Here is a 53,834-nt window from a genome sequence, read left to right as displayed (position 1 = left end):
CCCGCGCCTTGCCGGCCTTGCTGGCCGGTCTGCGCAAGGGCTCAGTCTGCCGTGCCCGCGCCGCGCGGCGCAAGCGCGCGCCAGCCGATATCGCGGCGGCAGAATCCCCCGGGCCAGTCGATCGCGTCCACCGCCGCATAGGCGGCGTCGCGCGCGGCCTGCAGCGTGGCGCCGGTGCCGCAGATCGCCAGCACGCGCCCGCCATTGGCGACCAGCGTGCCGTCGTCCCGCCGCGCCGTGCCGGCGTGGAAGATCCGCACGCCGGGCGTGGCTTCGGCGGCGGCGAGGCCACGAATCTCGCTGCCGCGGCGCGGCGTGCCGGGATAGCCCTCGGCCGCCATCACCACGACCAGGCTGTGCGCCGCCCGCCAGCGCAGCGCCACGCCCGCCAGATCGCCGCGCGCGGCAGCCAGCAGCGCGGGCAGCAGGTCATCGTCGAGCAGCGGCAGCAGCGTCTCGCATTCCGGGTCGCCGAAGCGGACGTTGTATTCGATCAGCTTCGGCCCCGTGGCGGTCAGCATCAGCCCGGCGAAGAGCACGCCGCGGAAGGGCGCGCCGCGGCGCTGCATCTCCGCGAGCGTGGGCAGGATGAAGCGGTCCATCACCTCGTCCCGCAGCGCGGGGGTGAAAGCGGGCGGCGGGGCATAGGCGCCCATGCCGCCGGTGTTGGGGCCGATGTCGCCCTCGCCCACGCGCTTGTGGTCCTGCGCGGCGCCGAGGGCGAGGGCGGTGGTGCCGTCGCAGAGCGCGAAGAAGCTGATCTCCTCGCCCAGCAGGCATTCCTCGATCACCACGGAGGCACCGGCCGCGCCATGCACGCGGCTTTCCATGATGTCGGCGATGGCGGACTCGGCCTCGGCGAGGGTGGCGGCGACGACCACGCCCTTGCCGGCGGCGAGGCCATCGGCCTTCACCACGATGGGCGCGCCCTTCGCGCGCACATATCGCCGCGCCGCATCGGCCGAGTCGAAGCGCGCCCAGGCGGCGGTGGGCACGCCGGCGGCATCCGCCACTTCCTTGCAGAAGGCCTTGCTGCCCTCCAGCCGCGCAGCCGCGGCACTCGGCCCGAAGCAGGCGATGCCGGCGGCCGCGCAGGCATCGGCGAGGCCGAGCGTCAGCGGCGCCTCGGGCCCCGCCACCACGAGGTCGATGGCGTTCTCGCGCGCGAAGGCGACCAGCGCGGCGATGTCCTCCGCCCCGATGGGCAGGCAGGTCGCGACCCGGGCGATGCCCGGATTGCCCGGCGCGCACCACAGCCGCGTGAGCAGGGGCGAGGCCGCGATCGCGGTGCAGAGCGCATCTTCGCGGCCACCGCCGCCCACCACCAGAACCCGCATCGGCAAGACCCCTTCGAAGTCGCCATCGGGTAGCATAGACTCACCCGATGGACACACCCGCCCCGCCCGCGTCGAACGTTCCCGAATACGCCGTCAGCGAGATCGCCGGCGCGGTGCGCCGCACGCTCGAAAGCAGCTTCGGCCGCATCCGCGTGCGGGGGGAGATCACCGAATGCAAGCGCTATCCCTCGGGCCACATCTACCTTTCGTTGAAGGATGAGAATGCGAAGCTCGAGGCCGTGGTCTGGAAGACCGCCGTCGCGCGCCTCGCGGTGAAGCCCGAGAACGGCGTGGAGGTGATCGCCACGGGCAAGATCACCACCTATGCCGATCGCTCGAAATACCAGCTTGTCATCGACCGGCTGGAATATGCCGGCGAGGGCGCGCTGCTCGCGCGGATCGAGGCGCTGCGTCGCAAGATGCTGGAGGAAGGGCTGTTCGAGGAGGGCCGGAAGAAGGCCCTGCCGATGCTGCCCCAGGTCATCGGCGTGGTGACCTCCGAGGCCGGTGCGGTGATCCAGGACATCCGCACCACCATCCTGCGCCGCTTCCCGCGCCGCATCCTGCTCTGGCCCGTGCCCGTCCAGGGCAAGGACGCCGCCGAGAAGATCGCTGCCGCCATCGAGGGCTTCGGCCGCCTGCCGCCCGAGGGCCCGATCCCGCGCCCCGACGTGCTGATCGTCGCGCGCGGCGGCGGCAGCCTGGAAGACCTGATGGCCTTCAACGAGGAGATCGTGGTGCGCGCCGCCGCCGCCTGCCCGATCCCGCTGATCTCCGCCGTGGGGCATGAGACGGACACGACGCTGATCGACTTCGCCGCCGATCGCCGCGCCCCCACCCCCACCGCCGCCGCCGAGATGGCCGTGCCCGCGCGCGCCGACCTGCTGGTGGACCTCGCCCAGCGCGAGGCGCGGCTGCGCGGCGCGGCGCTGCGCCGGGTGCGGGAGAGCCAGCGCGCGCTGCTGCTGCTGGAACGCCGCCTGCCCGACATTCCCGCCCGCGTCACCGATCTGCGTCGCCGCCTGGACGAGGCCGGGGAGGCCCTGCCCGGCGCCCTGGTGCGCTTCGTGCAGGGGCGGCGGGAGGCCCTCGCCCCGCTCGTTCCGCCCCACCCGCGGGAGGGCATCGCGGCGCGCCGCCACGCGCTGGCGTTGCTGGATGGCCGGCGCATCGCGCTGTTCGCGCGGGAGGTGCAGAAGCGCCGCGCCGCGCGGGCACTCGCGGCCTTCTCGCCCGCCCCGGTCGCGGCCCTGCTGCGGGAGAAGGCGGCGCGGCTCGCCGGGCTCTCGGCGCGGCTCGAAGCCGGCTCCTACCAGGCGGTGCTGGCGCGCGGCTTCGCCCTGGTGCGCGACGCGGAGGGCCAGCCCCTGACCCGGGCCGCGGCCGTGGCGCCGGGCGCGAAGCTCTCCATCGCCTTCGCCGATGGCGCCGTCGTCGCGACGGCGGAGGGCGAGAGGCGCCCGCGCAAACCCACGCCGCCAGCGCAGGAGACCTTGCTGTGATCGCGCGACGCCTCCTGCTTGCTGCCCCCGCCCTTCTGCTGGCCCGCCAGGCCAGCGCGGCGACGCTCGATGTCGCCCCCACCCAAGGCGCGCTGCTGCGCGGCCAGGTTCCGCCGGGCGCGCGCGTGGCGCTGGATGGGCGCAACCTGCGCGTCTCACCCGAGGGGCGCTTCGCCTTCGGCTTCGGGCGCGACCATGGCGCCGCCGCCACCCTCACCACCACCCATCCCGGCGGGCGGGTCGAGACGCAGGCGCTGACCGTCGCGCGGCGGCAATGGGATGTGCAGGCCATCTCCGGCCTGCCCCCCGCCCAGGTGACGCCCGATGCCGAGGCGCTGCGCCGCATAAATGCCGAGCGCGAGCGGCTGGGCCAGGCGCGCGCCGCGGACAGCGCGCTGCCGCATTTCGCCGAAGCCCTGGTGTGGCCAGCAAGAGGTCGCATCAGCGGCATCTTCGGCAGCCAGCGCGTGCTGAACGGCCAGCCGCGCCAGCCGCATTACGGGCTGGACGTCGCCGCCCCCGTGGGCACGCCGATCCAGGCGAGCCTCGCGGGCCGCGTGACGCTCTCGGGCGATTTCTTCTTCTTCGGGCAGATCCTGGTGATCGACCACGGGCATGGGGTGAACACGCTCTACGCCCATCTCAGCCAGCGGCTTGTGGCGGAAGGCGAGAGCGTGGCGAGCGGCCAGCGCATCGCGCTGATGGGGGCCACGGGCCGTGTCACGGGCCCGCACCTGCATTTCTCGCTGAGCTGGTATCAGGTCTGGCTCGACCCGCAGCCGCTGCTGCCGCGCGACCAGGGATAGGCCCGCCATGCATGAATTCGCCCGCTACCCCTCCCTCGCCGGCAAGGTGGTGCTGATCACCGGGGGCGCGAGCGGCATCGGCGCCGAGCTGGTGGCGCAATTCGCGCGGCAGGGCGCGCGCGTCGCCTTCCTCGATTTCGATGCCGAATCGGGCAGGCGCGTCGCGGCGGAGGCCGGGGCGCTCTTCCTGCCCTGCGATCTGCGCGACATCCCGGCGCTGCGCGACGCCATCGACAAGGCCATCGCCGCGCTCGGCCCCGTGCAGGTGCTGGTGAACAACGCCGCGCGCGACGACCGCCACGGGCTCGAGACGGTGGAGCCCGAGTATTGGGACGAGCGCTTCGCCACCAATCTCCGCCACATGTTCTTCTGCGCCCAGGCCGTCGCACCCGCGATGCGCGCGGCCAAGGCGGGCAGCATCATCAACATGGGCAGCGTGAGCTGGATGGGCGCGCAGGGCGGCATGCCGGCCTATACGGCGGCGAAATCCGCCGTGCGCGGGCTGACGCGCGGCCTGGCGCGCGACCTCGGCGGGGATGGCATCCGGGTGAACGAGATCGTGCCCGGCTGGGTCTTCACCCCGCGGCAGGAGGCGCTCTGGGCCACGCCCGAGGCCACGGCGCGGCACCTCGACAAGCAATGCCTCAAGCGCAAGGTGATGGCGGATGACATCGCGCGCATGGCGCTCTGGCTTGCCGCCGAGGACAGCCGGATGGTGACGGCGCAGTATTTCGTGGTGGATGGCGGCGGGATCTGACCTGCTGCGCTACGGGCCGACGGCGCGCATCGCCCGCGCGCCCCAGCGCTTCGAAAGCGCCATCACCAGCAGCACCGACCCGCCATGCCAGATCAGCACCATCGCGGCCGCGTCCAGGTGGTGCACGAGCGACAGCCCGACCGAGGCGATGGAGGCCGCCGCCAGCCCCGCCAGGGCGGCGACCGGCGTGGGGCGGATCGGCGCGGCGTGGCGCGTCATCCACAACATCGCCAGGGTCAGCGGCACGCCGAAGCCGATGATGAAGCGCATGCAGCCGAAGCTGGTGCCCAGCGCCGGCCAGCCCTGTTCGACGAATTCCGCGACACAGCCCCAGCCCAGCCCCGAGACCCAGAAGGCGCCGAAAGGCAGCGGCAGCAGCGCCCAGCGCGGGCTGCGGTCCGGCAGGGCGAGGTGGAAGGCCGCGATGGCCGCCGCCGTGCCGGTCAGCAGCGCGGCGATGAGGTTCACCTGCTCATGCATCAGCATCAGCCGGTGCTCGATGTCGTGGCGGAAGCCGGAGACGGCCACGCCCAGGCTCACCACCGCCAGCGCCATCGCCAGCCAGCCCAGCGCGGCCAGCATCGGCGGCGTCACGCGCTTCACCGGCTTCAGGCCGGTGGACAGGCGGGCGATCAGATCATCGGTCCGCATCTCGCTCTCCTATTCGCTCGCGCCGAAGCGGCGGCGCAGCGACTGCATGGCACGGTGGGTGGCGACCTTCAGCGCGCCCACGCTCAATCCTGACCGGGCCGAGGCCTCGGCCAGGGACAGATCCTCGAGCTTGGCGAGGCGCAGCGCGGTGCGCTGGCTCTCCGGGAGTTCGGAGACCGCGTCCCGCAGGTTGCGCGCGGCGAGGCGCTCCTCCGCCACCGGGGCGACGGCGGCGGCGGAATCGGGCAGGTCGTCGATGTTGGATTCGCGCCCGCCGGCCCGGCCATGCCGGCGCAGCCGGTCGATGGCGCGGCGCGTGGCGATGGTGGTGATCCAGGGGCCGAAGGGGCGCGCGGGGTCGTAGGTGTGGCGCAGCGCGTGCAGCGTCAGCAGCGCGTCCTGCACCGCATCCTCGACCTCCGCCGCGTCACGGATGCGGTTGCGGCAGAGGCTGCGGATGCGCGGCGTGACCTCACGCAGCAGCGTGTCATAGGCGCGCGCATCGCCACCCTGGGCGGCGGCCATCAGCACCCCCCAGCGCTCTTCCTGCGCGGCGCGGGCATCAGTCGGCACGCTCATCCCGGACGGATCGATGGACATGGCGAGGGCGGGCACATCATGCATCCATCAGCCGCGGCCAATTGGCCTCGGCGGTCGCGATGAAGCCGGGGATGTCGCGTTGCCACTGGCGTTGCACCCCGCGATCGTAGTTCAGGTAGAGACGGCCCTGGTGGATGTGCCATGCCTCCGGGTCGATATCCACCTTGTAGCCACGCGCCACGCCGAAAGCGCAGAAGCCGCCGAAGCGCGGGGCGAAGGCCTGCGGGTCCGCCACGAAGCGGGCGCGGTTCTCGGCCGAGGCGAAATGCCAGGTCGCACCGCCCCAGCTCGCCTGGTGCGCGGCCGAACCGCGCCGGGGCGCGCCCTCGGTGAACCAGGCAACCGTGTCGAAGCCGCGCAGCATGACGCCGCGCTGGTGGTTCAGCCGCCGCGTCGCGGCCTCGGCAGGGCCGGGCATGGTCAGCAGCAGGGCAGGGGCGAGCAACAGGTGGCGACGGGAGAGGGGCATGGCAGGGTCCTCGGCGGTTGCAGGGGGCTTCGCCGGACGCGACCTGGTGGTTACGGACCGCTCGCCAGATTCCGTCGCCTCGCCTACCGTCGCCGCATGACCGATGCGCCGCCCTGGACCACGCTCGACTCCCGCCTGCTGATCGAGGATCGCTGGATCCGCCTGCGCGCCGACCGGCTGCGCACCCAGGCCGGCACCGAGCTTTCGCCCTGGTATGTGCTGGACTACCCGGATTGGGTCGCCGCCGTGGTGCTGACCGAGGACGACCGCCTGGTGCTGGTGCGGCAATGGCGGCACGGCGCGCAGGCCTGGTCGCTGGAACTGCCCGGCGGCGTCATGGATGCGACCGACGCCGATGCGCTGGTCGCCGGCCAGCGCGAGACGCGCGAGGAGACGGGCTATGAGGCCGCCGATTGGCGCTACCTCACCGCCGGCCACGCGAACCCCGCCATCCAGACCAACCGGCTGCATGTCGTGCTCGGCACCGGCGCGCGGCCGAGCGCAGTGGCCACGCCCGAACCGGGCGAGGCGATCCGCGTGGAGGTGCTGCCGGTGGCCGAAGTGCTCGCCGGCCTGCCGCGCGGCCTGATCGGGCAATCCATGCATGTCGGCGCCATCCTGCTCGGGCTGGCATCTGTCGGGAGGATTTCGCTGTGAGCACCATTATCCGCCCCACCCCCGCGCATCGCGCGGCCTGGGACCGCCTCTATGCCGGCTACGCGGCCTTCTACAAGGTCGAGCAGGATGGCGCGATGCGCGACACCGTCTGGGGCTGGATCCATGACCCGCGCCATGAGGTGAAGGCCTTCCTGGCGCTGGACGCGCAGGGCGCGCCGATCGGGCTGGCGCATTACCGCCCCTTCGCGCGGCCGCTGCGCGCCGCGATGGGCATCTATCTCGACGACCTCTTCGTCGATCCGCAGGCGCGCGGCACCCGCACCGCCGATGCGCTGATCGAGGCGGTGGCCGAGGAAGGCCGCCGCCAGGGGGCCACGCTGCTGCGCTGGATCACCGCCGACGACAATTACCGCGGCCGCGGCGTGTACGACCGCCTGGCGACGCGCACGATGTGGATCACCTACGACAAGCCGCTGTAGCGCGCGGCGCCGCCGAACCCTGTGCTGCGCGGCGCCGCCGAACTTTGTGTTGCGCGGCTCCGCCGAACTTTGTGTTGCGCGGCTCCGCCGCGGGGCGCACACCGCGCGCATGAGCGCCATCACCATCCCCGAGGACGCGCTGGAGGAGAGCTTCGTGCGCGCCTCCGGCCCCGGCGGGCAGAACGTCAACAAGCTCTCCACCGCCGTGGAACTGCGCCTGGATCTCGCGCGCGCGGGGCTCGATCCGCGCGTGGAGGCACGGCTGGTGAAGCTCGCCGGGCGACGGGTGACGCAGTTCGGCGTGCTGGTGATCGAGGCGCAGGAACACCGCACCCAGGACCGCAACCGCCAGGAAGCCCGCGCCAAGCTCGCCGCCCTGCTGGCCGAGGCCGCCAAGCCCCCGCCGCCGCCGCGCCGCCCCACGCGCCCCAGCAAGGGCGCGCAGGAACGCCGCCTGGCCGGCAAGGCGAACCGCGCCGGGGTCAAGAAGCTCCGGCGCGAGAAGCCTGAGGTCTGATCGGGCCGATCAGTTCAGGAACGGGTTGCGCCCGCGCGCCGGCGCCTGGGCGGGGCCGAAATGCTGGGCGAGGTAGTTCACGATGGTGTCGCGGAACTCGCCCTCCAGCGGGTTCATCCCGTGCTTCTCCGCCATCCAGTCCATCAGCCCGTCCCATTGCGCGCGGCCGAAGCGGCTGCGGCGGATGATCGCGGTGCTGTGGCAGACGGTGCAGTAGGCGAAGGTCTCCGACCGCCCCTCCCCGTCGGGGAGGATGCTCTCCTCCTCTGCCGGGGCCTGGATGGCGTGCGCGCGGTCGGCATCGCGCTCGGGGTTGGTCTGCGCGACCGCGACCCCGATACCGAGCGCGGCCAGGGCGGCAACAAGCAGCGGCGCGCGCATCAGCCGACCAGGATCGCCGCGCGGCTCACCGGGTTCGCCCCGTAGCCCTGCGGATTCCAGTTCGCGGCCTGGTGCGGCTGCATCCGCCCCTGGCTGTCGGTGGCGCGGTACCAGATCTCGAAATACCCGTCCGAGGGCAGGGTCACGCGGCCATTCCAGCGCTGCCAGGCATGGCGGTTGGCGGGGGCCGCCACCTGCATCGCCTGCCAGGTGGCGCCGAAATCGAGGCTGACATGCACGGCCGAGACGGAGAGATCCCCCGCCCAGGCCGCGCCGCGCAGATCGAGGTTGCGCGTGCCCGCCGGCAGCCGCGCGCCATGCGGGTGGGAGGACAGGATGGAGCGCACGGGCATGCTCTCCATCTCCGCGAAATCGGCGCCGTTGTTGTCGCTGCCGGGAATGATCGGGCGCACCGGCAGGCGGTAGCTGGTGCCGCCCATGCCCTGGCCGCGATGCGGCTGGGCCAGCAGCGTCACGCGCGTGAGCCATTTCTGGCTGAGGCTGCCCGGCCAGCCCGGCACCAGCAGGCGCACCGGCCCGCCATGGATGTGCGGCAGCGGCTGGCCGTTCATGCGCAGGACGATCAGCGTGTCCTCGTCCATGGCTTTCACGAGGCGCATGCCGCGGCTGATCGCCGGGCGCGTGGCATCGCCCGAAAGGTGCGGGTCGCCGCCGAAATGCCCGGTGTAGCGGGCCGTTTCCTTCACCCCGGCGGCGCGCAGCACATCGGCCAGGCGCACGCCGGTGTATTCGGCGCAGCCGATGGCGCCATTGCCCCATTGGTTGCCGCGCGTCTGCGGCGCGAAGGAGGCCCGGCCATTGCCGCCGCACTCCATCTGCAACTGTCGCGTGACCAGCGGGAAGCGCTGCGCCAGGTCACCGAGGGTGAGTTCCAGCGGGCCGTTCACCTCGCCGTCGATGGTCAGCTTCCAGCCCTGCGGGTTGGTCGCGGCGTCGGGGATCAGGCCGTTGTTGCGGACGAAGAAATTGCCGTAGCTGGTGACGGCTTCATCCAGCAGGTGCTCGGGCGTCTCGGCCACCAGGGGGCGTTCCTGCAGCAGCAGCAGCGGGCCCTTGCCGTCCATGCGCAGGATCGGCGGCTGGCCCGCCGCCTGCGCCGCCGCCGGGCGGGCGAAGAGCGCGGGCAGCGTGCCGCGCGGCATGGTGCCGGCGAAGGGGATGGCGGCACCCAGGCTCGCCCCCATCGCCGCCAGCGCCGCGCCCTTCAGCGCGCCGCGCCGGCCGAAGGCCAGCGCATCGGCGCGCTCGGGGTCATCGCGATAGAGTTCCTGGATCGAGCGCTCGGCCCGCCCTGGGTGCTGGGTCATGGTGTCGTTCCTCCCGTGGTTGCGTGTCAGCCGGTTCCGGTCAGGCACGGTCTGCGCGGCAGCGCCGCGAGCAGGGGTTGGCGCGGGGCTTCCCGCATGAAGCGTTCCGCCGCCAGGGCGATCGGGCGCAGCCTCTCGCGCGGCAGCATGGCGGAGAGCGCGTAGCGCCAGCGCCCATCCGACCAGGCATAGGTCACCACCCCGCCCGGCCCATCGGCGCAGCGCATCGGCTGGGGATAGCTGCGCGCATCGGCCTCCCGCCGCAGCGACAGGGCGATGCCGTCGGGGTCCACATAGCGCAGCAGCGCAGCCGGCGGCCCGGCGATGTCGGCCTGCACCCAGGCGGCGTCGAGCCGGAAGCCGAAATCGGCCAGGTCCGGCAGCGGCATCTCCTCCTCGAGCTGGGCGGCGAGCCAGGGGCCGAGCGGCTGCTCCCGTGCGAAGGCGACCTGCGCGCTGGACCAGGGGGTGGCTGCCGGCGGCTCGGCCAGGCGATCCGCCACCGGCTCCGGCGCGACCTGCCCGCGCAGCGTCCAGCCCAGCCCCGTGCCGAGGCCGATGAGCAGCAGCGCCGCCGCCGCCACGCGCCCCTGCCCGTGCCGGCGCTGCCGGTGCTGCGCGCGCAGATGCGCCACGCGCAGCCGGGCCGGGATGGGCTCCTCCGCCACGGGCAGCAGCGCCGCGCGCAGCCGCTCGCGCTGCTGCCGGTCGGCGCGCAGCCCGGCGGCCAGCGCCGGCCTGGTGGCCAGGAAGGCCGAGACCTCGGCGGCGCGGTCCGGGGCCAGGCGGCCATCGATCCAGGCGTGCAGGTCATCCTCGCCGATCGGCGCGGGGGGCGGCGCGGCCATGGCTCAGACCACCCGCCGCAGCGCCGGCCGGGCTGGCGGCGCTTCCGCCATCCGGCGCAGCCGCTCCCGCGCGCGGGACAGGCGCGACATCACCGTGCCGACCGGCACGCCGAGCACGCGCGCCGCCTGCTCATAGCCCAGATCCTCCACCGCGATCAGGCACAGCACGGCGCGCTGCTCGGCCGGCAGCGCATCGAGCTGGGCGAGCACCTCGGCGCAATGCACGGCGGCGTCCTGGCCCTGGGGCGCGGCCTCGGGCGGGGCGCCCTGGGCGGCCAGCAGCCGCTCCTGCCGCGCGCTGCGGCGACGGCCGGAGACGAAGAGGTTGTAGAGAATGGCGAAGAGCCAGGCGCGCAGATCGGCCTCGGCCCGGCGGCGCGGCCAGGCCTGCAGCGCCTGTTCCAAGCAATCCTGCACCAGATCGTCCGCCGCATCGGGGGCGCGGCAGAGCGAGCGCGCGAAGCGCCGCAACGCCGGCACCTGGGCCTCGATCAGCGCGTCGCGATCCTGCGCCCCGAACATGCTCCTCCCGCCCCGAGCCTTGTGGCTTGCTCAGGGTGGGACGCGCGGGGCGGCCTTGCTATTCCCCCGGCCGGCTGATTTTTTTTGGCGCCGCCCGGGGTCGCGCCCTCAGCCGGTGCGCTGCTCCAGCGGGCAGGTGTTCAGGCCGATCAGCCCATAGACCGGGCAGTTGCCGAGCAGGCCGGTCGCCAGCGGCACGATGCCGATCAGGCCCCACCAGCCCAGCGGCCCGAAGAGGCCCAGCGTCAGCAGCACCACCCCGGCCCCGATCCGCAGCACCTTGTCGATGCCGCCGACATTCTTCTGCATGATATTCTCCTCTCGCGGGGATGTCCCTGCGCCGCACCTTGCCGGGCGGCGCACGCCTTCGCTTTGATGCGCGTCAATCCCGGGGCATGCGGGCGAGGCTGGAGGCGGGCATGACGGCCGTGCAGACCGATGCAGCGGGATCGCCGCCGGGCTTCTGGCGCAATCTCTTCGCCGTCGCGGCGTCCGACCGCATCTCCCTGGTCGCGGCGGGCTGCGCCTTCTACGCCATGCTGGCGCTGTTCCCGGCGCTGTCGCTCTGCATCTCCTTCTACGGCATCTGGTTCGACCCCGGCACGGTCGAGCCGCAGCTGGAGGTGCTGCACAAGCTGATGCCCGAGACCGGCTACCAGTTGATTGCCGCGCGGGTGCGCGAACTGGTGGCGATGCCGCGCCAGACGCTGGGCCTGGGCGCGGCGCTGGGGGCGGGGATCGCGCTGTGGAGCGCCTCGGCCGGCATCCGCGGGCTGCTCGGCGCGCTCAACCTCGCCCAGGGCGCGACCGAGGCGCGCGGGGCGCTGCGCTTCTACGTCACGGCGCTGCTGCTGACGCTCGGTGGCGTGCTGGCGGTGACGGTGGGGCTGGTGCTGCTGGTCGCGCTGCCGGCGCTGCTCGCGCTGCTCGACTTCGTGCCGCGCCAGGCGCTGATCCTGCGCGGGGCCTCGCTGCTGGTGCTGCTGGTGGCGGTGCTGCTGGCGATCGGCCTGCTCTACCGCTTCGGCCCGGCGCGGCCGCCGCCCTATTGGCGGCTGTTCTCGCCCGGCGCGCTGCTGGCGACCTTCCTGTGGCTGGTCGCTTCCAGCCTCTTCTCGCTCTACGTGTCCAACTTCGCGGTCCATGACGCGACCTATGGCGCGCTGGGCGCGGCGGTGGGGCTGCTCACCTGGCTCTACGTCACCGTCTACCTGATCCTGCTCGGCGCCGAGCTGGATGCCGCGCTGGCGCGGCGGCGCGCCTCAGCCTGAGGGCACCAGCTGGCGCAGCGCGGCGGCGACCTCATCCCGCCCGAAGGGCTTCTCCAGGATCATCGGCGGCGCCTCGGGGTCGAGGGCGGCGATGGCGGCGGGGCCGGCCACGGTGTCGCCGGTGACGAAGCAGAAATGCCCGCGCAGCTCGGGATGCACCGCCATGGCGTGGCGATAGAGCCCCCCGCCGCCGCCGCCGGGCATGCGCAGGTCGCAGAACACGGCCTGCACCCCGCCGGCGCGCAGATGCGCCACGGCCGTGGCGATGTCCTGCACCACCTGCACGCTCGCCCCCGCCACCTGCAGCAGCGCGGCCAGCGCCTCACCGACCTCGGGCTCGTCATCCACCACCAGCACGCGCGCGCGGCTGGGCGCGGCGGCGGGCGCGGCGGCCGGCGCCTCCTGCGCCACGCCGCGCGGCAGGCGCAGCACGAAGCGCGCCCCGCCGAGGCTGCCCGGCTCGAGCCCGATGGTGCCGCCATGCGCGGCGGCGATGTTGCGGCATACCGCGAGCCCCAGCCCCGTGCCGGCGCCGAGCGGCTTGGTCGTGACATAGGGTTCGAAGATCTGTTCGTGCAGCGCGGCGGGCACGCCGGGGCCGTTATCCTCCACCGCGAAGCCGAGGCCCTCGGGCGTGGCGAAGCTTTCCAGCCGCAGGCGCCGCGGCTCGGGCCGGTCGGCCAGTGCGGCCTGGGCGTTGACGATGAGGTTCACCGCCACCTGGCCGAGCTGGTCGCCATCCGCCTGCACCGGGCCGAGCCCCGGGGCGAGCGCCCATTCCACCTGCACGCCGGTGCTGCGCAGCCCGTAGCCCACCATCTCCACCGCGCCCTTCAGCGCCGCGTTGAGGTCCACCGCCGTGCGGGAGGGCGGCTGCTGGCGCACCATGGCCAGGAAGGTCTTGACGATGCGCCCGCAGCGCGTGGCTGCGGCATGGATGCGCGCGGCGCGGTCGCGCACCTCGGGGTCCGCGGCCACGGCCTCGAGCATCGTGGTCTGGGCGACGACGACGGCGAGCGGGTTGTTCAGCTCATGCGCCACGCCGGCCAGCAGGCTGCCGAGCGCCGAGAGCTTCTGCGCCTGGTGCAGTTTCTCCCGCTGCTGGGCCAGTTCGGCCTCGGCATCGCGCAGCGGCGTGAGGTCGCGCAGCCAGGCGGTGAAGAAGACGCGATCGCCCACCTTCACCTCATGGATCGACAGCTCGCAGGGGAAGAGGCTGCCATCATGGCGCATCGCCTCCATCTCCAGCCGCTGGCCGAGCACATGCGGGCAGCCCGTGGCCTGGTAGCGCGCGAGTCCGGCCTCATGCTGCGCGCGCAGATGGGGGGGCACGATGAGGTCGCCGATCGGCTGGCCCATGATGGCGGCGGCGCGATGGCCGAAGATGCGCTCGGCGGCGGCGTTCCAGCCAGTGACGCGGCAATTGCGGTCGGCGGTGATCACGGCGTCGAGGGCGGCGTTGATCACGCCTTCCTTCAGCGCCTCCGCCTCGCTCAGCCGGCCGGCGAGGCTGTTGGGGCCGGGCGGCGTCACGGCGCGGCGCCGAAGACGTAGCCCCGCCCGCGCACGGTGCGGATCAGCGGCGCGGCGCCGGGCGTGCCCTCCAGCTTGCGGCGCAGCCGCGTGATTCGGATGTCGATGGAACGGTCGAGCGGATCCGCCCCCTTGCCATGCGCACGCGCCAGCAGCGCCTCACGCGAGAAGACCTCGCCCGGGTGGCTCGCCAGCAGCAACAGCAGGTCGAATTCCATGGCGGTGAGCGCCACCTCCGCCCCGCCCGCGTCGAGCAATTGCCGCTCGCCGGGGCAGAGGGTGAAGCCGGCGAAGCGCAACCGCGGGCAGGGCGCGGGGGCGATGGCCGCGGCGGGAACCGCCACCGGCGCAGCCTCGGCCACGGCGGCGCGGCGGCGCAGCAGGGCCCGCAGGCGGGCCAGCAGCTCCCGCAGCTCGAAGGGCTTGCCGATATAGTCGTCGGCGCCGATCTCGAGGCCAACGACGCGATCGAGCGATTCGCCCAGCGCCGTCACCATGATGATCCCCGGCGGCGCGCCGAGCGCCTTCAGCCGCCGCGCGATGGAGAGCCCGCCCTCCCGCGGCAGGTTGAGGTCGAGCAGCACGATATCGACAGGGGCCTCCGCCAGCGCGGCGTCCAGCGCCGCGCCGTCCGGGCAGGGGATGGGGGAGAAGCCCTGCAGGCGGAGGTAGTCCACGACGACCTCGCGCAGATCCGCCTCATCCTCCACCACCGCGATGCGCGTCGGTGCCGTCATGCCCGCCCCTTTCGAGAGGCGCGCAAGCTAGCGACGCCCCATCACCTTGTCATGTGCGCAGGGCGGACGCTGAAACAGATGCAACACTTGCTTGCCGTGACCTGGCTCAGCGCCCGGTCATGATCCGCTCGACCAGCTGCTTCGCCGTCGGCACGAAGCCGTTGGAGTAGAAGGGGTCCGTGCCGAAGCGATAGGCGTTGTGGCCGGAGAACATCAGATTGCGCTCCAGCCGCCCGCCATGGGCGATGTCCTGCAGCGTCTTCTGGATGCAGAAGCTGCGCGGATCGGCCTTCTTGCCGGTGCTGAAATCGGGCTCGGTCTGCGCCCAGTTCGAGAAACGGCAGTGGGAGAGGCAGCCCATGCAGTCGGTCTGGTCGTTCAGGATCTCGCGCGCCGTGGCGGGAGTCTCGAAGACCAGCGTGTCGTCGGGCGTGCGCAGTGCCTCGGTGAAGCCCTCGGCCGTGTAGCCCTGCGCGCGGGGCAGGTCGTCGGGCTTGAGGTAGACCAGGCGCTTGCGCGGGCCTACCGGGAAGGGCGCGGTGTGCGTCTCATTCGGCTCGGTGGTGAAGGGCACCTGCCGCTGGCTGCGCGCCTCGAGCTCGCTGAGGAACTGCGTGCGCACGGCGGAGGAATAGAAGCCGGTCGGGCTGAAGGGCTGGAGCAGCACGTCGCCCTCCTTCAGCTGCAGCAGGCGGGTCTTCCATTCCTCGCTGATCGGGCTTTCCTGCGTCAGCAGCGGGCGGGTGCCGAACTGGAAGGCGACGGGGCCAAGCTCCTCGCTGTCGATCCAGTGCTCCCATTCCTCGAGCCACCACACGCCGCCGGCCATGATGATGGGCGTGTCGTGCAGGCCGAATTCGCGCATCTGCTGGCGCAGCTTGAGCACGCGCGGATAGGGATCCTCGGGCTTCAGCGGGTCCTCGCTGTTGGACAGGCCGTTATGGCCGCCGGCCAGCCAGGGGTCCTCGTACACCACGCCGCCCAGCAGCTCGCGCTGCTTGTTGTAGGCGCGCTTCCACAGCGCGGCGAAGGCGCGGGCGGAGGAGATGATGGGGTAGTAGTGCACGCCGTAGTCGCGCGCGAGCTCGGCGAGGCGATAGGGCATGCCGGCGCCGCAGGTGATGCCGTGCACCAGGCCCTTCGCACCTTCCAGCACGCCGCGCGCCACGCGCTCGGCGCCGCCCATCTCCCACAGGATGTTCATGTGGATGCGGCCCTGGCCGCCGGCGCGCTCATGCGCCTCGCGCGCCTGGGCGATGCCGCCGCGGATACCGTAGGCCACCAGCTCCTCATGCCGCTCGCGGCGCGTGCGGCCATGGTAGATCTGGCGGATGACGTTGCCGTCCGCGTCGTAGCTGTCGGCATTGACGGCCGAGAAGGTGCCGACGCCCCCACCGGAGGCCCAGCCCCCGCAGGTGGCCCCGTTGGAAACGGCGACGCCCTTGCCGCCTTCGACAAGCGGCAGCACGTCGACACCGCCCATGCGGATGGGGTTGATCGCCTTCAAGATTCTTCGGCTCCGGTGACTATCGCGTTGCGAGGGGCACGGCCCCCCGCATGACAACTATATGGCGCGGCTTGGCCGACAAGGGGAGAGGCCCCCCTGCCGGGCCGAGCCGGCCGGGTCGGGCGGCCTATTCGCCGCCGAGGTCGGTGATGCCCTCACGGCGCGGGCGGCGGTCGCGGTCGCGGTCGCGGCGCGGGCCGCGCTCGCCGCGCTCACCCCCGCCCTCGCCCTCTTCGCGCGGGCGGCGCGGGCCGACCTGGTCGGTGATGTCCGCACCCGTGGCCTGGTCGACCACGCGCATCGAGAGCTTCACCTTGCCGCGGTCGTCGAAGCCGATGACCTTGACCTTCACCGCATCGCCTTCCTTGACGATGTCGGTCGTCTTCTGCACGCGCTCGTTCGAGAGTTCCGAGATGTGCACAAGGCCGTCCTTGGCGCCGAGGAAGTTCACGAAGGCGCCGAACTCGGCGGTCTTCACCACCTTGCCGTTGTAGATCTTGTTGATCTCCGGCTCGGCGACGATGCCCATGATCCGGTCGATCGCCTTCTGCGCGGCCTCGGTCGTCGTCGCCGCCACCTTGATGGTGCCGTCGTCGTCGATGTCGATCTTCGTGCCGGTCTGCTCGGTGATCTCGCGGATCACCTTGCCGCCCGAGCCGATCACATCACGGATCTTGTCCTTGTTGATGTTGATCACGGTGATGCGCGGCGCGGTCGCGGCCACGTCGCCGCGCGCCCCCGACAAGCCCTTGGCCATCTCGCCCAGGATGTGCAGGCGGCCATCCTTCGCCTGGCCGAGCGCCTGGCGCATGATGTCGAAGGTGATGGAGGTGATCTTGATGTCCATCTGCAGCGCGGTGACGCCGGCTTCCGTGCCGGCCACCTTGAAGTCCATGTCGCCCAGATGGTCCTCATCGCCCAGGATGTCGGAGAGCACGGCGAAGCCGCGGTCTTCCTTGATCAGGCCCATGGCGATGCCCGCGCAGGGGCGCTTCAGCGGCGTGCCCGCATCCATCAGCGCCAGCGAGGTGCCGCAGACGGTGGCCATGGAGGAGGAGCCGTTGCTCTCCGTGATCTCGGAGACGACGCGCATCGTGTAGGGGAACTTCTCCTTCTCCGGCAGCAGCGGATGGAGCGCGCGCCAGGCGAGCTTGCCGTGGCCGATCTCACGCCGGCCGGGGCTGCCCATGCGGCCCGTCTCGTTCACGCTGTAGGGCGGGAAGTTGTAGTGCAGCATGAAGTTCTCGCGGTACTCGCCCGAGAGCGCGTCGATGATCTGCTCATCCTGCCCGGTGCCCAGCGTGGCCACGCACAGCGCCTGCGTCTCGCCGCGGGTGAACAGCGCCGAGCCATGCGCGCGCGGCAGCACGCCGACCTCGGCCAGGATGGGGCGCACGGTGCGCGTGTCGCGCCCGTCGATGCGCAGGCCGGTGTCGAGGATGGCGTTGCGGACGACGTCGGCCTCAAGCTCCTTCAGCAGGCCCTTGGCGGCGCCGGCATCCAGGCCCTCGGCCTCGAGCGCGGCGAGCACGGCCTTCTTGGCCGCACCAACCTGGGTCTGGCGGGCCAGCTTCTCGACCGTCTTGTAGGCCTCGGCGATCGGCGCGCGGCCGAGCTCGGCGATGCGGGCCTTCAGCGTCTTCGTCGCCTCGGACTCCTCGGGCAGGGCCCAGGGCTCCTTGGCGGCCACCTCGGCCAGCTCGATGATGCCCTGGATCACGGCCTGGAAGCTCTTGTGGCCGAATTCCACGGCGCCGAGCATGATCTCCTCGCTCAGCTCCTGGGCCTCGGATTCCACCATCAGCACGCCCTCGGCGGTGCCGGCGACGACGAGGTCGAGCTGGCTCTGCTGCAGCTGCGCGGCGGTCGGGTTCAGCACATAGCCGCCATCGATCCAGGCGACGCGCGCGCCGGCGACGGGGCCGAAGAAGGGAATGCCCGAGAGCGTCAGCGCGGCGGAGCAGCCGACCAGCGCCACGATGTCGGGGTTGTTCTCCAGGTCATGCGACAGCACGGTCGCGATCACCTGGACCTCGTTGCGGAAGCCCTCGGGGAAGAGCGGGCGCAGCGGCCGGTCGATGAGGCGCGAGACCAGGGTCTCGTTCTCGTTCGGGCGGCCTTCGCGCTTGAAGAAGCCGCCGGGGATCTTGCCGGCCGCGAAGGCCTTCTCCTGGTAGTTCACGGTCAGCGGGAAGAAGTCCTGGCCCGGCTTCACGCTGCGCGCGCCGACCACGGTGCAGAGCACGATGGTGTCGCCCAGGCGGGCCATCACGGCGCCATCGGCCTGGCGGGCGATCTTGCCTGTCTCCAGCGTCAGGAGCTGGCCGCCCCAGGAGATGTCCTTGCGGAAGTACTTGTCGAACATGAATCGTCCTTCGTGGCCCGCCGTCGCGGCGGACCAAAGCAATGCACCGCCCGCGCGCGATGGCAGGGGCGGCCTGGAACACGACAGGACGGATCCACGGGGTGGGTGCCGCACCGGCCCGACAGGGTCAGTCCCCTTGGGCAGGGATGCTCGGCGTCTCGGGCGGCATGGGAAGGCGGAAGGCCCACATTGCTTGCGCAGAGTGGGTCCCATCGCGCTTCCCGTTGCGGGGAGGCGGATGGGCAAGGCCGCCCATGTGGCCGGAGGCGCCGCCATCTCCCCGATCGGGTTTGGCGCTCCTCGAGAATTCCGCCGCCATCGCAGCGAAGACCGGGGGCTGGGCAGGGCCCGGCACCGATCCAGGCGCCGCTATCGCATGGCGGGGGGCGAAAGGCCAGAGGAAAGGCGGCCCCCCCCCGTGGACGCTCGCGCCCCGGCGGGCCGATGATCGGGGGATGACCTCGCCCCCTCCCGTTTCCGTCTGGCGGGCCGGCCTGGCCGGGGCCGGCGCGATCTGCGTCGGGATCGGCCTCGCCCGCTTCGCCTATGTGCCGCTGTTTCCCGTGATGGTCGGCGCCGGCTGGGTCGATGGCGGCGGGGCGGGGCTGCTCGGGGCGGCGAATTTCTCGGGCTATCTGCTGGGCGTGCTGGGCGGGCGGGCGGTGGCGGCGCGACTGGGCGTGCCGCGCGCGCTGGACCTCGGCATGGCGCTCGCGCTGCTGGCCTTCCTGGCCTGTGCCTGGAATGGCGGGCTCGCCTGGTTCGCGCTCTGGCGCGGGCTGGCGGGGATGGCGGGGGGCTTGCTGATGGCGCTGGCCGGCCCCGCCGTGCAGGCCTCCGTCGCGCCCGAGCAGCGCGGCTTCGCGGGCGGCATCGTGATGGGCGGCGCGGGGTCGGGCATCGTGCTGGCGGGGCTGCTGGTGCCCGCGCTGCTGACCGGCGGGCTGGCGGTGGCCTGGCTGGGCCTGGCGGCGGCCGTGGCGGGGGTCTGGGCGATGGTGCGCCCCGCCTTCCCCAACCCGCCGGCCCTGCCGGAAGCCGCGCGGGCGGCGGCGGTGCCGCGCGCCCTGGGGCTGGTGCTCGCCTATGGGCTCTCGGGGGCGGGGATGGTGGCGCCGATGGTCTATCTGGCGGACCTCGCCGTGCGCGGGCAGGGGCTGCCGGTCTTCGCCGGTTCGGCGATCTGGATGGGCTTCGGCGCCGGGGCGGTGGCCGGCACGCTGCTCGGCGGGCGCGTGGCCGGGCGGATCGGCGGGCGGCGGGCGCTGCCGATCTGGCTCGGCGTGCAGGTGGCGGCCCTGGCGCTCACGCTGCTGCCCTGGTGGCCGGCCCTGGCGCTGGCCGCACCGCTCGGCGGCTTTGCGGGCGTGGGCGCGACGGCGGTCACGCTGGCCGCGGCGCGCGAGGTGGCCGGGATGCAGGCGGGCCTTGTCTGGGTGCGCGCCACGGCCGCCTATGCCACGGCCCAGGCCGGGGTGGCCTTCGCCCTCGCGGCCTTGTTCGAGGCGGCGGGCGAGCGCCACGCGGCGGTGTTCGGCGCCGGCCTGCTGCTCTCCGTCCTCGCGCTGCTGGTGGCGCTGCGCGACCGGCGTTGAGCAAAAAAAGGCGGGACCCCCGAAGGAGCCCCGCCGAGGTGCGGGATGCCGGCATGATCGGGGGGATAGTCGCCGGCATCCTGGGAGGGAGAGACGGGGAGCAAAGAATGGCATCCCCGCGGAGGCATATGCGCCCGAATGGTTTACGGAACCTTTCCGGAACGGCGCTTGCCGATCACAAACGCGCCCCCGTCGTGACGGCGCGGCGCGCGGCTGGCATGGTCCGGCCCGACTGCAGGAGGGGATGCGCATGGCGGGCTTGCCGCTGACCGGGCTCAGGGTGCTGGAACTCGGCCACTACATCGCCGGGCCCTTCGCGACCCGGCTGCTGGCCGATCTCGGCGCCGAGGTGATCAAGATCGAGCCGCCCGAGGGCGACCCGATCCGCGGCTGGGGCAGCCGGCACAACGGCCATGCGGTGTGGTTCAGCGTGCATGGCCGCAACAAGCTCTCCGTCACGCTCGACCTGAAGAGCGCCGAGGGCCGCGCACGCATGATGAAGCTCGCGGGCCGGGCCGATGCCTTGGTGGAGAATTTCCGCCCCGGCTATCTCGAGCGCATCGGCCTCGGGCCGGAAGTGCTGCAGGCGGCGAATCCGCGCCTGACCATCGCGCGGGTCTCGGGCTTCGGCCAGGATGGCCCCTATCGCGACAAGCCCGCCTTCGGCGCGATCGGCGAGGCGATGGGCGGGCTGCGCCACCTCACGGCCACGCCCGGTGTGACCGAGCACGCGCCGCCGCGCTGCGGCGTCTCGATCAGCGACGACCTGGCGGGCATGTATGCGGCGATGGCCGTGGTCTCCGCCTGCTGGGCGATCAAGGGCGACCCGGCCGGGCGGGGCCGGATCATCGATGTGGACCTGGTCGGCGCCGTCTTCTCGCTGATGGAGGGGATGCTGCCGGAATACGGCCTGACGGGGCGCATCCGCCAACCCGCGGGGGCGGCCATCCCGACCGCCGCACCCACCAACACCTATCTCTGCGCCGACGGCAAATGGCTGTGCATCGGCGGCAATTCGGACCTGATCTATCGCCGCCTGATGCGCGCCATCGGACGAGAGGAGCTCGGCGCCGATCCGCGGCTGCAGGACAATCTCGGCCGCTGCGCCCATGTCGGTGAGATCGACGCGGCGATCGGCGCCTGGACCCGCACCCTGGCGGCCGCGGAGGCCGAGGCGGTGCTGGAGGCGGCGGAGGTGCCCTGCTCGCGCCTCTACGACATCCGCGACTGCGCGGAGGATCCGCATTTCCAGGCGCGCGAGATGGTGATGAAGGTGGCGGACCCGCTGCTCGGCACCACGCTGCTCCACCCCGCCGCGCCCTTCCGCTTCGATGGCGTCACCCCGCGCGAGATGGTGCGCTGGACCGCCCCGGCGGTGGGGGCGCACAACGACCATGTCTTCGGCGAATTGCTGGGAGAATCCTCGTGAACCACGCGATCATCAGCGAAGTGGCCCCGCGCGACGGGCTGCAATCCATCGGCCCCTTCGTGCCGACCGAGACCAAGATCGCGCTGGTGCGCAAGCTCCACGAGGCCGGGCTGCGGCGCATGGAGGTCAGCAGCTTCGTCAGCCCCCGCGCCGTGCCGCAGATGGCCGATGGGGCGGAGGTGCTGCGCGCGGCCCTGGCGCTGCCGGGGCTGGAATGCACGATGCTGGCACCCAACCGGAAGGGCTTCGAACTCGCGCTGGCGGCGGGGGCGCATCGCGTCGGCCTCTTCATGTCGGTGACCGAGGCGCACAACAAGGCGAATGTGAACCGCACCCGCGCGGAGAGCTTCGCCGACCTCTCGGGCATCGTGCGCGATGCCACGGCGGCGGGGATGAAGGTGCGCTTCAACCTCTCCTGCGCCTTCCACTGCCCCTTCGAGGGCGTGGTGCCCGAGCGCGAGGCGCTGGACTGGATCGAGCGCGTGGTGGCGCTGGACCCCGGGATGGAGATCGGCATCGCCGACACCACGGGCAATGCCGCGCCCGACCAGGTGGGCCGCGTCTTCGCCCATGCCCTGCGTGCCTGGCCCGGATCGGGCGATGTGCCGCGCTTCGCCTTCCATGGCCATGACACCTATGGGCTCGGCGTGGCCAATTGCGCCGCCGCCTGGGCGGCGGGCTGCCGCGTCTTCGACAGCGCGGCGGGCGGCCTGGGCGGCTGCCCCTTCGCGCCGGGGGCGACGGGCAATGTCGCGACCGAGGATGTGGCCTGGATGTTCCGCCGCATGGGGGTCGCGACCGGCATCGACTGGGCGGCGCTGCTCGCCGCCGCCGACTACGCCGCGGCGATCCCGCACGCCCTGCCGGGCGGGCGGATGCGTGCCGTGCCGGCCGCGCGGGCGGCGTGATGTCGGGCGGCCCCGGCCGCATCGTGCTGCTGGCCGCGACTTCGCTCGATGGCCGGATCGCCGATGCGGCAGGGGGCGTGGATTGGCTCGAGCCCTATCACGCCGGTGCGGCGCCGGCGCTGGAGGCCTTCCTCGGTGGCGTCTCCTGCGTGGTGATGGGCCGGCGGAGCTTCGACCAGGTGCAGGGCTTCGGCGCCTGGCCCTATGCGGGCAAGCGGTTGATATTGCTGACGAACCACCCGGCCGAGGCGCTGCCCGCGCCGGCCATGTGCCATGCCGGGCCGGTCGCGGCGCTGGCGCCCGCGCTCCGCGCCGAGCCGGGCGAGGCCTGGGTCGTCGGCGGCAGCGCGGTGTTCGGCGCCTTCCTGGCGGCGGGGTTGGTGGACCGCATCGAGGTTTTCGTGATGCCGCTGCTGCTCGGTGCCGGGCCGGTGCTGTTCCCGGCGGGCGCGATGCCGCTCGCCCTGGTGGACTCCCGCACCCTGCCGGGCGGCGTGGTGCATCTGCGCTACCACCCGGCCTGATTCGCCCAACCTGATTCACCTTGTCCCGCAGGGCCTGGTTGCGCTAAGCGAATCAACGCGATGCGCGCCACCCTTGCCATGTTGCTGTTGCTCGGCCTGGCCGCCTGCGGGACCGGCTCCGGCCCCCAGGCGCTGGCGCCGCATCGCCCGCAGATCGGTGAGCCCATCTCCTGTGTCCCCTATGCGCGGGCGCGCTCGGGCATCCAGCTCCAGGGCGATGCCTGGCAATGGTGGGATGCGGCGGCCGGGCGCTATGAGCGCGGCCGCACGCCGCAGCCCGGCAGCGTGCTGGTGATCGCGCGCACCTCCCGCAACCCGAGCGGCCATCTCGCCGTCGTCTCGCGCGTCGTCAGCAGCCGGGAGATCCGGGTGGACCACGCGAACTGGGCTTCGGGCGCGGCGCGCGGGCGGATCACGACCGACCAGCGGGTGGTGGATGTCTCGCCGGGCAATGACTGGACGCTGGTGCGGGTCTGGTATCCGCCGATCAACGACCTGGGCAATTCGGCCTTTCCGGCGCGCGGCTTCGTGCACGCCACCACGCGCTTCGCCAGCCGGTAGCGGGAAAGCCCGACGCGGGGCATGATCCGGCGCACAATCAAGGGGAGAGACGAACCATGAGCACCACACGCCGCGGCCTGATGGCCGCCGCCGGCGGGCTTGCGCTGGCGCCGGGCGCCCTGCGCGCCCAGGCCGCCTGGCCGGACCGGCCGCTGCGCATGATCGTGGCCTTCCCGGGTGGTTCGACGCCCGACCTCGCGGCGCGCGCCGTCTCTGGCCATCTGGCCACCGCACTCGGCCAGCCCGTGGTGGTGGACAACCGCGCCGGCGGCGGCGGCAATATCGGCACCGAGGCGATCGTGCGCGCCACCGATGGCCATACGGTGGGGGTGACCATCGGCGGGCCGGGCAGCACGGCCAAGGTGCTCAACCCCGCGCTGGGCTACGACCCCGCGACGGACCTGACGCCCATCACCCTGCTGGCGCGGCTGCCCTTCGTGCTGGTGGTGCATCCTTCCGTGCCGGCGCGCACGGCCGCCGAATTCGTGGCCTATGCCAAGGCGAATCCGGGCCGGATCAACTATGGCTCGACCGGGCCGGGCACGCTCTCCCACCTGGTGATGGAGGATCTGGCGGCGAGCCAGGGGTTCGAGGCGGTGCACGTGCCCTATCGCGCCGTGGCGCAGGCGGTGCTCGATCTCGTGGCCGGGCGCATCCAGGCCTTCTTCGCGGCTTCGGGCGGCGTGCTCGGGCAGGTGCGCGATGGCTCGGTGCGGGCGCTGGCGGTCACGGCGGGCGCGCGCATCCCGCAATTGCCCGACGTGCCGACCATGCCGGAATCGGGCGTGGCGAGTGAGCCGGCCATCGCCTGGATCGGCATGTTCGGCCCGGCCAACATGCCGGCGGAGCGCGTGGCGCGGCTGGCGGCGGAGAGCCGCGTGGCGCTGAACGTGCCCGAGCAGCGGCGGGTGCTGGAGAATGCCGGGTTCGAGCCGGTCGGTTCCACGTCGGCGGAATTCGCGGCGTTGCAGCGCGCCGAGATCGCGCGCTGGGGCGGGCTGATCCGCCGCCTGGGCATCCGCCCCGAAAGCTGAAACCCGAGAGCCGAAAACGCGAAACGCCGCCGTGGGTTGCCCCGCGGCGGCGTCTCATTCGGCGTCAGGAAGCGCGAGGCTTCCCGCAGCGGTTCAGACGAGCTTCAGGTTGCAGGCCGAGACCTTGCCCTGCTGGCCGCGCTGCAGCTCATAGGAGATCTTGGCGCCCTCGCGGAGCTCCGTGATCCCTGCGCGCTGCACGTCCGAGATGTGCACGAACACGTCGCTCGTGCCGTCCTCGGGCTGGATGAAGCCGTAGCCCTTGGTCGTGTTGAACCACTTGATGCTGCCGTTGGGCATGTAAGAAATCCGATCGCATAGCCGGTGCCGCCGCGCGAATGCGCTGCGGATCAATCACGAGGGGAGGGCAGCAGGCTCGGCGCTCAGGGGCCGCGGCGCGATACGCCAGGGCGGCAAGAGCAAGGAGAGAGCAGGCCGAACCAAACGAGGCTGACTTCATCAACATGATCCCTGCGCAGCGCGATTGCAAGCAGGGATTGCAGGCGTACCAAAATAGAAAGGGCGGCACCTTGCGGTGCCGCCCCCTTTTGGCCGGTCAGGTCGTCGCCGGGGCCGGCGGATCGTTGCGGGTCTTCCACAGCGAGTAGAAGATGCCGCCGGCGATCATCGCGAGCGTCACGCCGAGCGAGATGGCGGGGTCGACCTTCCCGAAGATCTGGTTCCAGAAGATCTTGCCGCCGATGAACACCAGCACGAGCGCCAGCGCGTACTTCAGGTAGTGGAAGCGGTGCACCATCGCCGCCAGGGCGAAGTACAGCGCGCGCAGGCCCAGGATCGCCATGATGTTCGCGGTGTAGACGATGAAGGTGTCGGTCGTGATGGCGAAGATCGCCGGCACGGAATCCACCGCGAAGATCAGGTCGGCGATGTTGATGATCACCAGCGCCAGGAAGAGCGGCGTCGCCCAGACCACCAGCTTGCCCGTCACGGGGTCCGGCTTGCGGACGAAGAACTTCTCGGCGTGCAGCTCCTGCGTCACGCGCATGCGCTTGGTCATGAACTTCACCACCGGGTTCTTCGACACGTCCGGGTCGCTCTCCGGCACCACCAGCATCTTGATGCCGGTGGCGATCAGGAAGGCGCCGAACACGTAGAGGATCCAGCTGTACTCCTGGACCAGCGCCGCACCCACCGCGATCATGATGCCGCGCAGCACGATCACCGCGATGATGCCCCAGACCAGGGCGCGGTACTGGTACTTCCGCGGGATGGCGAAGTAGGTGAAGATCAGGCTGATCACGAAGACGTTGTCGATGGACAGCGCCTTCTCGATGAAGAAGCCGGTGAAATAGGTGATGCCGGCGTGGGTGTTGTCCTCGGTCGTGATGTAGCCGTTCTCATAGGCCACCCAGATCGCGATGCCGTAGACGATCGCGAAGCCGATGTAGAAGGCCGAGAGATAGAGGCTCTCGGCGATGCCCATTTCCTTGTCTTCCTTGTGCAGGACGCCAAGGTCGAAGGCGAGCAGCGCGAGCACGATGGTGAAGAAGGCAAGCCACATCCAGATCGGCTTGCCGATCCATTCAGCTACGAGGAATTCCATCAGCACGTCTCCGGGCGTTGGGACGCGCCGGCCTGGACACGATCCGGGCCGGGCGTCGTGCGTTGCGGTTTCTCTGGCGATCCGACATCGCGGCGGCGCGGGGCGTCACCGTCCCACGCCGGAGCCGCCAGAGGGGCCCGGATCGCGGCCTAGATGGCGGATGAGTTACAGGATTGCAACCCCGATGATGGTGCCCGACGCAGGTAAATTTCGTGTTGCGGTGCCGCCGGGGTCCGGCTGACGATTTCCGCCCCTCCCCCCGTTGTCTCGCGGCGCCGGGCAGGCCATGTCCCGGTTTGCGCTGGACGGCCTTGCGCTTTAGTGTCCGGCCGGAAAGCAACCGACCGGCCCATCTTCAGGGGTGGGCCCCAAACGGGATCGAGGCGTCGCTATGGGTTCGTTCAGCATCTGGCATTGGCTGGTCGTGCTGCTGGTCATTCTGCTGCTCTTCGGCAGCGGCAAGATCAGCGGCCTGATGGGTGACCTGGCCAAGGGCATCAAGTCCTTCAAGCAGAACATGAAGGAAGACGAGGGCAAGGACGCCTCCATGGCGGCCGACCCCGCGGCGCAGACCCCGGCGCAGCCGGCCGGCTCCATCGCCGCGCCGGGCGCGCAGGCGACCGCCACCCAGGCGCAGCCGGCCAACCCCTCGCGCCCGGCCGCCTGACGCGGTGGCGCCCCCGGTGGTGGACCGGTTCGGGCGCGCGCGGTAGGCTGACCCTCACAAGGACGTGCTCCGCCCATGGGCGGGGCAGCGCGCCGACCCCGCATCACGGGGCCGGCGCGTCGCGTTTCGGGGGGCTTCCATGAAAGAACGATCGGCGCAGGCCGAGGGCGCGGCCGGCGGGTCCGTCACGATGGTGGACGACATGGAGTTCGCCTCCGCCCGGCGGGAGCTGGCGGGGTGGCAGGGCTATGCCTGGCGCGCGGCGGCCACCGCCTTCGTGCTGTGGCACATGTGGATCCTGCTGGTCGCCCCGGTCGATCCGACCGTGGGCCGCGCGGTGCATGTCTTCCTCGGCGCCGCGCTGGGCTTCGCGCTCTTCGCGCCGCGCAGCTCGGGCAATCCGGGCACGCGCGTGCCGGCCTATGACTGGGCGCTGATGGCGCTCTGCCTCACCGTGCCGCTGCACTACATCCTGGATGCCGACGGCATCGAGATGCGGAGCTTCATGGGGCCGAACTGGCAGGATCTGGCGGCGAGCTTCGTGGGCATGCTGCTGGTGCTGGAATTCGCGCGCCGCACCGCGGGCCTCGTGATGCCGCTGATCGCGATCGTCTTCATCGCCTATTGCTTCGTCGGCCCCTGGATGCCTGGCATCCTCTACCACCGCGGGATCGAGTGGGAGCAGGCGCTGGTCGAGCTGTTCGGCAACAACGGCGTGCTGGGCACCATCGTGCAGGTCTCGGCGACCTTCATCATCCTCTTCGTGACCTTCGCCGCCTTCCTCACCGCCTCGCGCGCCGGGGAGTATTTCAACGACTTCGCCCTGGCGCTGGTCGGCCGCGCGCGGGGCGGGCCGGCCAAGGTCACGGTGGTCTCGGGCATCCTCTTCGGCACCATCTCGGGCAGCGCGGTGGCCAATGTGGTCGCCTCGGGTGCCTTCACCATCCCGATGATGCGCCGCGTGGGCTACGACAAGGAAACCGCCGCGGCGGTCGAGGCCACAAGCTCCACCGGCGGGCAGATCACGCCGCCGGTGATGGGCGCGGGCGCCTTCATCATGGCCGAGGTGCTGGGCCGCCCCTATACTGACATCGCGTTGGCCGGGCTGATCCCGGCGCTGCTGTTCTACATCGCCAACTACATCCATTGCGACCTCAACGCCCGCAAATCCGGCATCCGCGGCCTGGCGCGGGAGGAGTTGCCGCGCTGGGTCGATATCGGCCGGCGTTGCTACATGGCGGCGCCGCTGGTCCTGCTGATCGTCATCCTGCTGATGGGCTATTCGCCCTTCCGCGCGGCGGCCATCGGCATTGCCGCGACCATCGTCATCATGCTGGCCTCGGCGCTGGTGCATCGCATGACGCTGCAGCGCCAGCCCCTGCCCGGCGCCCTGGCCGGCGCGGTGCGCGAGACGCTGGTGGCGATCGAGCGCGCGCTCTCGGGCAGTGCGAAGGAGGTGATGCAACTCATCGCCGTCTGCGCCGCCGCCGGCGTGGTCGCGGGCGTGATCGGGCTGACCGGCGTGGGCGGGCGCTTCGCCACCATGCTGCTCGACATCGCGGGCGCTTCCATCTTCCTCGCCATGCTGTTCGCGATGTTCGTGGCGATCGTGCTGGGCATGGGCGTGCCGACCACGGCGGCCTATGCCATCGCGGCCGCCGTCGTGGCGCCGGGGCTGATCCGCATCGGGGTCGAACCCCTGGTGGCGCACATGTTCATCTTCTACTTCGCGATCCTGTCGGCCATCACGCCGCCGGTCGCCCTCGCCTCCTTCGCCGCGGCCTCGATGGCGGGGGCCGACATGTGGAAGACAAGCGTGGTGGCGGTGAAGCTCGGGCTCGCCACCTTCATCGTGCCCTTCATGTTCTGGCTCTCGCCCGCGCTGCTGGCGCAGGGCGACCTCCTCGTGATCCTGCAGGTCTTCGTCACGGCCTCGCTCGGCGTCTGGCTGCTCGCCTGTTCGACCGAGGGCTGGATGTGGAACGGCCCGCTGCCGCTCCCGCTGCGGCTGCTCGCCGGCGCGGCGGGGCTGATGCTGATGGTGCCCGAGGGCTGGACCGACCTCGCCGGCCTCCTGATCGGCGCCGGCCTCCTTGCCTGGTCGCGCCGCACGCATCCGCGGGAGAGCCTTGCGTGATTCCGGACGATGTCGTCGCGGCCATCCTCGCCGCCGGGCGGCGGCTGGACGCGCTCGGCCTCGTGCCGGCGACGGCGGGGAATTTCTCGATCCGGCTCGATGCGGCGCGCCTCGCCGTCACCGCCTCGGGCTGCCACAAGGGATTCCTCACGCCCGAGGATGTGCTGGTGGTGGACCTCGACGGCGTGGTGCTCGGGAGCGCGCGGAAAAGCTCGGCCGAGACGCTGCTCCATTGCGGCATCTATCGCCGCTTCCCCGAGGCGGGCGCGGTACTGCACGGCCATTCCATCGCCAATACCGTGCTCTCCCGCGCGGCGGGCGAGAGCCTGACGCTCGCGGGCTACGAATTGCTGAAGGCCTTCCCCGGCCTGCCGACGCATGACGCCACGGTGGAAATCCCCGTCGTGCCGAACGACCAGGACATCGCGCTGATGCAGGCGGGGCTTGCCGCCCGCTGGGATGCGATGGAGAGGGTGCCGCCGGGCTATTTGATCCGCGGCCATGGCGCCTATGTCTGGGCCGCCGACATGCCTGGTGCGCTTGCCCGTCTGGAGGCGCTGGAATTCATGCTCGCCTGTGAACTGGAAGAAAGGAGGATGCGATGAGCCGCCTGACCATCTGGGATGCCGCGTCCAACGCGCAGATCGCCGTCACCGAGAACCCCACCGAGATCGCGCAGAAGCTCGCCGCCATCGGCGTGCGCTTCGAGCGCTGGCCGCTCGCCGATTTGCCCGCCGATGCGCCCGCCGAGGCGGTGCTCGAGGCCTATCGCCCGCGCCTGGATGCCTTCATGGGCGAGACGGGCGCGGGCACGGCGGATGTCATCAAGCTCACCCCCGACCACCCCATGAAGGATGCGATGCGCGCGAAATTCCTCAGCGAGCACACGCATACCGAGGATGAGGTGCGCTTCTTCCATGCAGGCTCGGGCAATTTCGTGCTGCACATGGACGGCAAGGTGTTCGACGCGCATTGCACGGCGGGCGATCTGATCTCCGTGCCGGCCAATTCGAAGCATTGGTTCGATGCCGGCGAGTCGCCGAGCTTCGCCGTGCTGCGCGTCTTCACCGACACCTCGGGCTGGACGCCGCACTACACCGGCACCGACATGGCCGAGCGCTTCCCGGCAGCGGTATGATCAAGGCGGTCGTTACCGACATCGAGGGCACCACCACCGCCATCGCCTTCGTGAAGGAGACGATGTTCCCCTTCGCGGAGGCCGCGCTGGATGGCTTCCTGGATGCGCAAGGCGCGGACCCCGCCGTCGCCGCGATCCTGGCCGAGATCGGCGACGATCCCCGCGCCAAGCTCCGCGCCTGGATGGCGGCGGATGCCAAGGTCACGCCCCTCAAGACGCTGCAGGGGCTGATCTGGGCGGCGGGCTTCGCGGATGGGCGGCTCAAGGGCCATCTCTGGCCCGACGTCGCCGCCTGCCTGCAAGCCTGGCAGGCCGGCGGGCTGACGCTCGCCGTCTATTCCTCGGGCTCGGTCGCGGCGCAGAAGCTGCTGTTCGGCCATTCCCTCGCGGGCGATTTGACCCCGCTGTTCAGCGGCTTCTTCGACACGCGCATCGGCGCCAAGCGCGAGGCCGCCGCCTATGCCGCCATCGCGGCGCAGCTTGGCCTGCCGCCGGCCGATATCCTGTTCCTCTCCGACGTGGCGGAGGAGCTGGACGCGGCCCGGGCGGCGGGCCTCGCCACCTGCCAGCTGGTGCGGCCCGAGGACGGCACGCAGCCCAGCGGGCGGCATCCGCAGGCGCCGGATTTCCCCGGCGTTACAAGGCTGTTCGGTCTGCCGATGGGTGGGTGACAGCCCGCCGCGCACCGCGCTACATGGCCCAACCCCAGGCCGGGAGCCCGCGACATGCTGACGTCCTACATCGTCGCCGACGGGCGCGTGGCGCTGCGCGACGGCCTGCTGCCGGTGCCGGATCTCGCCCAGTCGGTCTGGATCGACCTGCTGAACCCCACGCCGCAGGAAGAGGCCGCGGTGCAGGCCGCGCTGCGCCTCGAGATCCCGACGCGCGAGGAGATGGAGGAGATCGAGAGCTCGTCGCGCCTCTATCGCGAGGAGGACGTGCTCTTCCTCACCGCCAATTTCCTCTACGGCGTGGAGGGCGGTGAATATGGCTCCACCCCCATCACCTTCGTGCTGTCCAACCAGGCGCTGGTGACGGTGCGCTACCAGACGCCCAAGGCCTTCACCGTCTTCTCCCTGCGCTGCCAGCGCACCCCTGCCCTGGTCGCCAGCGCGGATGCGGTGATGCTGCACCTGTTCGAGCAGATCGTGGACCGGCTCGCCGACATTCTCGAACGGGTCGGCGCCGACATGGACCGCGCCAGCGCCGGCGCCTTCCGCTCCGCCCGCGCCACGGTGAAGGCGAACAAGCGCGACCACGATTTGCGCGAGACGCTGATCACGCTCGGCCAGGTCGGCGAGGTGACGACGCGCGCGAACGAGACCCTGCTCGGCCTGACCCGCATCCTGAGCTTCGTCAGCGCCGAGAAGGCGACGGCGGTGCGCAAGGAGAACCAGGTGCTGATCAAGACCCTGGTGCGCGACGTGCGCTCTCTGGTCGAGCATGCGGCCTTCCTCAACAACAAGGCGCAGTTCCTGCTCGATGCCGTGCTGGGCATCATCAATGTCGAGCAGACGGGCATCATCAAGACCTTCTCGGTCGTCTCGGTGGCCTTGATGCCGCCGACGCTGATCGCCAGCATCTACGGCATGAACTTCGAATTCATGCCGGAGCTGAAATGGGTGTTCGGCTACCCCGCCGCGCTGCTGCTGATGGTGGTCTCGGCCGTGCTGCCGGTGGCGTATTTCCGGCGCAAGGGATGGTTGTAGGGGCATCGCTGCTCGCCGGGCTGTTGCTGCTGCTGGCCGGACCCGCCCTGGCCCAGGGCACGCCGCCGGGCGCGCTGCCCGCCTGCCCGCCGCGCAGCGCCGTACCGGTGCGCGTGACGGTGGAGGACCCGCCGGTGCGTATCCGCCGCCCCGTGCCGGCGGCCGAGCTGCGCACCCTGGCGCAGGGCGATTCCGGGCTGGAGGCCGCGGACCCGCACCTGCATCACCTGGCGCTCACCCTTTCGCGCGTCGAGTGGCGCAGCGAGATCACGGTGCGCAGCCAGGGTGTCGCGGGCGGGCCGGTCTGCGCCCTGCCGGCCGAGCTGCGCCTGACCCTGCTGCATGCCGAGCACAGCATCGTCCTGGCGCGCGAGGTGCCGCGCGGCGGCTGCCTGGCGCGGGAGGTGCTGGCGCATGAGCGCCGCCATGCCGAGGTCAACCGCCGCACGCTGCGCGATGCCGCCACGGCGCTGCGCGGCGCGGCGCAGCGCTGGGCGGTGCGGGCCGAGGTGCGCGCCCCCGATGTCGCCGCCGCCGCCGCCGCGCTGCAGGATGATCTGGAAGCGGCGGTGGAGCCGATGCTCGACCGCCTGCGCCGGGCGCGGGAGGCCGGGCACGCCGCCATCGACACCCCGGCCGAGTATCGCCGCCTCGCCAGCGTCTGCCCGGACGACCAGCGGCGGCTGCGCCGCGCCATCGGCACGCGCTGAAGCCCGCGCTTCTGCCTGAAGCATGGGCAGCGCGCGTCCGGCCCCGGCGCATCGCGCGGCCGGGATGGATTGACCCGCGCCCGCCCGCGGGCTGATTTGCGGGGCATCATCCGCATCGAGGTTCCCATGGCTGCCTCCCACCGCATCCCCGCCACCCCCGCCACCATCCGCTGGGGCGCCTTCGACGCCAGCTTCGCGCCGGTGCTCACCGTCGCCAGCGGCGACCTCGTGGTGCTGGAATGCGTCTCCGGCGCGCCGGAGGTGATGCCGCCGCCCGAGAGCGGCCTGAAGATCCCCGAAGCGCTGGCCGCCATCCATGCCGCGAAGCCGCCGCGGCTCGGCCCGCACATCCTCACCGGCCCCGTCGCCGTGGCGGGCGCGGAGCCGGGCGACGTGCTGCGCGTGGACATCGAGAAGATCGAGCTGGGCTGCGACTGGGGCTTCTGCGGCTTCCGCCCGCTGGGTGGCACGCTGCCGGAGGATTTCCCCTATCACCGCATGCTGCACATCCCGGTGGACAAGGCGGCGATGACGGGCAAGGTGCCGGTGGGTCCGGGTGTGACCCTGCCGCTCAGCCCCTTCTTCGGCGTAATGGGCGTGGCCCCGCCGCCGGCCTGGGGCACGATCAGCACCAAGGAACCCCGCGCGCATGGCGGCAACCTCGACAACAAGGAGATCGGCGCGGGGGCCACGCTGTTCCTGCCGGTGCATGTGCCGGGTGCGAATTTCTCGGCCGGCGACGGCCATGGCGTGCAGGGCGATGGCGAGGTCTGCATCAACGCGCTGGAGATGTGCCTGACGGGCCATTTCCGCCTGACGCTGGAGAAGGGCGGCGGTGCGAAGGACCCGGCGCTGGCCTATCCGCGCGCCGAGACGCCGACCCACTACATCTCGATGGGCATGCATGAGGATCTCGACATCGCCATGAAGCTGGCGCTGCGGGAGATGATCGGCTTCATCGTGGCGCGGATGAACGTCTCGGCCGCGGATGCCTACCAGCTCTGCTCGCTGGCGGTGGATTTCCACGTGACGCAGACGGTGAACGGCGAGAAGGGCGTGCACGGGCTGCTCAAGAAAGGCCTCTTCTTCTGACGCCGGGGGGCTTTCCCCCCATCCATCCACAGCTTTTTGGTTAACGCGGCGACTCCAGTTCTTGTGTCCCAACCCCCCGATGCACTACCGTATGTTGTGTCAGGGTGAGCAGGGAGTGGGGAACATGGACTGGAGCGCCGAAGCGATCGAGCGCCTGAAAGCCTTGTGGGCAGAAGGCCATTCCACCGCCGAGATCGGCCGCCGCATGGGCATCTCGAAGAATGCGGTGGTCGGCAAGGCGCATCGCCTGAACCTTCCCGCGCGCCCGAGCCCGATCCGCCGCGAGCCGGGCGAGAAGCCCGTCGCCACCGCCCCGCGCGCGCCGCGCATCCCCGCCCCGCGCAGCACCCTGCCGCAGCCCGCGGTGCTCGCCACGCCGACGCCCGCCACCCCCTTGGTGGCGCCGCCGCCGGTGGCGCTGACCGCGCCGACGACCGTGGTGCGCGCCTTCCCGCGCTTCGCCTCCAAGCGCAGCTGCTGCTGGCCGATCGGCGAGCCGGGCACGCCGGAATTCCGCTTCTGCTCGGCCGAGGCCGCGAACGGCAAGCCCTATTGCCTCGAACACGCCGCCGTCGCCTATGTGAAGGCGCGCGACCGGCGCGAGGATGCCGCCTGATCCGACCCTCCCCGGCTGACGGTTTCGGGGCTATAGGTCACGAAACCGTCACGGAGGATCGTCGATGTTCGCACGTCGCAGGCTGCTGGCCGGGGCATCCGCCCTGGCCCTCGCGCCGCATGCCGCCCGCGCCCAGGCCGGCTGGGTGCCTGATCGCGCCATCACGCTGATCGTCGCCTTCGCCGCCGGCGGTGGCACGGACCTCGCGGCCCGCACCATCGCCCGCTTTATGGAAAAGGATCTCGGCGTCGCGGTGACGGTGCTCAACCGCCCCGGCGCCGGCGGCGAGATCGGCTTCGCGGAACTCGCCCGCGCCCGGCCGGATGGCTACACCATCGGCTTCATCAACACGCCGCACATCGTCACCCTGCCGATCGAGCGGCGCACGCGCTTCCAGCTTTCCGACTTCACGCTGATCGCCAACATCGTGGACGATCCGGGCGGGCTGTGGGTGCTGGCCGACAGCCCCTATCGCAGCCTGGCGGACCTGCTGGCCGCCGCACGGGCGCGGCCGGAGAGCATCGGCTACGGCACCACCGGCATCGGCTCGGACGACCATCTCGCGATGCTGGCGCTGGAGCGGCAGGCGAATGTGCGCTTCCTGCACGTGCCCTTCGGCGGCAGCGCGCAGGTCAAGCAGAACCTGATGTCGCGCGCCATCCCGGTGGCGGTGATGAACGTGGCCGAGGGCGTGATCGACCAGCGCCAGGGCCTGCTGCGTGGCCTGGCGCAGATGGGCGAGACGCGCTGGGCGCCGGTGGGTGACATCCCGACGCTGCGCGAACTCGGCTTCGACGTGGTCGAGGGCTCGATGCGCGGCATGGCGGCCCCCGCGGGCATGCCGCCCGCGGTGCTGGCGCGCCTGGCGCTCTCGGTGCAGCGCACGGTGGACGACCCCGAGTTCAAGGCCGCCGCGACGCAGCAGAACCTGCCGCTGCGTTTCCTCGCACCGGATGCCTATGCCGCCGAGCTGCGTGAGTTGCAGGCGCGCTACCAGGCGCTGTGGGCGCGCCATCCCTGGCGGGAGCAGTAGCCCGCCGTCACGCCATCCAGGCGAGCAGCGCGGCGCTGGCGGCATTGGCGCCGCGCAGCGCCGTGCCGTTCGCATCATAGGCGCGCTGCGCCATGTGCAGGTCCTGAAGCGCGCGCAGGGGGTTCGGCCCGGCCTGCTGCGCGGCGATCAGCGCGGCGGCGGAATCCGCCAGCGCCGGCCGGCCCGGCGCCAGCAGGGCGGTATCGGTGACAAGCCGCGCCGCCGCTTCGGCGGCACGTGCCTCGGCCTCGCGCATCCCCCGCAGGCTCACCGCGGTGGCAACCTGCAGGGGCGGAGGCCCGGAGAGTGCAGAAATGCTCATGGCGCGTCGTGATACGGGACGAAGGTTGAAGCTTCGTTGATGGTGCGCCGGCCCTCGCCTTCACCGGCGGGCTTCGCTACATCTGGCCCACCGGGCCAGAGCAATTTCCGATCGAATGGAATCATTCGATCGGAATTCTTGCTCTGGAAGCAATAAGTTATAGAGCACGAAACCCGTCCAGTTGGACGGATAGTGCTCTAGAGAGCCAGACAAAGGGGATGTCCATGATCACGCGCCGCACCCTCGCCGGGCTGCTGCCCGCTGGCCTCGCCAGCGTCACGCTGCCCGGCACCGCCTTCGGTCAGGCGGATTATCCGAACCGGCCGATCCGCATCATCGTGGGCTTCGCTGCCGGCGGCGGCACGGATTTGACCACCCGCACGATGCAGCCCAAGCTGCAGCAGCTGCTCGGCCAGTCCATCGTCGTGGACAACCGCCCCGGCGCGGGCGGCAACCTCGCCACCGAGATCACGGTGCGCGCCCCGGCCGATGGCTACACGCTGCTGATGGGCACCATCGCCGCACTCGCCATCAACCCCACCATCTACAGCAATCTCGGCTTCAACCCGCAGACCGACCTGACGCCGATCAGCCTCTCGGCGCAGATCCTCAACGTGCTGGTCGTGCCGGCCGACCGCCCCTGGCGGACCACGGCGGACCTCATCGCCGCCGCCAAGGCGCGGCCCGACACCATCACCTATGGCAGTTCGGGCGTGGGCGGGGCGGGGCACCTCGCCGGCGCGCTGCTCGACCAGATGGCGGGCATCACCACCGTGCACGTGCCCTATCGTGGCGGCGGGCCGCTTATGGCCGACCTGATCGGCGGCAAGATCGACTACGCCTTCTCCACCGCCCCCACCGCCGTGCCGCAGATCGAGGCCGGCAAGCTGCGCGCCCTGGCGGTGCCCACCCTCGCGCGCTCCGCCCTGCTGCCCAACGTGCCGACGGTGGCCGAGACGCTGCCGGGCTACGAGGTCGGCAATTGGTACGCGCTGGTCGGGCCGAAGGGCCTGCCGGAGCCCATCGTCGCGCGGCTCAATGCGGCGATGCGCGGCGTGCTGGCCGACCCCGAGGTCCTCTCGCACATGGCGCGGCATGGGGTGGAGCCGCTGCCCTCCTCGCCCGAGGAGCTGGGGCGCTTCATCCGCGAGGAGACGGCGAAATGGGCGCCCATCGTGCGGCGTTCCGGCGCGACGGCGAATTGAGGGGCAGGGGCCTTGGATCTCGGCTTCCGCGGCAAGGCCGCGCTGGTTCTGGGTGGCTCCTCGGGCATTGGCCTGGCAAGTGCGGAAATCCTGCTGCGCGAGGGGGCCGAGGTCACCATCGCCAGCCGGGCAGGGGCGAAGCTCGAGGCCGCGGTGGCGAGCCTTGCCGCGGCGACGGGCGTGGCCCCGCGCGCCGTGGCCTGCGATGCGGGCGACCCGGCGCAGGTGGCCGCGCTCTTCGCGCGCTATGAGGGCCAGCCCCTGCATGCGCTGGTCAGCGCCTTCGGCGGCAGTTTCCGCAGCGATTTCGCGGCGCTGACGGATGCGCAATGGCTGGCGAATTACGAGCTGAACCTGCTCGGCACGGTGCGCGTGGTTCGCAGCGCGCTGCCCGCGCTGAAGCGCGCGGCGGCCGCGCATCGCGGCGAGAGCGGCGGGGGGGCCAGGGTGGTGCTGCTGGGCGCGGCCTCGGCCCGGCAGCCCACGGAACACCAGGCGGTCTCCAACGTGCACAAGGCCGGGCTGCTCGCGCTGACCAAGACGCTGGCGAATGAGCTGGCAGGTGAGGGCGTGGCGGTGAATTGCGTCTGCCCCGGCCGCGCCTTCACGCCGCTGTGGCAGGCGCGGGCGAAGCAGATGGCGGCCGTGGAGGGCATTACCGAGCAGGCAGTGGTGGACCGCGTGGCCAAGGACATCCCGCTGCGCCGCTTCGGCTCGGCGGCCGAGAATGCGCGCGTGGTCGCCTTCCTGGCGAGCGAGGCCGCCAGCTATGTCACCGGCCAATCCGTGCTGGTGGATGGCGGGCTCTCGCGGGGTGTCTAGAGCAGTATGCGTTCAGATGGGTCGCGGCACTGCCGTGACGCTGATCGGATGCGGTGCTCGATGAGCAGGGGAAGCCGCGGCAGGCAATCCGATCACACGCTCATGGTGTGATCGGATCGTGCTGCAGGGTCGGCTCAGGCGGCCTTGAGGGCCCTGGGCAGGTCGGCGACGGCGCGGTCGATCAACGCCGCGTCGGCCTCGGCACTCATCGTCTCCACCAGCACCGTACGGGCGGCGGTGATGGCGATGTCGGCGGCGGCGTGGCGCACCTCGGTCAGCGCCGCGGCCTCGGCGGCCGCGATGCGGTCGAGTGCCATGCGCTCGCGCCGCGTGGCGGCGGCCTCGGCCTCCGCGGCGGCGGCAGCGGCGACGCGCTCGGCCTCGGCACGGGCGCGGATGATCAGCGCCTCGGCCTCGGCCAGGGCGGCGGCGCGGTCGGCCTCCGCCTGCTTCAGCATGGCCTCGGCCTCACCGCGCAGGCGGGCGGCCTCGGCCAGGTCACCGCGGATCTTCTCCGCGCGGCCGTCCAGCATGGCGGTCAGCGCGACCCAGATCTTCTTGCCCGCGAGGGCGACGAAGATGACGAAGGAGACAGCGACCCAGAACTTCGGGTCGAGCCAGAAATGGGCGTAGCCGTGGGCGTGGTCCATGGCGGTGCTCCTCAGCCCTGGCCGCGTGCGGCCAGCGCGCGGTCGACGGCGCCGGTGATGGCGGCCGTGTTGGCGCTACCGGTCAGCCGCGTCATCAGCGCCTGGGTGGTTTCGGTCGCGACCTCCCGCAGCGCGCCCATGGCGGCGTCGCGAGCGGCTTCGATGCGCGCATCGGCCTCGGCGATCTGCGAGGCGAGGCGTGCGGCCAGCGCTTCGGCGCGGGCCTGGGCCTCGGCATTGGCGCTCGCCACGGCGCCGGCGATGGCCGCCTGCGCCTCGGCGCGGGCCTTCATCGTGGCGGCATGGTGTGCCGCCATCGCCGCATCGGCCTCGGCCTTCATCGCCTGCGCGGCCTCGAGGTCGCCCTCGATGCGGCGGCGGCGTTCGTCGAGCACGCTTTCCACGCGCGGCAGCGCGTAGACGGCCATGATGTAGTACAGCAGGCCGAAGATGATCAGCAGCCAGACGAGCTGGGCGATGATCAGCGGATTGCCGAAATCAAGCTGCGGCATGGGTCTCCGTCTCCCTCGACCACCGTTCCGTCATGTTCGCTGAGGCGGTCGCGCGGGGCGCGTGCCCCGCGCTGCCGGGCATCAGGCGAACAGGATGAGGAACGCGATCAGCAGGGCGAAGAGCGCAACCGCTTCCGTGAGCGCGAAGCCCAGGATGCCGATCGGGAAGACCGCATCGCGGGCCGCCGGGTTGCGCGCCACGCTGGTGATCAGCGAGGAGAAGATGTTGCCGATGCCGAGGCCCACGCCGAACAGCGCGATCACGGCAATGCCAGCCCCGAGGGCCTTCGCGGCAGCGACTTCCATCTGAGTATTCCTTCTGTCTCTGTCGAGTGTTGGGTGAGGGGTGGAACTGAGCGAAACGAGGCACCCGCACTCAGTGCAGGTGCACCGCGTCGTGCAGGTAGATGCTGGTCAGGATCGCGAAGACATAGGCCTGCAGCAGCGCGACCAGGACCTCGAAGCCAACGATCGCCACATTGGTAGCCAGCGGCAGGATCGCAATGAAGGGCCCCACCGCACCAAGCCCGCCGAGCAGCACGATGAAGGTGGCGAACACCTTCAGCAGCACGTGGCCCGCCGTCATGTTGGCGAAGAGACGAATGGCGAGGCTGACCGGGCGCGAGAGGTAGGAAATGATCTCCACGGGGATGATGATCGGCGCCAGCCAGAGCGGCGCGCCCTCGGGGAAGAAGTAGCCGAAGAACTTCTTGCCGTGCAGCACGAAGGCCAGCACCGTGATCAGCACGAAGACGATCATCGCCAACCCGAAGGTGACGGCGAGGTGGCTGGTGTAGGTGAAGGCGTAGGGCAGCAGGCCGAGCAGGTTGCCCATCAGCACGAACATGAAGAGCGAGAAGATGAAGGGCACGAAGCGCTTGCCCTCATGCTCGCCGATCTGGCCCTTGGCGAGGTCGGCGATGAACTCGTAGGCGCCCTCGGCCACCGACTGCAGCCGGCCCGGGATCAGCGCGCGGCTCGCCATGCCGAACATGACGATGGCGGTGATGATGCCGACCGCGAGCAGCATGTGCGCGTTCGATTGGGTGAAGCCGACCGCCTCCCCGAACGGGCCCAGCACGGTCTTCAGCTCGAACTGCCCGAGCGCGTCGATCGTCTTGCCTTCGGCGGCCACTCTCAAGCTCCCCCGGTCGCCGCACATTGGCGGGCCGTTGATTCCAAAACCTACACGGGTGGGCGGCGCTTCGGGTCGAACAGGCGATAGACGTTCAGCACCCCGGCAACGCTGCCCAGCACGAAGCAGACCAGGAAGAGCCAAGGCCAGGTGCCAAGCCAGCGGTCCAGAACGAACCCAAGCCCCACACCCACGATGAGCGCCGAGACCACCTCGACCCCCGCGCGAAACCCGACCCCGTAGGGTGCATCCTTCGGACCTGCTGCCGCGCTGCCGGGCTTGGGGTCCATCCCCCGCCGGGCCCGGGCTTGCCGAAGCCGCTCCTCGAAGCCGTTCTGTTCCGCCACCTTCACTCCTCCAAGCGAGCCCCGCCCGGAAGGCGTGGGGCTCCTACGTCGCGGGGGGCGGGGTGTCAAGGCAATGCCCGCCGCAGCGCAGCATTTAGGGTCCAAACCCAATCATCCACCGGGCGCCTGGCCGGCCCCGCGCGGCATCCGCGGCGTCAGGCTGCTTGCCGATGCAACCTGCATCGGCCACGCAGCCTTCCTGGCGGCCTGCCACGCGGTCCTCAGCCATGCGCCTCGGGTCTGACTGGGTTTGGACCCTGCCGTGCTATTCCTCAAGCGCTCGCGCCGCGCGGTTCCGGCGCAACAACCAGAGCCCCAGGCCGACCGAGATCGCCAGCAGCACCCCCGCAAGCCCCAGCTGCCACGCGCCCTCGACCCGGATCCCCTTGCCGAGCAGGGCGAACACCACCGTCTGCGGCAGGTAGCCGAGCGCCGAGCCGGCCAGGAAGGGCCAGAGCCCCAGCCCCGCCATGCCCGCGAGCAGGTTGAGCGCGAGGTTGTTGCCCACCGGCAGCAGCCGCAGCGCCAGGGTGGCGCCGAAGGGGGTGGCGCGCAGCGCCTCATGCAGCGGCCGCAGCTTCGGCCCGAATCGGCCCTGCAGCCGGCGTTCAGCCCAATCCTGCCCCAGCGCGCGGGCCACGCCGTAGCTCGCCGCGCAGCCCAGCAGCTGCGCCAGCAGCGACAGCGCCGTGCCCAGCACCACGCCGAAGGCATAGCCGCCCAGGAAGGCCACGCTCTGCCGCGGCACGCCGAGCGCGGTCAGCGCCGCGCCGACCGCGACGAAGACCAGCTCGCCCCACAGCCCCTCGTCGCGGATCGAGGCATCGACCCAGGCCGTGCCCGGCACGCCGCCCAGTTCGCGCAGCAGCCAGCCCGCCGCCAGCAGCCCCGCCACCATGACCGCCAGCTTGAGCAGCGCGGCGTTCAGCCGCCCCGACCGGCCTGCGACCGGCGCGCTCAGCGGGGGCGCCCGCCGGCGGTGACCTCGGCCACCGGCCGCTTCCAGCGCCGCTGCAGCCAGATCACGCCCAGCATGTCGGAGATGCTGACCACCAGCCGGTCGAGCGTGCCGTAGTTGGACACGCCGCGGATCCGCGGGCGGTGGTTCACCGGTTCGCTCACCACGCGCGCCCCCTGGCGGAGCGCGAGCGCGGGCAGATAGCGATGCATGTGGTCGAAGCGCGGCAGGTCCAGGAACAGGGCGCGGGGAAACACCTTCAGCCCGCAGCCCGTATCGGGCGTGGCGTCGCCCAGAAGCCGGGCGCGGATGGCGTTGGCGATTCGGCTGGTCACGCGCTTCACGCCGCTGTCCTTGCGCGCCACGCGGTGCCCCGCCACCAGCACCGGCTGGCCGGGCGTGGCCTCCGCCTGGGCGCGGGCGAGCAGCTTCGGGATGTCGGCCGGGTCGTTCTGGCCGTCGCCGTCGAGGGTGGCGATCCAGGCCCCGCGCGCCGCCAGCACGCCGCTGACCACGCCCGCCGATTGCCCGCAGCTGCGCGCATGGCGCAGCGCCAGCACCGGCCATTGCGCTGCGGCCTCGGCCAGGCGCGCGCCGGTGTCGTCGGTCGAGCCGTCATCGACGCAGACGACCTCATAGGCCTGGCCCGCCAGCGCGGCGGCGATCTCGGCGATCAGCGGCAGCACGTTCGGGCCCTCGTTGCGCATCGGGATGACGACCGACACCAGGGGCGACACCAGAGGCGCGTCAGGCGACAGCGGGGCCGAAAGGGGGGCGGGGACCATGGCCGCGCGGGGTAGCAGGGGGCGATGGCGGCAGCAAGGCAAGGGGCTTCCTTGAAGCAGGCCTTGCCGGGCTATATTGCCCTACCATGCCGCTCGATTATCGCCCCCAGTCCCTGCCTGGCACCACCCTGGCCCCCGACCCCGCGGCGCGGGCGGTGGCGTGGTGGCTGCTGGGCGTGGCGGGCCTGGTCTGGGCGATGGTGGCGATCGGCGGGGCGACGCGGCTGACCGGCTCGGGCCTGTCGATCATGGAATGGGCGCCGCTCTCGGGCGCCCTGCCGCCGCTCAGCGAGGCCGAGTGGCAGCGGCTCTACGATCTCTACCGCTCGATCCCGCAATACGCGCTGGTCAACCAGGGCTTCGGGATCGAGGGTTTCAAGGAGATCTTCTGGCTGGAATGGATCCACCGCCAATGGGGGCGCCTGATCGGCCTCGCCTATGCGGCGGGGCTGGCCTGGTTCTGGCTGCGGGGGCGCATTCCGGCCGGCTACAAGCCGCGCCTGCTGGGGCTGCTGGCGCTGGGCGGGCTGCAGGGGGCGATCGGCTGGTACATGGTCGCCTCGGGCTTCCAGGCCGACCGCACCGCGGTGTCCCCCTATCGGCTGGTGATCCATCTGGGCCTCGCGCTGGTGATCTTCGCCGCCCTGCTCTGGACGGCGCTGGGGCTGCTGCGCCCGGTGGGCGAGGCGCCCGCGGCGGCACGGCCGGCGCGGCGGATGCTGAAGGTCGCGGTCTGGACGCTGGTGGCGGCGATGCTGGCGGGCGGCTTCGTCGCCGGCATCCGTGCCGGCTTCGCCTACAACACCTTCCCGCTGATGGATGGCCAGCTCGTACCCGCCGGCTATCTCGACCTCTCGCCCTGGTGGCACAACCTGACCGCCAATATCGCCGCGGTGCAGTTCAACCACCGGCTGCTGGCCACGCTCTCGGCGCTGTTCGCCGCCGGTGCGGTCTGGGCCGCGCTGCGGCGCCTGCCGGCGGGCCGGGCGCGGCGGGCCGTGCTGGCCTTCGGCGCCGCGGTGGCGGTGCAGTATGCACTGGGCATCGTGACGCTGCTGCACGTCGTCCCCGTGGCCCTCGGCACGGCGCATCAGGCGATGGCGGTGCTGGTGCTGGCCGCCGCCCTCGTGGCGCTGCATGCCCTGCGGCCGGCGGCGGGCGAGGTGCGCGGGACATGAGCGCGCCGCGGGGATTCGCGCGCGCCGCGCTCGACGCCCTGCCGTACAACGTGACCGTGATCGATGGCCAGCGGCGGCTGGTCTATGCCAATGCCTCCTTCTGGCATTCCGCGGGCATCGACCCTGCCACCTGCCCGATCGGCAGCCCGGTCGAGGACCTGATCCGCATCCTCTGCTATCGCGGCCTCTACGGGCCGGGCGACCCGGAGGCGCAGGTGCAGGCGGTGCTGCGCATCGACCGCACGCGCCTGTTCCGCCGGCGCGTGCGCGCCGCCGATGGGCGGATGGTCACCGACATCATGTCCTTCCCGCTGCCCGATGGCGGCTACGCCACCTGCGGCGTCGATGTCACCGCCAGCGCCGAGGCCGAGGCCGCGCTCCAGGCGCGCCTCACCATGATCGAGGGTGCGCTGGCGCGTGCGCAGGGTGGCTTCGTGATCTTCGATGCCGATCTGCGGCTCAGCTACGCCAACCCTGCCTATGCCACCTTGATCGGCCTGCCCGGCGCCGTCCCCGCCGGCATGACCCCGCGCGAGATCCTGGCCCTGCTGCAGGCGCGCGGCGAGTTGAACGGCCTCGAGCGGATCGACGACATCGCCGAGCGGATCGACCGCCAGCGCGACCAGCGCTCGCTGCAGGAGCGCGAGCGCCCGAACGGCCAGGTGCTGCGCTTCCTCAAGCAGCCCACCGCCGAGGGCGGCATGGTCGAGGAGGTGACCGACATCACCGCGCTGAAGCGCGCCGAGGACGAGGCGCGGCGCCGTGCCGCCGTGCTCGACGGCGTGCTGGCCACGCTGCCGCATGGCGTGTGCGTCTTCGGCCCCGACCGGCGGGTGACTCTGGTGAACGCCGCCTATGCGCGCATCATGGCCGGCGCGCCGGTGAGCGTCGGCGACCATACGGATGAGATCGTGGCACGCCGCGTGGCATCGGGCGAATACGGCGCCGACTACGCGAAGCTGACCAGCGCGACGCTGTTCGAGGAAGCCGGTGAGGGGCTGCGCGAACTGCGACGCGTGCGGCCGAACGGCACGGTGATCGCGGTGCGCGCCGCGCGCCTGCCCGATGGCGGGCAGGTCTCCGTCGTCGCCGACATCACCGCCCTGGCCCGCGCGGAGGCCGAGGCCGAGCGGCGGCTGAAACTGCTGGAGGGCGTGCTGGCCACGCTGCCGCACGGCGTGCTCGTCTATGGGCCGGATCGGCGCGTGGCGATGTTCAACGCCGCCTATGCGCGCATCATGGAAGGCGCCCCCGTCGCGCTGGGCGAGCACATGGACGAGGTGAACGCCCGCCGTGTCGCGACCGGCGAGTTCAGCGCCGAATATCTCGACTCCGTGCTGGCCAAGCGCTTCCTGCCCGGCGCGCCCGAACAGGCCGAGATCCTGCGCGTGCGGCCCAACGGCACCGCGATCGCCGTCCGCGTCGCCGAGACGCCCGATGGCGGGCACATCTCGGTGGTCACCGACGTGACCGCGCTGCACCGCGCCGAGGCGCAGGCGCGCGAGCGCGCGGCGCTGCTGGAATCGAGCCTCGGCGCCATGCGCCACGGCATCGCGCTGTTCGGGCCCGACCATCGCATGGTCGCCACCAACCCGCAGATGGCGGTGCTGACCGGCGTGCCGCATACGGCCCGCCAGGTCGGCCAGAGCCTGCGCGAACTGCTCGACGCCCAGGTCGCCTTCGGCGCCCTCACCCCCGCGCAGGCGGCCAGCGCCCTGGCGCTCGATCGCAGCAAGCCGCAGGGCTATGTGCGCCGCGGCAGCGACGGCTCGCTTGTCGAGGTCATCTCGGACCCCACGCCCGATGGCGGCTTTGCCGTCACCATGACCGACGTCACCGCGCTGCACCGCGCCGAGGCGCGGGCGCGCGACCGCGCGGCGCTGCTGGAACGCACGCTGGGCGCCATGCGGCACGGCATCTCCATGTTCGGCCCCGACCACCGGCTGATCCTGACCAATGCACGGACCAGCGAACTCACCGACCTGCCGGCCGAGGTGATGTATCCGGGCATCGCGCATCGCGACCTGCTGGAAGGCCAGGCGCGGCGCGGGCTGATTCCGGAATCGGGCGTGGCCGCCGCGCTGGCGCTGGATCGCAGCAGGCCGCAGCGCTACGTGCGCACGCGGCCCAACGGGCAGGTGCTGGAGATCGTCTCCGACCCCATGCCCGATGGCGGTTTCGTCGTCAGCTTCGTCGACATCACCGGCCAGCACCGCGCGGAGGCCGAGGCGCACGAGCGCGCGGCCCTGCTGGATGCCATGATCGCGCACATGCCCGATGGCGTGTGCGTCTATGGCCCCGACCGCCGCGTGCGCCTGACCAACGCCGCCTACCACGCCATCATGGGTGACGCCGCCGGGCAGATCGGCGAAGCGCTGGAGGATCTGGTCGCGCGCCGCGCCCGGATGGGCGAAGTGACGGCCGAGCGCGCCGCGCTTGTCCTGCGCACCATCGCCGAGGGCGAGCCGGACCCCGTGCTCTGGCGCGTGCGCCCGAACGGTACCGCCATCACCACCCGCGTCGGCCGCCTGCCCGATGGCGGGCTGGTGTCGGTCGTCACCGACGTCACCGCCCTGCACCAGGCGGAGGAGACCGCGCGGCGCCGCGCCGAGATGCTGGACGCGCTGCTGGAGGCGCTGCCCGTGGGCGTCACCCTCTATGGGCCGGACCAGCGCGCCGTGCTGTTCAACGCCGCCTATCGCGACATCATGGGCGAGGCCGCCGTGCGCATCGGCGAGAGCCTGCTGGAGGTCGCCGCCCGGCGGCAGGTGATGGGCGAGTTCGACGCCACCATGGGCCAGCGCCTCTACGCCCGCCATGTCGGCCCGGATGCCGAGCAGTCGCAGCCGATCCGCCGGCATCGCCCGAACGGCACGGTGATCGACAGCCGGGCGGGCCGCCTGCCTGATGGCGGGCACATCGCCGTCACCGTGGACGTCACGGCCCTGCACCGCGCGGAGCAGCAGCTCGAGGCGCGCGCGGCGATGCAGGCGGCGATGCTCGAGAACATCCGCCACGGCATCATCCTCTACGACCGCGACCGCCGCGTGCTGGCGAGCAATGCGCGCACCGCCGAGCTCACCGGCATGCCGGCGCATCTGCTCACGCCTGGCCGGCTGATGGATGAGATGATCGACGAGCAGGTGCTGCGCGGGCAGATCACGCCCGAGGGCGCGGCGCGGATGAAGGCCTATGATCGCGCCCTGCCGCATCGCTACAGCCGCACCCGCCCCGATGGCCGCGTGCTGGAGGTGACCTCCGACCCGATGCCCGATGGCGGCTATGTCATCACCTATGCCGACGTCACCGAGGACCGGCGCATCCGTGCCGAGCTGGAAGGCGCGAAGCTGGCGGCGGAGGGCGCCTCGCGCGCCAAGTCGCGTTTCCTCGCCACCATGACGCATGAGCTGCGCTCGCCGCTTTCCGCCGTGATCGGCTTCGCCGAGGCGGTGGCCCGCACCAGCGACCCGGCGCGCATCGCCGACTATGCCGGGGCGATCCGCGATGCCGGCCAGCATCTGCTGCTGCTGATCGACGACATCCTGGACGTGGCGCGCAACGAAGGCTCGGCGCTGGCGGTCGCGGCGGATGCCGTGGTGCTCGGCCCCGTGCTGGAACGCGCCCAGCGCGCCGCCGCCACCCTCGCGGGCGATGCCGGGCTGACCCTGGTGGCGGAATGGCCGGCCCTGCTGCCGCGCCTCGCCGGCGATGCGCGCCGGCTGCACCAGGTGCTGCTGAACCTGCTCTCCAACGCGGTGAAGTTCACGCCCATGGGCGGGCGCGTCACGCTCTGCGCGGCGGTGGAGCAGGGCAGCCTCGTCATCCGCGTGGCCGATACCGGCATCGGCATCCCGCCCGAGCATCGCGAGACGGTGTTCCAGCCCTTCACCCAGCTCGACGACGCGCACACCAGGCACTTCCCCGGCTCGGGCCTCGGGCTCTACATGGCGCGCAGCCTGGCCGAGGCGATGGGCGGGACGCTGACGCTGGAGACCCCCACCGGCCCCGGCACCCTGGCCGTGCTGCGCTTTCCGCCCGAGCGGCTGCTGCCGCCCGAACCGATTTCCGAAGGACCCACCCCGTGACCGAAGCCCCCATGGCGCAGAGCTTGGCCACCACCGACGCGCTGTTCTTCCGCGATCTCGACCGCGCCGCGGCGCAGCGCCTGCTCGCCACCGCGACCGCCGGCGCCGAGGATGGCGAACTGTTCCTCGAGCACCGGGAGAGCGAGGCGATCAGCCTCGAGGACGGGCGCATCCGCAGCGCCTCCTTCGACGCGTCGCGCGGCTTCGGCCTGCGCAGCGTGGCGGGCGAGGAGGCCGGCTACGCCCATGCCGCCGAGATCACCGAGGCCGCGCTGGCCCGCGCGGCGGAGACGGTGAAGGCCGTGGCGGCGGGGCATTCGGGCACGCTCGACCTCGGCCCGGCCAAGGCGACGACGCAGCTCTATTCGGAGCTCAACCCGCTCGCCGCCCTGCCCTTCGCGCAGAAGACCGCGCTGCTGCAGCAGATCGACGCCTATGCGCGGTCCCGCGACCCGCGCGTGGTGCAGGTGATGGCGAGCATCACCGGCGAGTGGCAGGCGGTGCAGATCCTGCGCCCGGACGGCGCACGCGTGGCGGATCTGCGCCCGCTGGTGCGCTTCAACGTGGCCGTGGTGGTCGAGGCGCATGGCCGGCGCGAGACCGGCAGCTTCGGCACCGGCGGGCGCTTCGCCTATGAGCGCGTGCTGGGCGAGGCGAGCTGGAAGGCCGCGGTGGAGGAAGCGCTGCGCCAGGCGCTGGTGAACCTCGAGAGCATCCCCGCCCCGGCCGGCGAGATGGAGGTCGTGCTCGGCCCGGGCTGGCCCGGCATCCTGCTGCATGAGGCGATCGGCCATGGGCTGGAGGGCGACTTCAACCGCAAGAAGACCTCCGCCTTCGCCGGACTGCTCGGCCAGCGGATCGCCTCGCCCGGCGTCACCGTGGTGGATGACGGCACCATCCCCGACCGCCGCGGCTCGCTCAGCATCGACGATGAGGGCACGCCGACGGGCCGCACCACGCTGATCGAGGACGGCATCCTGGTGGGCTTCCTGCAGGACCGGCAGAATGCGCGGCTGATGGGCGTGGCCCCGACCGGCAATGGCCGCCGGCAGAGCCACGCGCATATCCCGATGCCGCGCATGACCAACACGGTGATGCTGGGCGGCGCGCATGACCCGGGCGAGATCATCGCCAGCGTGAAGCGTGGCCTCTATGCGGTGAATTTCGGCGGCGGGCAGGTGGACATCACCAGCGGAAAATTCGTCTTCTCCGCCTCCGAGGCCTACATCATCGAGGATGGCAGGCTGGGCGCGCCGGTGAAGGGTGCCACGCTGATCGGCAACGGCCCGGATGCGCTGACCAAGGTGGCGATGGTGGGCAGCGACATGGGGCTCGACCCGGGCATCGGCACCTGCGGCAAGAACGGCCAGGGCGTGCCCGTGGGCGTGGGTCAGCCCACGCTGAAGATGACGGGGCTGACCATCGGTGGCACCGCGGTTCAGTAGCCGGCCGAGAAATCCACCAGGTTGATCAGCGGCTCGCCGGCCCGCGCGCGGCGCAGGTTCTCCACCACCTGCGGCGCGGCGCTGGCGGGGATGGTGATGCTGGCGGCGTGCGGCGTCATCACCACGCGCGGATGCGCCCAATAGGGGTGCTCCGGCGGCAGGGGTTCGGGCTGGAAGACATCGAGCGCGGCGGCGGCGACTTGGCCTGATTCGAGGGCCTCCAGCAGATCCGCATCCACCACATGCCCGCCGCGCGCGCCGTTGATGAGGAAGGCGCCGCGCGGCAGCCGCGCGAGCAGTTCAGCATTGACGATGCCGCGCGTCTGCGGCGTGAGCGGCAGCAGGCAGATGAGAATATTGCTCTGCGCCGCCATGGCGGCGAGGCCCTCGGCGCCGTGGAACATCTCCACCCCCGCCACGCTCTTCGGCCGGCGCGCCCAGCCCATCACCGGGAAGCCCAGGCCGCGCAGCAGCCCCGCCGCATGGCCGCCGAGCTCGCCCAGGCCGAGGATGCCGATGCGCGTCTCCGCGGTCACCGGCGCGGGCAATTCGTGCCAGATCCTCCCGGCTTGCTGCGCCCGGTAGTCGAGGTCCTGGCGATGGAAGCGCAGCACGTTGAGCAGCACCCACTCGCCCATCTGCGTGGTCAGCATCCGGTCCACCAGCCGCGCCACGGGGATGCCCGGCGGGGGGCCGGGCGGGCGCAGCAGATGGTCAACGCCCGCACCCATCGAGACGATGAGCCTGAGGTTCGGATAGCGCCGCAGCTCCGCCATGTCATGCGCGGTCCAGACCACCGCGGCCTCGATCTCCGCCGGGTCGCCGGCATCGGGGAACAGGCGGATCTCGAGCGTCGGGTCGCAGGCGAGCAGCGCGGCGCGCCAATCCTGCATGACATGCGCCTTGGTTGAGAGCAGCACGGCCATCACGCGATTCCCAATGCGGTGCGCTCGCGCAGGATCTGGCGGACGAAGACGCGCCAATCCTCGCGATGGGTGGCGCCGAACTTCCGGCCATCCGGCAGCTCGGCATAGAGACTCAGCACGCCCTTGAACCACAGCGCGTCGAAATGCCCTTCCGATTGCAGGGCGAAGGCGCTGGTGCGCTCGAAGACGCCATCCTTGATGCGCGGCTGCACCTTGGTGATCCACCACCAGCAGCCCGCGATCAGGACCGCGAAGCCGAGATAGTAGTGCACCAGGGCCGTCGCGGCGAAGGAGCCGGTGAGCAGCACGGCGACGGGCCAGATGTTCTCGCCATAGCGATAGACCGGGCTGCCCGGCGAATTCATCTTGCGGATATGCACGCCGAGCTTCACGGCCTCGGCATCCAGCAGCGCCTTCAGATGGTCCAGGGGCGGTGTCGGATCCGCCGCCTCAGTGTCGCTCATGTACGGACGTGGCCTTCCCCGGGGGCGGCGGCGAGGTCGAAGGCCGCCGCCATCAGGGCGCGTGTGTAGGGTTCGCGCGGGGCGCCGACAACCGCCTCGGCCTCGCCTTCCTCCACCACGCGCCCATCCTTCAGCACGACGATGCGATGCGCCATGGCGCGGATGACGCGCAGATCGTGGCTGATGAACAGATAGGCCAGCCTGTGCCGCGCCTGCAGCTCGCGCAGCAAGTCCACCACCTGCGCCTGGACCGAGACATCGAGCGCGCTGGTCGGCTCATCCAGCACCACCAGGCGCGGCTTGAGCACCAGGGCGCGCGCGATGGCGATGCGCTGGCGCTGGCCGCCGGAGAATTCATGCGGGTAGCGCTCGATCATCGCGGGGTCGAGATTCACCTCGCGCAGCGCCTCGGCCACCCGATCGGCCATCTCGGTCTTGGAGAGGTTCTCATGCACGGCGAGGCCCTCGCCCACGATCTCGCCGATCGTCATGCGGGGTGAGAGGCTGCCATAGGGATCCTGGAAGACGATCTGCATGCGCCGGCGCAGCGGCCGCAGCTCGCCGCGCGACAGGCCCTGGATGTTCCGGCCCTCGAAGGCGATGGGGCCCTCGCTGGTCTCGAGCCGCAGCATCGCGAGGCCGAGGGTGGTCTTGCCGCTGCCGCTTTCCCCCACCAGGCCCAGCGTCTCGCCCTCGCGGATCGCGAGGCTCACGCCATCCACCGCCTTGACCACGCCGACCGTGCGCCGCAGCAGGCCGCGCTTGATCGGGAAATGCACCTTGATGTCGGAGCCGCGCAGCACTTCCGGCGCCGTGGCCTGCACCGGTGCGGGGCGGCCGCGCGGTTCGGTGGCGAGCAGCATGCGCGTGTAGTCATGCTGCGGATTGCCGAAGACCTCGGCCACGGGGCCGGATTCCACCGCCGCGCCATGGCGCATCACCACCACGCGGTCGGCATGGCGGCGCACGATGGCGAGGTCATGCGTGATCAGCAGCATCGCCATGGACAGGCGGCGCTTGAGATCGGCCAGCAATTCCAGGATCTGCGCCTGGATCGTCACGTCGAGCGCGGTGGTGGGCTCATCGGCGATCAGCAGCGCGGGATCATTCGCAAGGGCCGCGGCGATCATCACCCGCTGGCGCTGGCCGCCGGATAATTGGTGCGGATAGGCGCCAAGCCGCGCCTCGGCCTGCGGGAAGCCCGCGCGCGTCAGCAGCTCCACCACCCGCGCCTGCAGGGCATCGCCGGAGAGGGGGCGATGCAGCGTCACCGCCTCACCCACCTGGCGGCCGACCGTGTGCAGCGGGTTGAGCGAGGTCATGGGTTCCTGGAACACCATCCCCGCCACGCCGCCGCGCAGCCGGCGCAGCGCCTCGCCCTCTGCCGAAAGGACATCCGTGCCATCGAGCGTGATGCGGCCCGCGGGGTTGGTGCCGCCCACGGGCAGCAGGCGCAGGCAGGACAAAGCGGTGACGGATTTGCCGCTGCCGCTCTCACCCACCAGCGCCACCGTCTCGCCGCGCTGCACGCTGAAGGACACGCCCTGCACCACGGGCTTGCCCCGGAAGGCGACCGAGAGGTTCTCGACATCCAGGATCATGCCGAACCTCCCGGCAGTTTGCGCGGGTCGAAGGCGTCGCGCACCGCCTCGCCCACGAAGATCAGCAGCGTCAGCAAGCCCCCCAGCACGAAGAAGGCGGTGATGCCGAGCCAGGGCGCCTGCATGTTGTTCTTGCCCTGCGAGACCAACTCGCCCAGCGAGGCGCTGCCCGGCGGCAGGCCGAAGCCGAGGAAATCGAGGCTCGCCAGCACCGTGACGGACCCGCTCAGGATGAAGGGCAGGAAGGTGAGCGTGGCGACCATCGCATTGGGCAGGATGTGGCGCGTCATCAGCGTGGCGTCGTTGACACCGAGCGCGCGCGCGGCGCGCACATAGTCGAAGTTGCGGCCGCGCAGGAACTCCGCCCGCACCACGCCGGTCAGCCCCATCCAGGAGAAGAGCAGCAGGAAGATCAGCAGCGTGGCGAAGCTCGGCTCGATCACGCTGGCCAGGATGATCAGCAGGTAGAGCTGCGGCATGCCCGACCAGACCTCGATGAATCGCTGGAAGAGCAGGTCCACCCAGCCGCCGTAATAGCCCTGCACGGCGCCGGCCGCGATGCCGATGATCGAACTGACGATGGTGAGCGTGAAGCCGAACAGCACGGAGATGCGAAACCCGTAGATGACGCGCGCCAGCACGTCGCGGCTCTGGTCATCGGTGCCGAGCCAGTTCTTCGCCGAGGGCGGTGCGGGGCTCGGCACGCCGATGTCGCGCACCACGGAATCATGCCGGTAGCGGATCGGCGGCCAGACCGCCCAGCCGCCGCGCGCTTCGAAATCCTGGCGCAATTCCGGATCGTGCCAGTCCATCGTCGTGGGCAGGCCATCGGGCAGCACGTCGCTCTCGGCATAGCCGACGATGACGGGAAACAGCCAGCGATCCTCGACCTTGGCGATCAGCGGCTTGTCGTTGGCGATGAACTCCGCGAACAACGTGAGGACGAAGAGGACCAGGAAGATCCACATCGAGATGTAGCCACGCCGATTCGCGCGGAAATTGGCGAGACGCCGCCGGGTGATGGGGGTCATGCGCGGGGTGCTCCGGGGGGCTTCGCCCCCCTGGACCCCCCACCAGGAGGCTTAGCCTCCTGGACCTCGATTCTGTTTAACGCGGTGGGGAGGGGGGGGCGAAGCGCCCCCCCTTCCCACCGCGTTGAAAACAAATGGTGGGGTCCGGGGAGCCTCAGGCTCCCCGGTCGGGGGTTCGGGGGCAGAGCCCCCGGGGCAATCCGCGCATCCCCCATCACCGCCGCGCCTCGAAATCGATGCGGGGATCGACCACCGTGTACATCACGTCCCCGATGATCTGCATCACCAGCCCCAGCAGGGTGAAGATGTAGAGGGTCGCGAACATGATCGGGTAGTCGCGTCGGATCGCCGCCTCGAAGCCCAGCAGCCCGAGCCCATCCAGCGAGAACACGATCTCCACCAGCAGCGCGCCGGTGAAGAGGATGCCGATGAAGGCCGCCGGGAAGCCCGCGATGATCAGCAGCATCGCGTTGCGGAAGACATGGCCGTAGAGCACGCGCGTCTCGCTGTTGCCCTTGGCCTTGGCGGTGACGACGTATTGCTTGCCGATCTCGTCGAGGAAGCTGTTCTTGGTCAGCATCGTCAGCCCCGCGAAGCCGCCGATCACCAGCGCCAGCGTCGGCAGCACCATGTGCCAGGCATAGTCGAGCGCGCGTTCCCAGAAAGGCCACAACTCGCTGCCCGAGGTGGCGAGCCCGCGCAGCGGGAACCACTGGAAGAAGGACCCGCCGGCGAAGAGCACGACCAGCAGGATCGCGAACAAGAAGCCCGGCACCGCATAACCCACCAGCACCACGCCCGAGGTCCAGAGATCGAAGCGGCTGCCATCGCGCACCGCCTTGCGGATGCCCAAGGGAATGGAGATCAGGTAGATGATCAGCGTGGACCACAGGCCGAGCGAGATGGAGACCGGCATCTTCTCGATGATCAGATCCACCACCGGCCGGTCGCGGAACAGGCTGCGGCCGAAATCGAAGGTGAGGTAGCCGAGCATCATCTCCTGGAAGCGCACATGCGCCGGCTTGTCGAAGCCGAAGAGTTTTTCGATCTCCGCCACGATCGTCGGATCAAGCCCGCGCGCGCCGCGATACGTCCCGGCCGGCCCGCTGGCCCCTTCGCCCGACGGGCTCGACCCGCCCGGCCCCCGCGCCTCACCGGAGCTCTCGCCCGTGAGACGCCCGAGCGTCTGCCCCTCGCCGCGCAACTCGGCGAGCATCTGCTCGACCGGCCCGCCCGGGGCGAACTGCACGACGGCGAAATTGATGAGAATGATGCCGAACAGGGTCGGCACGACGAGCAACAGACGGCGGAGGATGTAGGCGGCCATGGGGGTGCCCTAGTGGATCGGGGGGGGGGGGGGGGGGGGGGGGGGGGGGGGGGGGGGGGGGGGGGGGGGGGGGGGGGGGGGGGGGGGGGGGGGGGG

The 53,834-nt window shown here is 71.6% G+C and carries 56 protein-coding genes; 28 read left to right on the top strand and 28 right to left on the bottom strand.

What is annotated here, in order from left to right; translation table 11 throughout:
- Window positions 1–41 precede the first annotated feature (41 nt).
- Entirely contained in the window at window positions 42–1,337 is a 1,296-nt protein-coding gene (gene purD / locus AC2D9U_RS06360) for a phosphoribosylamine--glycine ligase (RefSeq protein WP_484747433.1), read from the bottom strand.
- Window positions 1,338–1,384: 47 nt separating this feature from the next.
- Here purD and xseA point away from each other — a divergent pair, with 47 nt between their 5' ends.
- Genes xseA through AC2D9U_RS06345 form a run of 3 tightly spaced genes read left to right on the top strand, consistent with a single transcriptional unit; the run spans window position 1,385 to window position 4,402 of the window.
- On the top strand, window positions 1,385–2,839 hold the full coding sequence (gene xseA / locus AC2D9U_RS06355; RefSeq protein ID WP_484747432.1) for an exodeoxyribonuclease VII large subunit: 1,455 nt from the start codon (window positions 1,385–1,387) through the stop codon (window positions 2,837–2,839).
- Window positions 2,836–3,645 (top strand): M23 family metallopeptidase, encoded by an 810-nt coding sequence (locus AC2D9U_RS06350; RefSeq protein ID WP_484747430.1) that lies wholly within the window; start codon window positions 2,836–2,838, stop codon window positions 3,643–3,645. Before xseA ends, AC2D9U_RS06350 begins: the two co-directional genes overlap by 4 nt.
- A 7-nt stretch (window positions 3,646–3,652) precedes the next feature.
- Window positions 3,653–4,402 carry an SDR family NAD(P)-dependent oxidoreductase gene (locus tag AC2D9U_RS06345; RefSeq protein WP_484747428.1) on the top strand — a complete coding sequence of 250 codons (750 nt, stop codon included), beginning with the start codon at window positions 3,653–3,655 and terminating at the stop codon, window positions 4,400–4,402.
- 9 nt (window positions 4,403–4,411) lie between these two features.
- Here the strand turns inward: AC2D9U_RS06345 and AC2D9U_RS06340 are convergent, their stop codons facing one another.
- From AC2D9U_RS06340 to AC2D9U_RS06330, 3 genes are read right to left on the bottom strand one after another with little or no spacing between them, the layout of a single operon-like run.
- Window positions 4,412–5,053 (bottom strand): NrsF family protein, encoded by a 642-nt coding sequence (locus AC2D9U_RS06340; RefSeq protein ID WP_484747426.1) that lies wholly within the window; start codon window positions 5,051–5,053, stop codon window positions 4,412–4,414.
- 9 nt (window positions 5,054–5,062) lie between these two features.
- Window positions 5,063–5,653, bottom strand: a complete 591-nt coding sequence (locus tag AC2D9U_RS06335) for an RNA polymerase sigma factor (protein WP_484747425.1) — start codon at window positions 5,651–5,653, stop codon at window positions 5,063–5,065.
- A 16-nt stretch (window positions 5,654–5,669) separates the two neighbouring features.
- Window positions 5,670–6,122 carry a YHS domain-containing (seleno)protein gene (locus tag AC2D9U_RS06330; protein WP_484747423.1) on the bottom strand — a complete coding sequence of 151 codons (453 nt, stop codon included), beginning with the start codon at window positions 6,120–6,122 and terminating at the stop codon, window positions 5,670–5,672.
- A 96-nt stretch (window positions 6,123–6,218) separates the two neighbouring features.
- Between AC2D9U_RS06330 and AC2D9U_RS06325 the strand changes: the two genes are divergently transcribed.
- The 3 genes from AC2D9U_RS06325 to arfB all read left to right on the top strand — a co-directional run bounded on the left by AC2D9U_RS06325 (window position 6,219) and on the right by arfB (window position 7,736).
- Window positions 6,219–6,779, top strand: coding sequence for an NUDIX hydrolase (locus tag AC2D9U_RS06325; RefSeq protein WP_484747421.1), 561 nt, complete (start codon window positions 6,219–6,221; stop codon window positions 6,777–6,779).
- Window positions 6,776–7,219, top strand: coding sequence for a GNAT family N-acetyltransferase (locus AC2D9U_RS06320; RefSeq protein ID WP_484747419.1), 444 nt, complete (start codon window positions 6,776–6,778; stop codon window positions 7,217–7,219). Before AC2D9U_RS06325 ends, AC2D9U_RS06320 begins: the two co-directional genes overlap by 4 nt.
- 109 nt (window positions 7,220–7,328) lie before the next feature.
- Window positions 7,329–7,736 carry an alternative ribosome rescue aminoacyl-tRNA hydrolase ArfB gene (arfB, locus tag AC2D9U_RS06315; RefSeq protein ID WP_484747418.1) on the top strand — a complete coding sequence of 136 codons (408 nt, stop codon included), beginning with the start codon at window positions 7,329–7,331 and terminating at the stop codon, window positions 7,734–7,736.
- 9 nt (window positions 7,737–7,745) lie between these two features.
- Here the strand turns inward: arfB and AC2D9U_RS06310 are convergent, their stop codons facing one another.
- From AC2D9U_RS06310 to AC2D9U_RS06290, 5 genes are all read right to left on the bottom strand, one after another.
- Window positions 7,746–8,117 carry a hypothetical protein gene (locus tag AC2D9U_RS06310; RefSeq protein WP_484747416.1) on the bottom strand — a complete coding sequence of 124 codons (372 nt, stop codon included), beginning with the start codon at window positions 8,115–8,117 and terminating at the stop codon, window positions 7,746–7,748.
- Complete coding sequence (locus AC2D9U_RS06305; RefSeq protein ID WP_484747414.1) at window positions 8,117–9,445, bottom strand: sulfite oxidase; 1,329 nt, start codon at window positions 9,443–9,445, stop codon at window positions 8,117–8,119. Before AC2D9U_RS06305 ends, AC2D9U_RS06310 begins: the two co-directional genes overlap by 1 nt.
- A 26-nt stretch (window positions 9,446–9,471) precedes the next feature.
- Window positions 9,472–10,293 carry an anti-sigma factor family protein gene (locus tag AC2D9U_RS06300; RefSeq protein WP_484747413.1) on the bottom strand — a complete coding sequence of 274 codons (822 nt, stop codon included), beginning with the start codon at window positions 10,291–10,293 and terminating at the stop codon, window positions 9,472–9,474.
- Window positions 10,294–10,296: 3 nt separating this feature from the next.
- Window positions 10,297–10,815 (bottom strand): sigma-70 family RNA polymerase sigma factor, encoded by a 519-nt coding sequence (locus AC2D9U_RS06295; RefSeq protein WP_484747411.1) that lies wholly within the window; start codon window positions 10,813–10,815, stop codon window positions 10,297–10,299.
- 108 nt (window positions 10,816–10,923) lie between these two features.
- Window positions 10,924–11,124 (bottom strand): YgaP family membrane protein, encoded by a 201-nt coding sequence (locus tag AC2D9U_RS06290; protein ID WP_484747409.1) that lies wholly within the window; start codon window positions 11,122–11,124, stop codon window positions 10,924–10,926.
- 110 nt (window positions 11,125–11,234) lie between these two features.
- Between AC2D9U_RS06290 and AC2D9U_RS06285 the strand changes: the two genes are divergently transcribed.
- A complete protein-coding gene (locus AC2D9U_RS06285; RefSeq protein WP_484747407.1) occupies window positions 11,235–12,086 on the top strand; it encodes a YihY/virulence factor BrkB family protein in 852 nt (283 codons plus the stop codon).
- Here AC2D9U_RS06285 and AC2D9U_RS06280 read toward each other — a convergent pair.
- The 4 genes from AC2D9U_RS06280 to pnp form a co-directional block, all read right to left on the bottom strand.
- On the bottom strand, window positions 12,078–13,619 hold the full coding sequence (locus AC2D9U_RS06280; protein ID WP_484747405.1) for a sensor histidine kinase: 1,542 nt from the start codon (window positions 13,617–13,619) through the stop codon (window positions 12,078–12,080). The genes AC2D9U_RS06285 and AC2D9U_RS06280 overlap by 9 nt on opposite strands.
- Window positions 13,616–14,356, bottom strand: coding sequence for a response regulator transcription factor (locus AC2D9U_RS06275; protein WP_484747403.1), 741 nt, complete (start codon window positions 14,354–14,356; stop codon window positions 13,616–13,618). Before AC2D9U_RS06275 ends, AC2D9U_RS06280 begins: the two co-directional genes overlap by 4 nt.
- Before the next feature lie 106 nt (window positions 14,357–14,462).
- Entirely contained in the window at window positions 14,463–15,863 is a 1,401-nt protein-coding gene (locus tag AC2D9U_RS06270) for an NAD(P)H-dependent flavin oxidoreductase (protein ID WP_484747401.1), read from the bottom strand.
- A gap of 127 nt (window positions 15,864–15,990) precedes the next feature.
- Window positions 15,991–18,228, bottom strand: a complete 2,238-nt coding sequence (gene pnp / locus AC2D9U_RS06265; protein ID WP_484747400.1) for a polyribonucleotide nucleotidyltransferase — start codon at window positions 18,226–18,228, stop codon at window positions 15,991–15,993.
- Window positions 18,229–18,683: 455 nt separating this feature from the next.
- On the opposite strand from pnp, the gene AC2D9U_RS06260 reads away from it, so the two are divergent.
- The 6 genes from AC2D9U_RS06260 (at window position 18,684) to AC2D9U_RS06235 (ending at window position 24,279) form a co-directional block, all read left to right on the top strand.
- Window positions 18,684–19,823, top strand: a complete 1,140-nt coding sequence (locus AC2D9U_RS06260; RefSeq protein WP_484747399.1) for a YbfB/YjiJ family MFS transporter — start codon at window positions 18,684–18,686, stop codon at window positions 19,821–19,823.
- 250 nt (window positions 19,824–20,073) lie between these two features.
- Window positions 20,074–21,252, top strand: coding sequence for a CaiB/BaiF CoA transferase family protein (locus AC2D9U_RS06255; RefSeq protein ID WP_484747397.1), 1,179 nt, complete (start codon window positions 20,074–20,076; stop codon window positions 21,250–21,252).
- Complete coding sequence (locus AC2D9U_RS06250; RefSeq protein ID WP_484747395.1) at window positions 21,249–22,160, top strand: hydroxymethylglutaryl-CoA lyase; 912 nt, start codon at window positions 21,249–21,251, stop codon at window positions 22,158–22,160. Before AC2D9U_RS06255 ends, AC2D9U_RS06250 begins: the two co-directional genes overlap by 4 nt.
- On the top strand, window positions 22,160–22,684 hold the full coding sequence (locus tag AC2D9U_RS06245; RefSeq protein ID WP_484747393.1) for a dihydrofolate reductase family protein: 525 nt from the start codon (window positions 22,160–22,162) through the stop codon (window positions 22,682–22,684). The genes AC2D9U_RS06250 and AC2D9U_RS06245 overlap by 1 nt, the downstream gene beginning before the upstream one ends.
- Window positions 22,685–22,744: 60 nt before the next feature.
- Complete coding sequence (locus tag AC2D9U_RS06240) at window positions 22,745–23,245, top strand: CHAP domain-containing protein (RefSeq protein ID WP_484747392.1); 501 nt, start codon at window positions 22,745–22,747, stop codon at window positions 23,243–23,245.
- Window positions 23,246–23,301: 56 nt separating this feature from the next.
- Window positions 23,302–24,279: a Bug family tripartite tricarboxylate transporter substrate binding protein gene (locus AC2D9U_RS06235; protein WP_484747391.1), complete on the top strand. Its 978-nt coding sequence runs from the start codon at window positions 23,302–23,304 to the stop codon at window positions 24,277–24,279.
- 93 nt (window positions 24,280–24,372) lie between these two features.
- Here the strand turns inward: AC2D9U_RS06235 and AC2D9U_RS06230 are convergent, their stop codons facing one another.
- Together AC2D9U_RS06230 and AC2D9U_RS06225 are read right to left on the bottom strand one after the other, a co-directional pair.
- A complete protein-coding gene (locus tag AC2D9U_RS06230) occupies window positions 24,373–24,579 on the bottom strand; it encodes a cold-shock protein (protein ID WP_484747389.1) in 207 nt (68 codons plus the stop codon).
- 256 nt (window positions 24,580–24,835) lie between these two features.
- Entirely contained in the window at window positions 24,836–25,843 is a 1,008-nt protein-coding gene (locus AC2D9U_RS06225) for a TerC family protein (RefSeq protein WP_484747388.1), read from the bottom strand.
- A gap of 391 nt (window positions 25,844–26,234) precedes the next feature.
- On the opposite strand from AC2D9U_RS06225, the gene AC2D9U_RS06220 reads away from it, so the two are divergent.
- From AC2D9U_RS06220 to AC2D9U_RS06175, 10 genes are all read left to right on the top strand, one after another.
- Window positions 26,235–26,510 (top strand): twin-arginine translocase TatA/TatE family subunit, encoded by a 276-nt coding sequence (locus tag AC2D9U_RS06220; protein ID WP_484747386.1) that lies wholly within the window; start codon window positions 26,235–26,237, stop codon window positions 26,508–26,510.
- A 139-nt stretch (window positions 26,511–26,649) separates the two neighbouring features.
- A complete protein-coding gene (locus AC2D9U_RS06215; protein WP_484747385.1) occupies window positions 26,650–28,647 on the top strand; it encodes a TRAP transporter permease in 1,998 nt (665 codons plus the stop codon).
- Window positions 28,644–29,252 (top strand): methylthioribulose 1-phosphate dehydratase, encoded by a 609-nt coding sequence (locus tag AC2D9U_RS06210; RefSeq protein ID WP_484747383.1) that lies wholly within the window; start codon window positions 28,644–28,646, stop codon window positions 29,250–29,252. Before AC2D9U_RS06215 ends, AC2D9U_RS06210 begins: the two co-directional genes overlap by 4 nt.
- Entirely contained in the window at window positions 29,249–29,785 is a 537-nt protein-coding gene (locus AC2D9U_RS06205) for a 1,2-dihydroxy-3-keto-5-methylthiopentene dioxygenase (protein WP_484747382.1), read from the top strand. The genes AC2D9U_RS06210 and AC2D9U_RS06205 overlap by 4 nt, the downstream gene beginning before the upstream one ends.
- Window positions 29,782–30,456 carry an acireductone synthase gene (gene mtnC / locus AC2D9U_RS06200; protein WP_484747381.1) on the top strand — a complete coding sequence of 225 codons (675 nt, stop codon included), beginning with the start codon at window positions 29,782–29,784 and terminating at the stop codon, window positions 30,454–30,456. Before AC2D9U_RS06205 ends, mtnC begins: the two co-directional genes overlap by 4 nt.
- 54 nt (window positions 30,457–30,510) lie before the next feature.
- A complete protein-coding gene (gene corA, locus AC2D9U_RS06195; RefSeq protein WP_484747379.1) occupies window positions 30,511–31,494 on the top strand; it encodes a magnesium/cobalt transporter CorA in 984 nt (327 codons plus the stop codon).
- The gene (locus AC2D9U_RS06190; protein WP_484747378.1) at window positions 31,485–32,204 is read left to right on the top strand and encodes a hypothetical protein; all 720 of its coding nucleotides are present in this window, start codon (window positions 31,485–31,487) and stop codon (window positions 32,202–32,204) included. Before corA ends, AC2D9U_RS06190 begins: the two co-directional genes overlap by 10 nt.
- Window positions 32,205–32,330: 126 nt before the next feature.
- A complete protein-coding gene (locus tag AC2D9U_RS06185; protein ID WP_484747376.1) occupies window positions 32,331–33,296 on the top strand; it encodes an acetamidase/formamidase family protein in 966 nt (321 codons plus the stop codon).
- A 124-nt stretch (window positions 33,297–33,420) separates the two neighbouring features.
- Window positions 33,421–33,912 (top strand): GcrA family cell cycle regulator, encoded by a 492-nt coding sequence (locus AC2D9U_RS06180; RefSeq protein WP_484747374.1) that lies wholly within the window; start codon window positions 33,421–33,423, stop codon window positions 33,910–33,912.
- Window positions 33,913–33,976: 64 nt separating this feature from the next.
- Window positions 33,977–34,945, top strand: a complete 969-nt coding sequence (locus AC2D9U_RS06175; protein WP_484747373.1) for a tripartite tricarboxylate transporter substrate binding protein — start codon at window positions 33,977–33,979, stop codon at window positions 34,943–34,945.
- Between the two features lie 7 nt (window positions 34,946–34,952).
- On the opposite strand, the gene AC2D9U_RS06170 is transcribed toward AC2D9U_RS06175, so the two are convergent.
- Window positions 34,953–35,267 carry a hypothetical protein gene (locus AC2D9U_RS06170; protein WP_484747372.1) on the bottom strand — a complete coding sequence of 105 codons (315 nt, stop codon included), beginning with the start codon at window positions 35,265–35,267 and terminating at the stop codon, window positions 34,953–34,955.
- Window positions 35,268–35,491: 224 nt separating this feature from the next.
- On the opposite strand from AC2D9U_RS06170, the gene AC2D9U_RS06165 reads away from it, so the two are divergent.
- Both AC2D9U_RS06165 and AC2D9U_RS06160 read left to right on the top strand, forming a co-directional pair.
- On the top strand, window positions 35,492–36,472 hold the full coding sequence (locus AC2D9U_RS06165; RefSeq protein ID WP_484747371.1) for a Bug family tripartite tricarboxylate transporter substrate binding protein: 981 nt from the start codon (window positions 35,492–35,494) through the stop codon (window positions 36,470–36,472).
- Between the two features lie 12 nt (window positions 36,473–36,484).
- Window positions 36,485–37,294 carry an SDR family oxidoreductase gene (locus AC2D9U_RS06160; protein WP_484747370.1) on the top strand — a complete coding sequence of 270 codons (810 nt, stop codon included), beginning with the start codon at window positions 36,485–36,487 and terminating at the stop codon, window positions 37,292–37,294.
- Between the two features lie 134 nt (window positions 37,295–37,428).
- Here the strand turns inward: AC2D9U_RS06160 and AC2D9U_RS06155 are convergent, their stop codons facing one another.
- From AC2D9U_RS06155 to AC2D9U_RS06125, 7 genes are all read right to left on the bottom strand, one after another.
- Window positions 37,429–37,944, bottom strand: a complete 516-nt coding sequence (locus AC2D9U_RS06155) for a F0F1 ATP synthase subunit B family protein (protein ID WP_484747368.1) — start codon at window positions 37,942–37,944, stop codon at window positions 37,429–37,431.
- Between the two features lie 11 nt (window positions 37,945–37,955).
- Window positions 37,956–38,456: a F0F1 ATP synthase subunit B family protein gene (locus AC2D9U_RS06150; RefSeq protein ID WP_484747366.1), complete on the bottom strand. Its 501-nt coding sequence runs from the start codon at window positions 38,454–38,456 to the stop codon at window positions 37,956–37,958.
- A gap of 81 nt (window positions 38,457–38,537) precedes the next feature.
- Entirely contained in the window at window positions 38,538–38,762 is a 225-nt protein-coding gene (locus AC2D9U_RS06145) for an ATP synthase subunit C family protein (RefSeq protein WP_131546781.1), read from the bottom strand.
- 70 nt (window positions 38,763–38,832) lie between these two features.
- Window positions 38,833–39,618 carry a F0F1 ATP synthase subunit A gene (locus AC2D9U_RS06140; RefSeq protein ID WP_484747364.1) on the bottom strand — a complete coding sequence of 262 codons (786 nt, stop codon included), beginning with the start codon at window positions 39,616–39,618 and terminating at the stop codon, window positions 38,833–38,835.
- Window positions 39,619–39,641: 23 nt separating this feature from the next.
- Window positions 39,642–39,938 carry an AtpZ/AtpI family protein gene (locus AC2D9U_RS06135; RefSeq protein ID WP_484747362.1) on the bottom strand — a complete coding sequence of 99 codons (297 nt, stop codon included), beginning with the start codon at window positions 39,936–39,938 and terminating at the stop codon, window positions 39,642–39,644.
- A gap of 265 nt (window positions 39,939–40,203) precedes the next feature.
- Window positions 40,204–40,836 carry a TVP38/TMEM64 family protein gene (locus AC2D9U_RS06130; RefSeq protein WP_484747360.1) on the bottom strand — a complete coding sequence of 211 codons (633 nt, stop codon included), beginning with the start codon at window positions 40,834–40,836 and terminating at the stop codon, window positions 40,204–40,206.
- A gap of 59 nt (window positions 40,837–40,895) precedes the next feature.
- The gene (locus tag AC2D9U_RS06125) at window positions 40,896–41,633 is read right to left on the bottom strand and encodes a glycosyltransferase (protein WP_484747359.1); all 738 of its coding nucleotides are present in this window, start codon (window positions 41,631–41,633) and stop codon (window positions 40,896–40,898) included.
- Between the two features lie 134 nt (window positions 41,634–41,767).
- Here AC2D9U_RS06125 and AC2D9U_RS06120 point away from each other — a divergent pair, with 134 nt between their 5' ends.
- Genes AC2D9U_RS06120 through tldD form a run of 3 tightly spaced genes read left to right on the top strand, consistent with a single transcriptional unit; the run spans window position 41,768 to window position 48,389 of the window.
- Window positions 41,768–42,859 (top strand): COX15/CtaA family protein, encoded by a 1,092-nt coding sequence (locus AC2D9U_RS06120; protein ID WP_484747358.1) that lies wholly within the window; start codon window positions 41,768–41,770, stop codon window positions 42,857–42,859.
- Entirely contained in the window at window positions 42,856–46,944 is a 4,089-nt protein-coding gene (locus tag AC2D9U_RS06115; RefSeq protein ID WP_484747356.1) for a PAS-domain containing protein, read from the top strand. Before AC2D9U_RS06120 ends, AC2D9U_RS06115 begins: the two co-directional genes overlap by 4 nt.
- Before the next feature lie 11 nt (window positions 46,945–46,955).
- On the top strand, window positions 46,956–48,389 hold the full coding sequence (gene tldD, locus AC2D9U_RS06110; protein ID WP_484748360.1) for a metalloprotease TldD: 1,434 nt from the start codon (window positions 46,956–46,958) through the stop codon (window positions 48,387–48,389).
- Here the strand turns inward: tldD and AC2D9U_RS06105 are convergent.
- From AC2D9U_RS06105 to AC2D9U_RS06085, 5 genes are all read right to left on the bottom strand, one after another.
- The gene (locus AC2D9U_RS06105) at window positions 48,383–49,315 is read right to left on the bottom strand and encodes a 2-hydroxyacid dehydrogenase (RefSeq protein WP_484747354.1); all 933 of its coding nucleotides are present in this window, start codon (window positions 49,313–49,315) and stop codon (window positions 48,383–48,385) included. The two genes, tldD and AC2D9U_RS06105, sit on opposite strands and share 7 nt — an antisense overlap.
- A complete protein-coding gene (locus AC2D9U_RS06100) occupies window positions 49,315–49,779 on the bottom strand; it encodes a hypothetical protein (protein ID WP_484747353.1) in 465 nt (154 codons plus the stop codon). The genes AC2D9U_RS06105 and AC2D9U_RS06100 overlap by 1 nt, the downstream gene beginning before the upstream one ends.
- On the bottom strand, window positions 49,776–51,380 hold the full coding sequence (locus AC2D9U_RS06095) for an ABC transporter ATP-binding protein (RefSeq protein ID WP_484747351.1): 1,605 nt from the start codon (window positions 51,378–51,380) through the stop codon (window positions 49,776–49,778). Before AC2D9U_RS06095 ends, AC2D9U_RS06100 begins: the two co-directional genes overlap by 4 nt.
- Window positions 51,377–52,411 carry an ABC transporter permease gene (locus tag AC2D9U_RS06090; RefSeq protein ID WP_484747350.1) on the bottom strand — a complete coding sequence of 345 codons (1,035 nt, stop codon included), beginning with the start codon at window positions 52,409–52,411 and terminating at the stop codon, window positions 51,377–51,379. Before AC2D9U_RS06090 ends, AC2D9U_RS06095 begins: the two co-directional genes overlap by 4 nt.
- Window positions 52,412–52,625: 214 nt before the next feature.
- Window positions 52,626–53,738, bottom strand: a complete 1,113-nt coding sequence (locus tag AC2D9U_RS06085; protein WP_484747348.1) for a microcin C ABC transporter permease YejB — start codon at window positions 53,736–53,738, stop codon at window positions 52,626–52,628.
- Window positions 53,739–53,834: the final 96 nt, after the last annotated feature.

It is taken from the genome of Roseomonas sp. TF40, assembly GCF_057219975.1.
Note: the sequence above shows the minus strand (reverse complement) of the source record. Positions and strands in the feature narration are given on the sequence as shown.

Coding starts and splice junctions, on each gene's coding strand:
- purD (WP_484747433.1), bottom strand. CDS start 1,337: ATGCGGGTTCTGGTGGTGGGCGGCGGTGGCCGCGAAGATGCGCTCTGC.
- xseA (WP_484747432.1), top strand. CDS start 1,385: ATGGACACACCCGCCCCGCCCGCGTCGAACGTTCCCGAATACGCCGTC.
- AC2D9U_RS06345 (WP_484747428.1), top strand. CDS start 3,653: ATGCATGAATTCGCCCGCTACCCCTCCCTCGCCGGCAAGGTGGTGCTG.
- AC2D9U_RS06340 (WP_484747426.1), bottom strand. CDS start 5,053: ATGCGGACCGATGATCTGATCGCCCGCCTGTCCACCGGCCTGAAGCCG.
- AC2D9U_RS06335 (WP_484747425.1), bottom strand. CDS start 5,653: ATGTCCATCGATCCGTCCGGGATGAGCGTGCCGACTGATGCCCGCGCC.
- AC2D9U_RS06330 (WP_484747423.1), bottom strand. CDS start 6,122: ATGCCCCTCTCCCGTCGCCACCTGTTGCTCGCCCCTGCCCTGCTGCTG.
- AC2D9U_RS06325 (WP_484747421.1), top strand. CDS start 6,219: ATGACCGATGCGCCGCCCTGGACCACGCTCGACTCCCGCCTGCTGATC.
- arfB (WP_484747418.1), top strand. CDS start 7,329: ATGAGCGCCATCACCATCCCCGAGGACGCGCTGGAGGAGAGCTTCGTG.
- AC2D9U_RS06310 (WP_484747416.1), bottom strand. CDS start 8,117: ATGCGCGCGCCGCTGCTTGTTGCCGCCCTGGCCGCGCTCGGTATCGGG.
- AC2D9U_RS06305 (WP_484747414.1), bottom strand. CDS start 9,445: ATGACCCAGCACCCAGGGCGGGCCGAGCGCTCGATCCAGGAACTCTAT.
- AC2D9U_RS06300 (WP_484747413.1), bottom strand. CDS start 10,293: ATGGCCGCGCCGCCCCCCGCGCCGATCGGCGAGGATGACCTGCACGCC.
- AC2D9U_RS06295 (WP_484747411.1), bottom strand. CDS start 10,815: ATGTTCGGGGCGCAGGATCGCGACGCGCTGATCGAGGCCCAGGTGCCG.
- AC2D9U_RS06290 (WP_484747409.1), bottom strand. CDS start 11,124: ATGCAGAAGAATGTCGGCGGCATCGACAAGGTGCTGCGGATCGGGGCC.
- AC2D9U_RS06285 (WP_484747407.1), top strand. CDS start 11,235: ATGACGGCCGTGCAGACCGATGCAGCGGGATCGCCGCCGGGCTTCTGG.
- AC2D9U_RS06275 (WP_484747403.1), bottom strand. CDS start 14,356: ATGACGGCACCGACGCGCATCGCGGTGGTGGAGGATGAGGCGGATCTG.
- pnp (WP_484747400.1), bottom strand. CDS start 18,228: ATGTTCGACAAGTACTTCCGCAAGGACATCTCCTGGGGCGGCCAGCTC.
- AC2D9U_RS06260 (WP_484747399.1), top strand. CDS start 18,684: ATGACCTCGCCCCCTCCCGTTTCCGTCTGGCGGGCCGGCCTGGCCGGG.
- AC2D9U_RS06255 (WP_484747397.1), top strand. CDS start 20,074: ATGGCGGGCTTGCCGCTGACCGGGCTCAGGGTGCTGGAACTCGGCCAC.
- AC2D9U_RS06245 (WP_484747393.1), top strand. CDS start 22,160: ATGTCGGGCGGCCCCGGCCGCATCGTGCTGCTGGCCGCGACTTCGCTC.
- AC2D9U_RS06240 (WP_484747392.1), top strand. CDS start 22,745: ATGCGCGCCACCCTTGCCATGTTGCTGTTGCTCGGCCTGGCCGCCTGC.
- AC2D9U_RS06235 (WP_484747391.1), top strand. CDS start 23,302: ATGAGCACCACACGCCGCGGCCTGATGGCCGCCGCCGGCGGGCTTGCG.
- AC2D9U_RS06230 (WP_484747389.1), bottom strand. CDS start 24,579: ATGCCCAACGGCAGCATCAAGTGGTTCAACACGACCAAGGGCTACGGC.
- AC2D9U_RS06225 (WP_484747388.1), bottom strand. CDS start 25,843: ATGGAATTCCTCGTAGCTGAATGGATCGGCAAGCCGATCTGGATGTGG.
- AC2D9U_RS06220 (WP_484747386.1), top strand. CDS start 26,235: ATGGGTTCGTTCAGCATCTGGCATTGGCTGGTCGTGCTGCTGGTCATT.
- AC2D9U_RS06215 (WP_484747385.1), top strand. CDS start 26,650: ATGAAAGAACGATCGGCGCAGGCCGAGGGCGCGGCCGGCGGGTCCGTC.
- AC2D9U_RS06205 (WP_484747382.1), top strand. CDS start 29,249: ATGAGCCGCCTGACCATCTGGGATGCCGCGTCCAACGCGCAGATCGCC.
- mtnC (WP_484747381.1), top strand. CDS start 29,782: ATGATCAAGGCGGTCGTTACCGACATCGAGGGCACCACCACCGCCATC.
- corA (WP_484747379.1), top strand. CDS start 30,511: ATGCTGACGTCCTACATCGTCGCCGACGGGCGCGTGGCGCTGCGCGAC.
- AC2D9U_RS06190 (WP_484747378.1), top strand. CDS start 31,485: ATGGTTGTAGGGGCATCGCTGCTCGCCGGGCTGTTGCTGCTGCTGGCC.
- AC2D9U_RS06185 (WP_484747376.1), top strand. CDS start 32,331: ATGGCTGCCTCCCACCGCATCCCCGCCACCCCCGCCACCATCCGCTGG.
- AC2D9U_RS06180 (WP_484747374.1), top strand. CDS start 33,421: ATGGACTGGAGCGCCGAAGCGATCGAGCGCCTGAAAGCCTTGTGGGCA.
- AC2D9U_RS06175 (WP_484747373.1), top strand. CDS start 33,977: ATGTTCGCACGTCGCAGGCTGCTGGCCGGGGCATCCGCCCTGGCCCTC.
- AC2D9U_RS06170 (WP_484747372.1), bottom strand. CDS start 35,267: ATGAGCATTTCTGCACTCTCCGGGCCTCCGCCCCTGCAGGTTGCCACC.
- AC2D9U_RS06165 (WP_484747371.1), top strand. CDS start 35,492: ATGATCACGCGCCGCACCCTCGCCGGGCTGCTGCCCGCTGGCCTCGCC.
- AC2D9U_RS06155 (WP_484747368.1), bottom strand. CDS start 37,944: ATGGACCACGCCCACGGCTACGCCCATTTCTGGCTCGACCCGAAGTTC.
- AC2D9U_RS06150 (WP_484747366.1), bottom strand. CDS start 38,456: ATGCCGCAGCTTGATTTCGGCAATCCGCTGATCATCGCCCAGCTCGTC.
- AC2D9U_RS06145 (WP_131546781.1), bottom strand. CDS start 38,762: ATGGAAGTCGCTGCCGCGAAGGCCCTCGGGGCTGGCATTGCCGTGATC.
- AC2D9U_RS06140 (WP_484747364.1), bottom strand. CDS start 39,618: ATGTGCGGCGACCGGGGGAGCTTGAGAGTGGCCGCCGAAGGCAAGACG.
- AC2D9U_RS06130 (WP_484747360.1), bottom strand. CDS start 40,836: ATGGTGGCGGGGCTGCTGGCGGCGGGCTGGCTGCTGCGCGAACTGGGC.
- AC2D9U_RS06120 (WP_484747358.1), top strand. CDS start 41,768: ATGCCGCTCGATTATCGCCCCCAGTCCCTGCCTGGCACCACCCTGGCC.
- AC2D9U_RS06115 (WP_484747356.1), top strand. CDS start 42,856: ATGAGCGCGCCGCGGGGATTCGCGCGCGCCGCGCTCGACGCCCTGCCG.
- tldD (WP_484748360.1), top strand. CDS start 46,956: ATGGCGCAGAGCTTGGCCACCACCGACGCGCTGTTCTTCCGCGATCTC.
- AC2D9U_RS06105 (WP_484747354.1), bottom strand. CDS start 49,315: ATGGCCGTGCTGCTCTCAACCAAGGCGCATGTCATGCAGGATTGGCGC.
- AC2D9U_RS06100 (WP_484747353.1), bottom strand. CDS start 49,779: ATGAGCGACACTGAGGCGGCGGATCCGACACCGCCCCTGGACCATCTG.
- AC2D9U_RS06095 (WP_484747351.1), bottom strand. CDS start 51,380: ATGATCCTGGATGTCGAGAACCTCTCGGTCGCCTTCCGGGGCAAGCCC.
- AC2D9U_RS06090 (WP_484747350.1), bottom strand. CDS start 52,411: ATGACCCCCATCACCCGGCGGCGTCTCGCCAATTTCCGCGCGAATCGG.
- AC2D9U_RS06085 (WP_484747348.1), bottom strand. CDS start 53,738: ATGGCCGCCTACATCCTCCGCCGTCTGTTGCTCGTCGTGCCGACCCTG.